Here is a 46,926-nt window from a genome sequence, read left to right as displayed (position 1 = left end):
CGTGTGCCGTATAAAGGTTCGTTGTCCCCGATTATTCATCAGTTAATTGGTGGCGTTCGTTCGAGTATGGGTTATACCGGTTGTAAGGATATTCTGGAGATGAACACCAAACCTTCCTTTGTACGAGTTACCAACGCAGGCATGATTGAGAGTCATGTGCATGATGTAATGATTACAAAAGAAGCCCCAAACTACCGTATATAGTTTAAAATTCGTTATCCCTTTTTTCATTAAGCGGAGCCTTGGCTCTGCTTTTATTTTTATATGGACACCCTATGACACAGCATTCAATTCACGATCATCGTATTCTAATTCTAGACTTTGGTTCACAGTACACCCAGTTAATCGCGCGTCGAATTCGTGAAATTGGCGTGTATTGTGAGATTGAGCCTTGGGATGTCGATTTGGATGTGATTCAGGCGTTTGGGGCGAAAGGTATTATTTTGTCTGGTGGGCCAGAAACGGTCACAGGTGATGATGCCCCTAAAGCACCAGGCCTGGTGTTTGATTTGGGAGTGCCGGTTTTGGGTATTTGCTATGGCATGCAAACTATGGCGGCTCAGTTGGGTGGCAAAGTAATTAACGCAGCTGAGCATGAATATGGTTATGCCCAAGTTCGTGCTCGTGGACATACGGAATTGCTACGCGATATTGAAGATCACGTCACATCCGAAGGCCATGGTTTGTTGGATGTTTGGATGTCACATGGTGATCGAGTGGACGTCATGCCCTCGGACTTCAAGTTAATGGCAAGTACCGAAAGTTGTCCGATTGCCGGTATGGCGAACGAGACCAAACACTTTTATGGTATTCAGTTTCATCCTGAGGTGACTCATACAAAGCAAGGGTTGCGTATATTAGAACGTTTTGTCACGCAAATTTGTGGCTGTGAAAAGCTTTGGACTACCGCTAATATTGTCGAGGATAGCATCACACGTATACGTGAACAGGTCGGCTCAGATGAGGTCTTATTAGGTTTGTCCGGTGGTGTCGACTCATCCGTGGTAGCAGCCTTGTTACACAAAGCGATTGGCGAACAGCTAACCTGCGTGTTTGTTGATCACGGCTTGTTGCGTTACAAAGAAGGCGATCAAGTGATGGCTATGTTTGCCCAGAACATGGGGGTTAAGGTAATACGTGTTAATGCCGAAGATCGCTTTATGGATAAGTTAAAAGGGGAAGCGGATCCTGAGAAAAAACGAAAAATAATCGGCCATACCTTTATTGAGGTGTTTGATGAAGAATCTTCTAAATTAACCAATGTTAAGTGGTTGGCGCAAGGCACGATTTATCCGGATGTCATTGAATCAGCGGGTTCTAAAACCGGTAAAGCAAAAGTGATCAAATCTCACCATAATGTGGGTGGGTTGCCAGAAGATATGGCTTTAGAGTTACTTGAACCGTTGCGTGAATTGTTTAAGGATGAAGTGCGCAAAATGGGTGTGGAGCTGGGATTGCCAGTAGATATGGTTTATCGCCATCCATTCCCAGGCCCTGGTTTAGGTGTACGTATTCTGGGTGAAGTAAAGAAAGAGTATGCGGATATTTTGCGTTTGGCCGATCATATTTTTATCGAAGAACTACGCAAAGCCGACTTATATGATAAAACCTCCCAAGCCTTTACTGTGTTTTTGCCAGTTAAATCAGTTGGGGTAGTTGGTGATGCCCGTCGTTATGATTATGTAGTGAGCCTACGAGCCGTTGAGACCATTGATTTTATGACTGCTCGATGGGCGCATTTACCTTATGACTTTTTAGAAAAAGTGTCGAATCGTATCATCAACGAAATCCCTCGCATTTCACGTGTTACCTATGATATTTCCAGCAAGCCACCTGCGACGATTGAATGGGAATAGTGTGGCGCTTAATCAGGATTTAGTTCCGTCGCATTGCCCACCAGGCCTGGTGGGCGAGGAGCGAGATAGCTTTTGGATGCGTTTCGCCTTAGTTTTGGCTGCGCATGCAGAGTCATTGGGCGAAGTTCCAGTGGGTGCAATTGTCGTAAAGGGTGATGAGTTGGTTGCCACCGGCTTTAATCAGTCAATTGGTTGTCACGATCCGAGTGCACATGCTGAAATGCTTGCGCTTAGAGAAGCTGGCAAAAAACTCAATAATTATCGGTTACCAGAGTGCGAGTTATATGTCACTCTTGAACCTTGTGCGATGTGCGCCACAACGATGGTGCATGCGCGATTAAAGCGCTTAGTTTTTGGGGCTTCCGATCCCAAGACAGGCTCGGCTGGTTCGGTTTTAAATTTAGTCAATTACGCGGCCTTTAATCATCAAATCCCCACCCAATCCGGTGTATTGGCAGCGGAATGCTCAGCGCAGCTAGCCAATTTTTTCAAAAAAAGACGTGAACAACATCGATTAGCACGAAAGGCGTTATCGACAGATAAGCTTTAAAGTCGAAAAATTAGATTAATTGATTCAGAGTATTTAATTTGAATTTTACGTTATTTGTTGTTTATCTGAGCGCTGCTTGCTGGAATTTATCCTATTCAAACGGTATTATGGCTATATTTAGTCTTCTAAGAAGTAATAAATTTTATGCAAAGAAGTATTGATCCAGCAGAGGGTATTCCTACCATCAAAATTTTGCCCGGCGAGTATTATGTGACACGTCAAGAAGAGCGAATTGAAACGGTTTTAGGCTCGTGTATTTCGGCCTGTGTTAGAGACCCTGTTTCTGGCATTGGCGGCATGAATCATTTTATGTTGCCAGTCGATAAAAACAACGCAAGAGGTATTGAGCTTTCCGACGCTAACCGCTATGGTAACTATGCAATGGAAAATATGATCAATGCGTTATTGAGTTCGGGTGCTATGCGTAATCGTTTAGAGTTTAAGATTTTTGGCGGTGGTCGCATAATGAGTTCTATGACCAACATTGGTTGGTATAACATAGGCTTCGTCTTTGATTATATCTATACCGAAGGGTTTAAAGTAGTCTCACAAGATATTGGGGATGTGTATCCTCGCAAGGTGATTTATTATCCGTTATCGGGGCGAGTTCGGGTTCGACGCTTAAATGCGATGCATAACCAATCGTTGGTTGATCAAGAAAGTCAATACTTTCAAAACATTGAACATAAGCCTGTTGAAGGTGATGTTGAGTTGTTTTAATAAGCTACAATGTAATACACAAATTGCAGTTTTAGCCGGTGTAATTGTTAGAGTCAGGTTTAAAGCACAACCTGGTTAAATGGTAATTGTTTTCTGAGGAAAAAATCATGGACATGATGGAAACGTTTCGACAAACATATTTAGAAGAGAGCTTTGAAGGCTTAGCAATCATGGAAACCGGTTTGCTCGAATTGCCACCAGGGCGTCCAGACTCAGAAAAAATCAATGAAATTTTTCGTGCCGCTCACTCTATAAAAGGTGGCAGTGGTACGTTTGGCTTTATTGAAATCGCCGGCTTTACCCATGTTTTGGAAACCTTGCTGGATGAGATGCGTGATTACAAGCGGGATGTTACCCAAGAGTCGATTGATGCTATGCTGGCAGCGGTTGATGTGTTGCGCGATATGTTGACCAGGTTGCAAAATCACGACCAAATTGATGAAGTGCGTGCGTCAGAGGTGCAAGCTCGCCTAGAAGCGATCTTGGGTGGTTCATCAGTGGCCAATAATAATTCAGCCGAGACATCGACAAGTGACGCCGCTGTAAAAAGTGAAGCTCCAAGTAGTTGGGTTATCCAATTGAAACCAGAAAAAGGTTTATTAAAAACGGGTAACGAGCCGATTCGTATTTTTCGTGAACTTCAAACGTTGGGGAATCTCGAAGTAACCGCTCATACAAGTAATCTACCAAATATCGAAAACTTCAATCCAGAAGAACTGCATATCTCTTGGACCCTGCTGTTATCAGGTATGGAGATTGAATTAGAGGATATTAAAGAAGTTTTTGAGTGGATAGATGGTGATGGCGCCGAAGTTATTATTGAGGCACCAATTACTTCTGAGGCTTCACCTTCAGCTCAAGCCTCTGCATCCGCAGCCGAATCAGCTGTGCAAGCTCAAACTCCGATGATGACTGAAAAACCTGCTGAACCTAATCGAGCAGCACCAAAAGAACAAGCTAGTGCGCAAAAGAAAGCACCGGCACCTCAACAAGATGGCTCCATTCGAGTAAATCTGAGCAAAATTGATCAAATGGTTAATTTGGTTGGTGAATTAGTTATTACCCAATCTATGTTAAGCCAGTTTGGTGATCAAGCCGAGCAAAATCCAGATAGTACAGAGTGGATTGATAAGTTGAAAGAAGGCTTAACTCATCTAGAACGCCATACGCGTGAACTACAAGAAAGCGTGATGAATATTCGCATGTTACCTGTGAGTTTTGCCTTTAATCGTATGCCGCGTATTGTGCACGATGTCAGTCAAAAACTAGGAAAAACCATTGAGTTGGTTATGGAAGGAGAGTCGACGGAGCTCGATAAAACCATGCTCGAACAGTTAACAGATCCGCTCGTTCATATTGTACGAAACTCAATTGATCATGGGATTGAAGGTCCGCAAGAGCGTATTGCAGCTGGCAAACCTGAGAAAGGGGTTGTTAAGATGGCGGCGTTCCATCAAGGCGGCAATATCATGATTCAAATTACGGATGATGGTGCTGGTATTAATGTCGATAAGGTTCGCCAGAAAGCGATTGAAAAGGGTGTAATCGATCCGGACATTAACCTGAGTCACGATGAGATTGTTGACCTTATTTTCCACCCTGGTTTTTCAACAGCGGATGTTGTCAGTGACGTATCGGGTCGCGGTGTTGGTATGGATGTGGTGCGTCGAAACATTCGTGGCCTTGGCGGTACGGTTGAGGTTAAAACTAAACGTGGGGAAGGTAGCGTGTTTACCATCCGTTTACCACTCACACTCGCTATTCTGGATGGTCAGCTGGCATCGGTTGGTAGCCAAACTTATGTTTTCCCACTGGTGTCAATTGTCGAGTCTATTCAGGTCGATAAATCATTGGTTAAAGGCATTGCCGGTCAGGCAGAATTGTACAAGTTAAGAGATCAATATATCCCCGTCATACGTTTGCATAATCGCTTTGGTGTGAATGACGCTAAAAGTGATTTGTCTGAGGGGTTACTAGTTGTTGTCGAAGAAGGAGGCCGCCGAGCTGGGATTTTTGTGGATGATCTACTTGGACAGCAACAGGTTGTTATCAAAAGCTTAGAGAGCAACTTCATGAAGATTGAGGGTATCGCAGGTGCAACGATTTTAGGTGACGGTAAAGTAGCCTTAATTCTAGATGTCGCCGGAGCGGTATCAAATCATAAAACGGCCAATGCTGAAAAATTAGCACAAATTGATGCAGCAGCTTAAAGGTAGAATATGACCGAGTTAAATCAAGCTAATTACGTATTAGGTGCAAAGGAAGTTCAAGAAACGATTTTGATATTGAACTTATCAATCGCTCAGATTGAACTGTCAATAACTGAAGGTGATCACTCGGTTAATGCTTTGATTGACTCGTTCCGTTTTATGTCTCAGCATATTGAAGAGATTCAAACGGCTACGGCTGAAATAGGAACGGTTGAAACAGATGATGTGTTGTTCCGCAAACAACATTCCTTATTATTAAGTCAAACCTCTGATCTGTCTCAAAAGATGCAACAGGCGATTATCGCTTTTCAGTTTTACGACAAACTTAGTCAGCGCTTAGAGCACGTTTCGCATGGCTTATCTAATCTGGCCGAAATTGTATCGCATGAAATGCGTGTGCAAGATCAACAAGAATGGGAAAACTTTAAGCTTTCAGTTCGCAAAGGGACCACGATGCGGGAGGAGGAGGAGTTATTTGAACTTATTTTTGATCAAAAAACCCCGTCTGCTCAGGCAATTGAAATTATGAAAGCCCGAATGTCTCAACGCATGCATGCTGAACAAGAAAGTCATGAAGAAGAGATTGAGTTATTTTAAATTGGTCGTTTAATTAAAAGATTTTAAGATCAATCTAAAGCCCCTTTTTGGGGCTTTTTTGGTTTTAGGGCTTGAAAAATTAAGCCCTAGCCCCTATTAGAAGCGAGTTATTAACACAGTGTTTTACCAATAGGGGACATCAAAAAATGAGCACAAACAGAGAAACGCATGTATTTCAGACAGAAGTAAAACAACTTCTTAAATTGATGATTCACGCACTTTATAGCAATAAAGAAATTTTTTTGAGAGAACTGATTTCTAATGCATCCGATGCGTTGGATAAGCTGCGTTTTGAGATGGTTTCAAATGATGCCTTAAGTGAAGGCGAGTCTGATTTAGCGATTCAGATTGAATTTGATGACCAGGCTAAAACCATTACTTTGCGCGATAATGGCATCGGTATGACCCGTGATGAGGTGATTGAAAATATAGGAACGATTGCAAATTCCGGCACGAAAAAGTTTTTAGAAAAGTTGACAGGTGATCAAGCGAAAGATAGTCATTTAATTGGTCAATTTGGGGTTGGATTTTATTCAGCTTTTATCGTCGCTGATAAAGTAACACTACACACCCGAAAAGCGGGAACTACGATCGAAGAAGGTGTTCAGTGGGAGTCGAATGGTGAAGGGGAGTTTACGTTAGAAAACCTAGTTAAGCCAACTAAGGGCACAGAAATCACTTTGCATTTAAAAGAAGGTATGGATGAATTCTTAAATGACTATCGTTTGAAAAATATCATTACAACCTATTCCGATCACATTAACTTCCCGATTCAAATGCGTAAATCTGTCGAAAAGCAGGATCAGGAAGATAACTCCGCCCTTGAGTGGGAACAGGTTAACAAAGCAACCGCCATTTGGACTCAACCAAAGTCAGAATTAACCGATGATGATTATGCCAATTTTTATCAAACACTCTCACATGATTTTGATAAGCCATTAGCCGTTATGCATAACAAAGTAGAGGGCACGTTAGAGTATACATCTTTACTATACTTGCCTAAAATAGCGCCATTTGACTTGTATGATCGAGACCGTCGTTATGGGTTAAAACTTTATGTTAAACGTGTTTTTATTATGGATGATGCAGAGCATCTAATGCCAACTTACTTGCGTTTTGTGCGCGGTGTTATTGATTCAAATGACTTACCTTTGAATGTCTCGCGTGAAATATTACAGAGTAACCAAGTAGTCGATAAAATTCGATCCAGCTCAGTTAAACGAGTGTTAGATCAATTAACCAAATTAGCCAAAGCTGAAGATTCGACAGAATATGACTTATTTTGGGATGCATTTGGACAAGTTTTGAAAGAAGGCATTGTTGAGGATTATGCTAACAAAGAAAAGCTTTCCAAGTTATTAAGGTTCGCTTCTACTCATGATTCGGCCAAGGTCCAAAGAGTGTCACTCGAAGATTATGTTGGAAGAATGTCTGAAGACCAGGAGGCGATCTATTATATTGTGGCTGATAATCACTCTGCCGCATTAGGTAGCCCCCATTTAGAAGTTTTCCGTAAAAAGGGAATAGAGGTTCTGTTATTGTCTGATCGCATTGATGAGTGGTTAGTGGCGCATTTAACGGAGTTTGATGGTAAATCGCTGAAGTCTGTGACTCAGGGTGATATTAAGGAATTGGTTGAAGACGAGCAATCGTTAACTGACGATGAGAAAAAGGCGCGTAGTCTGCTGACTGATAAGGTCAAAAATGCACTTAGTGAGCTGGTTTCTGACGTTAAGATGACGGTTCGCCTAACCGATTCTCCAGCTTGTGTTGTGTCTGAAGAGGGTGGGATGAGTAATCATATGGCACGTTTAATGGAGCAGATGGGTCAAGCTCTTCCTAAAACTAAGCCTATTCTGGAGCTTAATCCTAACCATGTACTGGTTAAGCGTTTAGAGGCTATTGAAGATGATAACCAAGTAAAGGACTGGTCAATGTTTTTGCTTGAGCAGGCGAAAATTGCCGAAGGCGATCAGTTGGATTCACCATCAGAATTTATAAAACGTGTGAATATGTTGTTATCAGCAAGTGTTTAATCAAGTTATGACTTAACTGACTGTTTTATATGGCTAAGTCGTTTATGGCCCTATAAAAAAAATAGAGAGGACTAATATTAGAAGTTGTTGATATTAGTAAATTCTTGTATTAATATAGCAACTGTTGTTTTCAACAACTCCTCTTGAAGAGCTTTTATTGTCCGAATGGCATAAGCCCGAGCTTAATTAATTAAGCTCGGGCTTTTTTTTATTCAGCAGCCGTTGAGATGAAGTGGATTTCAAAGATTAAAGTTTGATTTGGGCCAATTACATTGCCGGCTCCTCGCAAACCGTAACCAAGTTCAGATGGAACAAATATTTCCCATTTTGAACCGGGCTTCATAAGTTTTAATGCCTCTTGCCAACCTAAGATGACATTATCCATTTTAAACTCAATAGGTGCATTGCGCTTATATGAGCTATCGAACTCGGTACCATCAAGCAGTGTCCCTTTATAGTGCGCAATGATCGTATCCTCTTCGTTAGGGTGTGCTCCTTTACCTTCCTCGATGATGCGATACTGTAAGCCTGAATCTAAACTTTTAATGCCAGGTTTAAGCTTGTTTTTAGTTAAAAATGCGTCGCCTTCTTTTTTGTTCTGCTCGGCTAAAGCCTGTTTCTCGGCTTGTTGTTTAGCTTCAAGCGACGCTCTAAAGGCATCCAGTGATTCAGCCATTTGTTCATTTGTCAGTTTAAGTTCGTTCTTTTTTAACGAATCTTCAAGCCCTAATAAAAAAGAGTCGACTTGTATTTCTATGCCTTGGTTTTGTAAATTGTTAGCAAGATCAACCCCGATTGCATAACTGGCTTTTTGTTCGGTGGTTGAGAGTGATGCGGCCTGGACTGAGCCTAAGGTGAAGGCAAGGGCTGATAAGGTAATTAGTTTGTTTGAAATCATGGGTTATCCTGACTTAATTTAAATGATTCTAATTGAAAAAATACATTATCACTTAAGCCAGGTTTAGGCAATCTTGAACAGGGCGCTTTTTATTGTTTGTATTCGTAAGGGTTGCGGTAACTGTACGGCTTAGGCCCTTCATTTTTAGCTTCTTCTTTGGATTTCATAAACTCGTTAGTGAGTTTATTCAAGCTAGACTGGATCTCTTTTTGGCGCGACTCCAATAATTTCAATTGGTTTTTCATCTCGGTCAATTGATTGTTTAGAGAAGTGCTTGTGTTTTTATCTGAGGGCTTTGGGTTCTCAGGCGTAGTTACCTGTGGCATAGAGTTTTTGAGTTGCTTATTTATAGATGCAATTTGAGCCGACTGAGCTTGCAAAAGATTTTCGATTTTAGCCACTTGATTATTTAAAGCTGTGAACTCAACTTTTTGTTCGTTCGCATTTGGTGTGTTAATTTTAGCTAACTGTTGTAGCGAATCTTTATATTCATTCAAGCTATTAGATATGGCTTGCTTAACTTCATCAAGTTTTACGCTGGTTGATTCTGGAGTAGTTTGCGTTACTTCTGTCTTTGTATTTTTTGGTTGGTTACTTTGATCGATTGATCCTTCAGTTAACTCCTGATCAGCTGGCCTGGAGCTTAAGGATGGGTTGTTATTATTTGCCCCATTTCTTTGGTAACTCAATGCATTTTCGACAACCGAAGCTAGCTCGTCGATTTTCATGTTAATTTGGCGTTGATTTAGCGAAGACTCTGTTTGAATCATATCCATGAGTTTAGATTGAGACTCGGCTTGGTTGTTTTGAGACATAAGCACCAACCAACTCATTAAACCAATTGCGATTAGAGTTAGGATAATTGCACTAGTAAGCATGCCAGCAAAAAAGCTGCGTGATGATTTGATTTCCAAATTAGCATCACGGATGGTTTGACGCCAAGATATGCCAGCATCGTGCATGCTGTCAATTTGCTGCTGCTGCTGTCCAGCTAGCTTGAGATTGATGCTGGCAGCCTCCTGACTGCTGATGGAGGATTCTTGTGCCATTTTAGAAGCCTCAAGCATCAATACCGCTGTTTCCATGGCTGTTTCACCCGTGTGTTTATCAAGTGTTGTGTTGTTTTTCACAACTTGGTCAACTTGGTCATTGAGTTCTTGGGTAGCGTTCTCAAGGTCTTCTAAGTCATTAATTAGATCATCAGCAATATCTTTCATCAACCTATGCCTATTGCAATTGTTTTTGGCCTGTTATTTAGTGAACAGGATGAATCTTCTATTTAAGTTTAAGAGCTGCTAAGCGTTCTTTTATCTGACTATTGGCTTGCTTTAACGTTTGGTTTCGCTCGCGTATTGCTTTGAGTTGCTGAGCCAATTCGTCGGAGGTTAAGTCCTTGTCAAAGTTTTGGTTATCAAGTAAGTATCCAGCGTTTTTTACCGTTTCAAATGCTTTTTCGGCCGCATTAAATGTTGCTTCTATAGCAGCTTGTGTTTTTTGTGCCGATTCTTGAGCTTGTTTTGCAGTTGCGAGAGCTAAACTGGTGACTTCTTTTGAAGTCTCTTTTAGTTCTTCGGCAATTGAGTGAATATCTTGATCAATGTGAATGGCATCTTCCATTGTGTTAACTGATTGAGTTGAGATGTCGGCAGAATCCTCGATGTCGGCAGAATCCTCGATAGCTGATTCTTCTATGAGTGAATTACTGACTTCAGGTTCAGATGAAACGGGGGTGTCTAGTTCAAGTGAGTCTTCAGGGGTGCTGACTTCAATTGAAGAATTATCATCTAGATTTGACAGATCATTTAAAGCATCCAGTAAGTCATCTTCATTGTTTGAAGGCTCTGGCTCACCTAGCATTTTTAGCATTTCTTGGCTTGCTAACTCGTCTTTTTCAACATCCGTCATTTTAAACCTCACTTACATTCTGAATTCTGAGTCAGTAATACTTGACCTGTGTGAATTATGAATCCATTTACAAGGACTTACAAATTATTCTAAAACAACGTGAGCATTTTATATGCCAGTTATATCATAGAAACGTTGGTGAACTTTTGATTTTCATTTGTTGATGTGTTTCGGGGTGCGTAAATTCAAGCTCTCCGGCATGGAGCATGAGTCTCGAATAATTATTAATGCTCGTAGAATCTGCATATAAATTATCACCTAGAATTGGGTGGCCAAGCGATTTCATATGTAGTCGTAATTGATGAGAGCGCCCTGTAATTGGACGGAGTTCAACTGAGAAGTACTCTTCAAACTGGTCAATTTTATGCCAGTGAGTTTGAGCAGAGCGTCCATGAACAAAATCAATTATTTGTTTGGGGCGTCTATCCCAGTCGCAGCGCATGGGTAGTTGAATAAAACCCGTGTTGGTTGTTAACCTTCCCGCGCACAATGCATAGTATTTTTTATTAACCTTGCGGTCTTGAAATTGAATACTGAGTGCGCGATGGGCTTGTTTGTTCAGGGCTAGTATTATAATGCCCGAGGTATCCATATCTAATCGGTGAACAATCAGTGCATCTGGATGCGTTTGGTGTAGATGGGTAAGGACACACTCTTTATTTTCTTCACTCTTTCCTGGTACGGATAATAGGCCACTCGGTTTATTGATAACAATAATATGCTCGTCTGCGTAAAGTATCCAATCATTTAAAGGCGGTGTTTTGTTCATGGGTTCAGATGCGTGTAAAATTAAAAGACTATTTTAGCGAAGGAGCGTTAGATGAAGCAGAAAGTTTCGGTTTTATTTGTTTGTATGGGCAATATTTGCCGATCACCAACCGCACATGCTGTGTTCAGAAAGTTGAGCGAAGATGAGGGCTTAGCACAGCATTTGGTGATTGATTCAGCTGGCACTCATGCTTATCATGTTGGTAATCCTCCAGATACACGATCCATGCAAACTGCCGTGAAAAGAGGGATTGAGATGGCAGATCTTCGCGCTCGAAAAGTCGATTTTTCAGATTTAATAGAGTTTGATTATGTGTTGGCAATGGATGCAGATAATCACCAAAACTTAATCCAAATGGCTCCTAGAGATTTACAGTCTAAGATTAGGTTGTTTATGGAGTTTGCGCCAGATTATGGTCATGATTATGTGCCTGATCCATATTATGGCGGACCGGACGGCTTTGAGAGTGTATTTGATATGGTCGAAGCGGCTTCAAGAGGTTTATTGACACATATTAAGCAGAATCACCTGATTTGATCAAATTGGAAACCTAAAAGGCTATAGCCTTTTAGGTAAGCCTGGTTAGTTTAAGTCGAGGGGTTGGAATCGACTTTATCACTTGTATCCAAGTTCGCAACACTCAAGTTTTCAGCATCTCTTGGTGCGCGTCTGCGGTTTAGTGAGCTGCGACTGTTGTAGCGACTGCGACGGCGAGGACCTTTCTTGTTTGCATCATCGTTGGTTTGCTGATCGCCCACTTGAGCTGGCTTTTGATCTGCCGTCGAATCATAGGAGCTGTTGTCTGTTTTTGTGCTTTCAACATGACTTGGTTTTTGTTGGCTTGACTTGGCATGTTGTTCATCACGTGACACTTCTCTTGCTGAGTCATTAGTCTGACTACGTTTTGAGTTGTCGTTTCTATTGCGACTTCTTGAACGCTCCTGTTGTTGCGTTGGTTTGGCGTCTCTAGTTGAGTCTACACTGCCCGTAGTTGTCGTTTCATGGTCGTTGCTGCGCTTGCGGCCATTGCCTCTACGGCGATTGTTATTCTTACGTCCATTTTGGGAGCGGTTTGAGCTTCTTTCAGGGGTTGAATTTTTTTTAGGTGTGGTTGGCTTTGATTGTTTAAATAGCCAGTTCCACAGCTTCGTTAGCAGGCCTGGTTCTGAGGCTTTTTTACTAGCTTGGGCGGGTGGTGGAGCAGAAGGCTGAATGTTTTTAATTGCTGGCTCTTCTTTTTGAGACAGTGGCTTTTCGACACTTGGTATTTCTTGTGTAATGATTGACTTGGCTTCATAGCTACTACTATGAGTTGGTTCTTCACCATTGCGTGTGCGTTCAATCAGGTAATGCGGTGTTTCTAAATGTTCATTCGGTACAATCAATATGTGTAGATTGTAGCGATCTTCGGTTTTAATGATTTGACTACGTTTTTCATTTAACAAGAAGGTTGCAACATCCACGGGTAGTTGAACCGTGACGCGGCGAGTCCCTTCTTTCATGGCTTCTTCTTCAAGTAGTCTTAAGATAGAAAGTGCAAGAGACTCTACACCACGGATCACACCTACACCATTACATCTAGGGCAGACGATTTGGCTTGATTCTTCAATCGATGGACGTAAACGCTGACGAGACATTTCAAGTAAGCCAAAGCGTGAAATCTTACCGATTTGTACGCGGGCACGGTCATTAACAACGGCTTCACGCATTTGGTTTTCCACTTCACGCTGGTGGCGTGATGAGTGCATATCAATAAAGTCAATCACAACCAAGCCACCTAAGTCTCTCAAGCGTAGTTGGCGAGCAATTTCACAAGCGGCTTCCATATTGGTGTGAAAAGCCGTTTCTTCAATATCGCCGCCTTTAGTGGAGCGACTAGAATTAATGTCAATTGAGGTTAAGGCTTCGGTCATATCAATGACAATGACGCCACCAGAAGGCAAGATCACTTCACGTTGGTAAGCTGATTCAATTTGAGATTCAATCTGGAAGCGCGTAAAAAGTGGGATTTTGTCCTGATAGGGCTTAACTTTTTGTACATGTTGAGGCATGACTTGCTGGATAAAGTCACGAGCGCGGTGAAATGTATCCATGTCATCAATTAATATTTCGCCAATATCTTGGCGTAAATAGTCGCGGATAGCTAGCGTAACAATGTCAGACTCTTGGTGTATTAAGAAGGGAGCTGATTTCTCATTGGCCGCTTGTTTAATGGCGTCCCAAAGTTGGATTAAATAATTAATCCCCCATTGTAATTCTTCTGGACTTTTACCAACGCCGGCGGTGCGTACAATTAAGCCCATGCCGTCTGGGATGTCAATGTCCTTTAAAGTATCGCGCAAATCAGAACGTTCATCACCCTCAATCCGACGGGAGATACCGCCAGATTTTGGGTTGTTAGGCATCATGACTACATAAGGTCCGGCCAGCGTGATTTGGGTAGTAAGGGCCGCGCCTTTATTGCCACGTTCTTCTTTTTGAACCTGGATGATCAGCTCTTGGCCTTCTTTTAGGACTTGCTGAATAGATAGATTATTGTCGTTTGTATTATTTGGATAATATTCTTCAGCGACTTCTTTAAAGGGAAGGAAACCGTGACGATCGGCACCGTAATCAACGAATGCGGCTTCTAGGCTGGGTTCAATGCGTGTGATAACGCCTTTATATATGTTGGCTTTTTTCTTTTTTTGGTGTGGCGTTTCAATATCTAAATCGTATAGGGTTTGTCCGTCAACCAGGGCTACACGCAACTCTTCAGCTTGCGTAGCGTTTATAAGCATTCTTTTCATGCTGTTCTCTTTGTCAATGTTAGGGCTTGGGGCTGACACAGAAGCTGAGGACTAATAGCAGAGGGATGCAGGGGTGTTACGTTAGACTTCTTGAGGAATAAAGCTCTGGTGGTTCTCGTCCGGCTAACAACAAAAGTTAACATGAAATAGGTTCATGGTTTGGTTCGAGCGCTGTTAGAGCGTTATTCTTCGTTTTTGTCGAGCTTAGCGTTTTGTGCTGCGTTAAGCTCTTAGTCTAAACAAGTATATTTCACCTTGTTTGCATGTCTTGTTACATATCGTGCTGATAAAGCTGAAGCGTCTTACGTCCATTTGTGTGGGCGGCGCGTTCGTTACTTTATGAGCATCAAATAGGCAAAGTGCGGTGACGCAGCCTGATATGCTTAGTACTCAATAATGTCTTCTAGATCAACCGCTTGCCGGATGGATAAAAAACTGTTTTGTTTAAATCATCGCGTTCGTGCTTCGCGGAATTTCTGCTTGCCTATGTTATTTACATTAGGCTTGCGCAATATAGCACCCCTTGGCATGAGGTGCAATCCTTAAATATGGCGCTCAGCGATAGATGTCACTATTAAAATTGAGTGGTGTGTGAGTTTTTCAGAAAAAAAGGCCGCTTTCGGCTAGAATTGCGAGTCATTTAAATTTTGTGTGGTGAGTGTTATGTCCGGTGTCAAATGGCTTGAAGTAACCGAGGATGAATCTGGTCAGCGGTTGGATAACTTTCTGATGAAACACTTGCGGAAAGTACCTAAGATGCTTATTTATAGAATTATTCGCAAGGGTGAAGTGCGAGTAAATAAGGGCAGGGTGCAGCCTAGTACGCGTATCCAGTCTGGCGATCTTGTGCGGATTCCTCCCGTTGTGACTGCTGAGGCCGGTCAGTCTGTGACACCGCCGCGCACTCAACAGGATAAGATTTCACAGCATATTTTGTATGAAGATGCGGATTTAATTGTGGTCAATAAGCCCTCTGGTATTGCTGTTCATGGTGGAAGTGGTGTGAGTTGGGGATTGATTGAGCTGATTCGTAATTTGCGACCAGATGCGCGACGAATTGAATTGGTGCATCGTTTGGATCGAGATACATCAGGGGCGATCATTCTCGCAAAAAAAACCTCTATCCTAAGAGATTTACACCAACAGATTCGAGAAGATAAGGTGGAGAAATATTATCTTGCTTTAGTGGCAGGAGTCTGGCCTAAGGATAAGCATAAAGTAAATCTGCCTTTATTAAAAAATACCTTACGCTCCGGTGAACGCATGGTTGAGGTGTCGCCTGATGGAAAACCCAGTGTGAGCTTTTTTAAGGTTTTGCGTCAATTTAGTGATGCCGCCTTAGTTGAGGTGAAGTTAATTACCGGGCGAACTCACCAGATTCGTGTACATGCCCAAGCTATGGGGTGTCCGATTATTGGTGATGCCAAATATGGCTCAGAATCAGCTAATACCAGTTTTAAAAAACTGGGTATGGCGCGTTTAGCTTTACATGCGCAGAAGTTGGGGTTTACTCATCCTGCTACGGGTGAAAAAGTGCTCATAGAGGCGCCTTTGTTTCCTGATTTTGAAAATATAATAAAAACACTTGAGGCTCGGTAATGTCAAAAACACATCGTTTTGATTTGGTTATTTTCGACTGGGATGGCACCTTGATGAATTCAGAAGCACGTATTGTTGATGCCATCCAGTCAGCGGCTCAAACTTGTGGATTACCGGTTTTGTCCTATCACGATTCCAAGCAAATTATTGGCTTGAGTCTTGATAATGCTATCCAGCAATTGTATCCAGAGGTTGAACCAGGCCTGGTAGCAGAGGTTGCCAAGGCTTATACGCAGCATTTTTTACATGAGTCCTTGGTGGATATGCAGCCTTATGAGGGGGCGCAAGAACTCTTGTCCGAGTTGCACGGTCGAGGTATGAAATTGGCCGTCGCGACTGGAAAAAGTCGAAAAGGTTTGGATGCAGTGTTAGCTTTGACGGGGTTTGAGCCTTATTTTCATATTACACGCACTCCGGTAGAGTCAGCATCAAAGCCTGACCCTTTAATGCTTAAACAGATTTTAGCCTTTAATAATATGAATGCATCTCAAGCCGTGATGGTTGGGGACACGAGCTTTGATATGCAGATGGCTCAAACTATTCAAATGCCTCGTGTCGCTATGAGTCATGGTGTTCATACTCTAGAGCAGATGGCGAGCTTTGAGCCCATGTCTAGTTTTGAAAATTTAAATGAGCTAGGGCGCTGGTTGTTGAGTTAACGATTTGGGTCTAAAGGTAGGCTGATGCCAACTTGGGATAGCAGATTAACCAGTTTAATTAAAGGTAAGCCAACCAGGGCGTTAGGGTCTTGGTTTTCAATTTTGTTGAAAAGTGTGATGCCCAATCCCTCAGATTTGAAACTTCCCGCACAATCATAGGGTTGTTCGGTTAAAAGGTAGTTACGGATTTGCTGATCACTGAGCTCGCGAAAATAAACCTTGGTGGTATCGAGTGCACTTAGGTAAGCCTGGTTGTGAGGGTTGTAAACCACCAGGCCTGTATAAAAATAAATGATTTTCCCTTGCTGGGCTTTGAGTTGCTCAAATGCTTTTTCAAAGTTTCCAGGTTTGCCCAAGGCTTTATTGTTCAAGCTAGCACTTTGATCTGATGCGATAATGATTTTGCTAGGGTGGTGTTTGACTAGAGCTTGGGCTTTTTGAAGGGAAAGTCGTTCAACCGTTTCTTTGACACTTTCTTGATCATGTGGACGCTCATCAATGTCAGGTGATTCACAGCTAAAAGTGACACCAATTTTTTCCAGTAATTGACGGCGATAAGGTGAGCTAGAAGCAAGTAAGATTTGAGGTGAATCAAGCGTCATTTTGTTCCTTTAGTTTAATAAAAGGTTTTATGCGTAAAATTAGTGCTGTAAGTCTGTGAAAGTTTTGACAGAAACACTTTCTGAGAGTATCATTCCCCGCCATGTTTGAGAAACTTCCCGATTTGATCGATCCCGTTCACTGTGCTGAACATAATATGCGCTTTCAGGCTCGTGTCAACCAGTCTGCGATGAAGCGTTTGCTCGATCAGATTAGGCAGCCTAATGGCGAGGTCGAAGTTGATATTGCTTTCAGCCGTCATCCTCAATTAAAGACGCCTCAGTTCGAATTGTCGGTAAAAACTGACCTCGTTCTTGAATGTCAGCGAACACTCGAAGCTTTTGTTTATCCAGTTGATAGGGAAACACGAGGCGTGTTTGTTTCGGTAATGTCGATGGCCGAAGACCTTGATGAGGATATCGAGGTTTATGAAATGCCAGAAGGTAAAATATCATTGTTGGAGTTGGTGGAGGATGAAGTTTTACTTGCCATTCCAATGGTGCCTCGGCAAGAAGGCGAGATGTTGAGTTGGCAAGATGAGGAGTTCGAAGAAGTGGAAGAAGTCGCCACTGACGATAATCCATTTGCCAAGTTACAAGATTTAAAAAAATAAGGCTCGATTCGCGTTAGCGTTTCATAAAGAGTAGAAGTGTTATATTTTGCGTGTTTATTAGGAGAACTTAAATGGCCGTTCAACAAAACAAAAAAACCCCTTCAAAGCGTGGCATGCGCCGTTCACATGACGCTCTAACCGCTGCGTCTTTAACTGTTGATGCGACAACGGGTGAAGTGCATCGTCGTCACCATGTAACCGCTGACGGTTACTATAAAGGCAAGAAAGTTATTCAAGATAAGGAATAATTAGTCTTGAAAATTACACTGTCTATAGATGCAATGGGCGGTGACCATGGTGTAAAGGTCACTGTTCCTGCGGTGATCGAAGCGCTAAAAAAGTTTAAAGATCTGCATATTATATTAGTGGGCGATGAGACGTTAATTCGTGAACAGCTCACACTTGCAAATTTCACCTCAGAAAACTTATCTATTCAACATGCTGAACAAGTAGTTGATATGGATGATCTACCTTCGTTCGCTTTACGAAATAAGAAACAATCCTCAATGCGTATTGCCTTGAACTTGGTGAAAGATGACCAAGCGCAAGCTTGTGTGAGTGCAGGTAATACTGGCGCTTTAATGGCAACAGCTAAGTTTGTGTTAAAAACTTTGCCAGGTATTTATCGCCCAGCGATTTGTACGTCAATGCCGACAATTAATGGTCACGTTCATATGCTGGACTTAGGTGCGAATGTCGGGGCGGACGGTGAAAGTCTGGCGCAATTTGCCATCATGGGTTCAGTATTGGCTCGCGCAATCGACAATAATCCTAACCCCAGTGTTGGCTTGTTGAATATTGGTGAAGAAGAGATGAAGGGGCATGACCGTATTAAGTTGGCTCAGCAAATTCTCCGACAAACCGCTATTAATTATGCCGGTTATGTAGAAGGCGACGATATCTTTAAAGGTACGGTCGATGTGGTGGCTTGTGATGGCTTTGATGGCAATATTGCGTTAAAAGCCTCGGAAGGTGTGGCTAAAATGATTTCATTTTATCTGAAACAAGCCTTTAATCGTAACTGGCTAACTAAGTTAGTGGGGTTGTTAAGCCTTCCAGTTTTGAAAAGCTTCAAGCAAAAAGTGGATCCTCGTCGCTACAACGGTGCTTCATTTTTAGGTTTGCGCAAGATTGTGATTAAAAGTCACGGTGGTGCAGATAGTTTTTCTTTCTTCCATGCGATTGCTGAAGCTCGTTTAGAAGTGATGAATAATGTCCCTGAGCGTATCCAGGCCGAAGTTTCTAAGCTATTGGAACAGCAAACCCAAGTGGTAAGTGAATGAGTTCAAAAACCTACAGTAAAATTATTGGTACAGGCCGCTATTTACCTGAAAAAGTTCTGACAAATAAAGATCTGGAGTCAATGGTTGATACCAGTGATGAGTGGATCCGAGAAAGAACCGGTATTGAGCAACGTCATATTGCAGCAGATAGTCAAACCACCTGTGACTTAGCCGAGCAAGCTTCGCTCAAGGCCATAGAAATGGCCGGCATTAAGGCTCAGTCAATTGATATGATTATTGTCGCCACCACCACGCCCGACAAGATCTTTCCAAGCACGGCGTGCTTGTTACAACAGCGTCTGGGTATCCATGGTTGTCCTGCTTTCGATATACAGGCAGTTTGCACCGGCTTTGTGTATGCGATCAGTGTGGCTGATCAGTTCATTAGAACGGGTATGGCAAAGCGCGTGTTGGTGGTCGGATCAGAAACCTTGTCGCGTATTACAAACTGGTCAGACCGTACAACCTGTATTCTATTTGGTGACGGCGCTGGTGCCATGATCCTAGAAGCATCGAGTGAACCTGGTATTCTATCAACTCATATCCATGCAGATGGTCAGTATGAAACGTTATTGCACGTTCCATCAGGGCCTTCTAAATTACCGCAAACCGATGATGTTGCAGAACGCACTATGTCGATGAAAGGTAATGAGGTATTTAAAGTGGCGGTCAATACATTAAGCCGTATTGCGAATGAAACTTTAGATGCCAATGGCTTAACGAAGGATCAGATTGATTGGTTAGTGCCACACCAGGCCAACCTAAGAATTATTAGTGCGACGGGCAAAAAGTTAGGTTTGAGCACAGACCAAGTGGTTGTGACGGTTAATAAACATGCGAATACATCCAGTGCTTCTGTGCCTATGGCGTTTGATGAAGCTATTCGAGATGGCCGCATTCAGCGTGGTCAACTTGTACTGATGGAAGCATTTGGTGGCGGATTCACTTGGGGTTCAGCTCTAATCCGTTATTAACTAAATGATTAATTTGGCTGCAATGGTTAAGCCAATTAAAAGATTTGTTTAAAGGTTTATTATGAAATATGCGTTTGTTTTTCCAGGCCAAGGCTCACAGTCGATTGGGATGTTAGCCGATTTAGCCGCTCACCATCCGGTTGTTAAAGATGTGTTTGATGAAGCATCACAAGTGTTGGGTTACGATTTATGGGATGTGGTTCAAAATGGGCCTGAATCTCGTTTAAATCAGACAGATGTAACTCAGCCTGCCATGTTGGCTTCTGGTATTGCTGTTTTCCGTGCCATGCAAGCGCAAAAGCCTGATTTAGAGCCAAGTTTTATGGCTGGTCATTCTTTGGGTGAATATACGGCACTTGTTGCCGCTGGTGTGATGAGCTTGGCGCAAGGTATTGAATTGGTCGCTGCGCGCGGTCAATTAATGCAATCGGCAGTACCGGCTGGTCAAGGCGCGATGGCGGCTGTATTAGGATTAGAAGATCAGCAGGTAATTGATTTGTGTGCAGAGTCCGCACAAGGTGGCGTGGTGGAGGCTGTGAACTTTAACTCACCAGGCCAGGTTGTAATTGCTGGAGAAGTCGCCGCCGTTGAACGTGCAATGAAGCGCGCGGAAGAATTGGGTGCCAAAAAAGTAGTGGCATTGCCGGTGAGTGTGCCATCACATTGTGCGTTAATGAAGCCAGCCGCAGAAGCTTTAAAATTGAAACTAGCTGCGATGACATTTGAAACACCAAAAGTGGCTGTATTGCACAATGTGGATGTCGAAAGTCATGCGGATCAGGCACAAATTAGGTCGGCTTTAGTCGAGCAACTATATTGCCCTGTTCAATGGGTAAAAACAGTTGAGAAAATGAAAGCTGAAGGTGTAGAAAAATTATATGAACTGGGACCTGGTAAGGTGTTAGCCGGTTTAAATCGTCGTATTGATCGTCGTATGGCGGTTGAAACTATTTTCGATTCTGCTACATTAGCGCAAGCAATAGAAGGATTGTAGGAGCCACTATGTTAACTGGAAATATTGCCCTGGTAACAGGCGCGAGTCGCGGGATTGGCAAAGCCATTACGTTGGATTTATTAGCTCAAGGGGCCACCGTAATTGGTACTGCTACCTCTGAATCTGGCGCGCAAGCGATTACCGATTATATAAAACAGGCAGGTGGTAAGGGTCAAGGTTTAGCCTTGAATGTAACCGATGTGGATCAGATTGCCATGATTATGGACCAGATCACTAAAGAGTTCGGTACACCTACTATTTTGGTCAATAATGCAGGTATTACTCGTGATAATTTACTTATGCGCATGAAAGATGACGAGTGGGACGATATTATCCAAACAAACCTAAGTTCAGTGTATCGTATGAGTAAAGCCTGTTTACGTGGCATGATGAAAGCAAAACAAGGTCGTATTATCAATATTGCTTCTGTTGTTGGTGTCATGGGTAATGCTGGCCAAACTAACTATGCGGCCGCTAAAGCAGGGATTATAGGGTTTGGCAAGTCGTTAGCGCGTGAAGTCGGCTCACGAGGTATTACCGTTAATACCGTTGCGCCAGGGTTTATTGATACTGACATGACACGCTCGTTGCCCGAAGAACAGAGAAAAGCCTTAACCGAACAAATTCCTTTGAATCGTTTGGGTTCGCCAGAAGATATTGCGAAAGCGGTGACGTTCCTAGCCTCAGAAGGCGGCGCTTACATTACCGGTCAAACGATTAATGTCAACGGCGGCATGGTCATGGTATGATCCGATAACAAAAAATGCGAATTTTTGGGTTTTTATTTCACTAAAAAGCTTGAAAATTTAGTTCGCTGAGTACAAAATACATTAAATTTTTTTCATCATTAAAGTAAAAGTTGGAGATTATCCATGAGCAGTATTGAAGATCGCGTTAAAAAAATCGTAGTTGAGCAGCTAGGTGTAGAAGAAGCACAAGTTACACCTGACGCTTCTTTTGTTGATGATTTAGGCGCGGACTCACTAGACACCGTTGAGCTAGTTATGGCTTTGGAAGAAGAGTTTGATTGCGAAATTCCAGACGAAGAAGCAGAGAAAATCTCTACGCTAGCGCAAGCCGTTTCTTACATCAACGCTAACATGGAATAATTTTCCACGTTACGTGATCAAAAAAAGCCGTGAAAACGGCTTTTTTTATATCTGGATTAAGAATTTAGCGGTAGATGAAAGCGGTTGCATTAAGTTGGTGACGGGTTTAGGAGGATTTTACTTTGTCAAAGCGTCGAGTGGTTATTACTGGTTTAGGTTTGCTAACCCCTGTAGGGATTAATGTTCAGCAAACTTGGGAAAATATCAAGGCTGGCAAAAGCGGCATTACCCCTATCTCTAGATTCGATACGGAGAAGTTTTCGGTCAAGTTTGCCGGTACGATCGCAGATTTTGATGTGAATGCTTATATTTCACCTAAAGAAGCCAAGAAAATGGACCCGTTCATTCATTATGGTATTGCCGTTGGCATTCAAGCCTTTGAAGATTCAGGTTTAGAAGTCACTGAAGAAAATGCTACGCGAATCGGTGTGTCGATTGGTTCAGGTATTGGTGGCATTGGCATGATTGAAGCTCAACATGCGGTTTGCCAAGCCGGTGGTCCTCGCAAAGTTTCACCTTTCTTTGTACCAAGCGCAATCATTAATATGATTTCTGGTCATGTGTCGATCAAATATGGTCTAAAAGGTCCAAACCTAGCTTTAGTAACAGCTTGTGCAACCGGTACACATAGTATCGGTGATGCGGCGCGTTTAATTGAGTATGGTGATGCGGATGTGATGATCGCCGGTGGTGCAGAATATTCAACTACCGAACTAGGTTTGGCTGGCTTTGCGGCTGCTCGCGCGCTTTCAACTCGTAATGATGATCCGCAAGCGGCCAGTCGCCCTTGGGATAAAGATCGTGACGGTTTTGTTCTAGCTGACGGTGCAGGCGCCGTTGTGTTAGAAGAATACGAACATGCAAAAGCACGTGGAGCCAAGATTTATGGTGAAGTGCTCGGCTTTGGTATGAGTGGCGATGCTTATCACATGACATTACCTGCCAAGGGGGGCGAAGGCGCGGCGCGTTGTATGACAAATGCTTTGCGTAATGCGGGCTTGGATAAATCGAAAATTGGTTATATCAATGCGCACGGTACATCGACACCAGCGGGTGATGTTTGCGAAAACGCAGCGGTCAAATCTACATTTGGCGATCATGCTTATAAACTCGCGATGAGTTCTACTAAGTCAATGATTGGTCACTCGTTAGGTGCGGCTGGTGCGATTGAAGCGATCTTTACAACTTTGGCACTTCATGAGCAAGTATTGCCGCCGACCATTAATTTAGATAACCCAGATGAAGGTTGCGATTTAGATTATGTGCCTCACGAAGCGCGTGATGCCAATATTGATTATGCGTTGTCTAATTCATTTGGCTTTGGTGGTACCAATGCCAGTTTGGTATTAGGCCGAGTAAAATAATCTAGCCTTATGCGTGATTCATCGCACCCCAATCGGGCTGTCATTCGACAGCCCTTAGTTTTTTCTGATCTCACTCGGCTGTCAGAACAATTTCCAGAACGTTACCCACATTTACTCGAAAGTGTTGCAAAAGGTGATCCCAATCAAGCGGATAGTTTAGGACGTTTTGATATCTTGTTTGCTTTCCCGCAGCAGAGCCATGTATTGCAAGATGTAAAGACAGCTGCAACTTTTATAGAAGAGTTTGAAAAGGAATTTTCAAGTTTAGTACAAGCACCAGGCCTGGTGGATGACATACCCTTTAGTGGGGGTTGGTTTGGCTACTTTTCATATGAGTATGCGCAGGTGATTGAACCTTGTTTGGCTTTAACCAATTCGGCCTTGCCCTTGGCGGTATTACAGAGATTTCCCGCAGCTATTGTTATCGACCATCAACTGCAGCAAGTTTGCTTTGTGGCGGAGCCTGAGTATGCAGACTGTCTCGAGCAAATGCAGCATGATTATGCGCATTCTGCAGATCAGGCTAAAATTGAAGAGGTTACTCGGTCGGTCGAAGTTGAAGCGGTAAATGAAGAAGCGGAAGCCTTTTTTTTGCAAGGTGTCGAGCACATAAAAAACTATATTTTGGCAGGGGATGTCTTTCAAGTGAATTTATCACGTGAGTGGCAAATCCACTTGGCAAAAAAAACCAGTCCGGTTGATGTCTATCGCCAACTACGTCAGCATAATCCGGCGCCTTTTGCTTGTTTGGTTCAGTTTTCAAAATCGTCTGATAGTCACTCTGACCCTTGGGCGATTATCAGTTCATCGCCTGAACGTTTAGTACGTTATAATGCGCAAACTCACTGTGTCGATACGCGCCCAATTGCGGGGACACGTAAACGCAGTGAATCTATAGCTCAAGATCAGGCTCTAATAGCGGAATTAATTTCGCATCCTAAAGAACGTGCCGAACATATTATGTTGATTGATCTGGAGCGCAATGATCTAGGCCGTATTTGTGAAGCAGGCAGTGTGGAGGTTAACGAGCTAATGGTCATCGAGACTTATGAGCATGTCCATCATATTGTTTCGAATGTGCGTGGCCAACTTAAGCGCGGAATCAGTCCTTTGCAAGTCATACATGCTTTATTCCCTGGTGGTACCATTACCGGCTGTCCTAAAATTCGTTGTATGCAAATCATCTCTGAGCTGGAAAGCGGACCTAGAGAGGCCTATACTGGCTCGATTGGCTATATAAATCGTGATGGCTCAATGGACTTTAATATTTTAATACGCAGCTTTATACAAGAACAAAATCAGTTACGTTTCCGAGCCGGTGCTGGCATAGTCGCAGATTCGGTTGCGTCCGGTGAGCTGAAGGAAACTCGCCATAAAGCCAAAGGTTTATTGCGTGCATTAGGTTGTGATACAAGTGGAACTTCTAAATCATGAAGCACCAGGCCTGGTTAAACGGCGAGCCAACTAATCAGGCACTCGCGTATGATCGAGGCTTGGCTTATGGTGATGGTTTTTTTACGACAATTTTGTGTTACCAGCAACAACCGCTAAACTGGTCAGCTCATTGGCAACGTATTCAAGCCAGTTTGCAAAGGTTGCGGCTAGGTGTAGTCAACAAAACACAGTTGGTTAACGAACTACGAACCGCTTTAACTCAGTCAGCCGCAGACGATTTTTGCGTTCTCAAATTGATTGTGACACGTGGTTTGGGTGGGCGCGGTTATACGCCTCCAGAGTCGGCAGAGTTACATCGTTTGATTTATATTGGGCCAGCCCCTTTATCAGCCCCTTTATCGTTAGAGAAGGGGGTAAGCCTGAATAAAATCAGTGCAATGGTTTGTCAAACGGCGGCGTCGATTAATTCAAGTCTAGCCGGTCTCAAGCATTTAAATCGGTTGGAAAATGTGTTGGCGCGCGATGAAGTGGTGGCGAATGGCTATGATGAAGGTTTGATGTTTAATGAACTCGGTCATCTTATCGGGGGCACACAGTCAAACGTTGTTTTAATTCGTCAGACCGCGAAAGGTGACCAAGCCTTAACTCCTAAGTTAACGCTTGGTGGTGTGCAAGGCACTTGTTTGTCGGCTTTAAGGAATTTAAAGCTGGATTTAAAGTGGCAAGAAAAAACCATGACGTTAAAGGATCTAACTGAGACAGACGCGCTTTTTGTTTGCAATGCGGTTCGCGGTGTTCAAGCCGTCAAAAAGTTGCGAATCAGTGATCAGCAAACGATAGCATTTGCAGTCGAACCTATTGAGCCGATTCACCAGGCCTGGTGGTTATGGAATTTAAACCAGCAGGGATTTAACTAAATTTAACGCAATTAGAAAGTCGAGGGTTATGTCAAAGTCACATCCGTCTCAATCCAAAAGCTCGGCCACAAAAGCCCAACAACCATCTAGCCAAGTAGCACGTCTAAGTCGTTTGTTGTTTTTGACTCGCTTGGGGTTGATAAGCTTATTGAGCTTGTTAATTTTGTTGATAGCTGGATTTGTCTGGGCTTATCACTTATCTCATAGCCCGATTGCAAATTCGGCTGAGCCTCAAATTGTTGAATTACCTAAAGGCGCGTCGGCAAAAGCCATGGCCAGACAACTCCATCAAGCCGGCATGCTTAAACACCCAGAAGCGTTTGTTTGGTATTTACGCCTAAATCAACAAGCGAATAGTTTGAAACCTGGTGAATTTATGATTCAACCAGAATGGGATTTTCGTAGTTTGATGCAAGCCTTGGTTTCTGGGCGTAACGTGAGTTACCCTTTTGTAATTATTCCGGGGGAAAGTTTGGCGCAGGTAAAACAAAAACTCGCACAACTGCCAAAACTTAATCTTGTCATGCAGACCGAAGATTGGCAAAGTCTGGGCCAAAAAATGGGGGTGACAGAGCATCTTGAAGGCTGGTTATTGCCAGAGACTTATCATTATCACAAAGATGAAACTGACCGCGAATTAGTAAAGCGTGCAATTACCGCTATGAAACAAGCTTTAGAGGCTGAATGGTCGACGCGTGATGGTGGTTTGCCGTTAAAAACCCCTTACGAGGCTCTAACTTTGGCTTCGATTATCGAAAAAGAAACCGGCGTTGCGCATGAACGCCACCAAGTGGCCGGTGTGTTTATAAGACGGTTACAAAAAGGCATGCGGCTACAGACCGATCCGACGGTAATTTATGGTATGGGTGAGCGTTATCAAGGTCATATTGGCCGCGAAGGCTTAGATACGGTAACACCTTATAACACCTATCGGATTCGTGGTTTGACGCCGACGCCTATCGCGATGCCGAGTCGTGAATCCATACGTGCCGCTTTGCGTCCAGATGCGTCTGATGCACTTTATTTTGTCTCAAAAGGCAATGGCGAACACTATTTTTCAAGCACATTAGAAGAACACAATCGAGCCGTTAGGCGTTATATTTTGAATAAACCTTAAGGCATAAGCCATCACCATAAAAGGAACGACATGGCAGGACAATTTATTACCTTGGAAGGCGGGGAAGGGGCCGGCAAGTCGACCAACTTAGCTTTTATTCGAGATTGGTTGACGGCGCGTCACATTCCGTTTGTGGTTACACGAGAGCCTGGCGGTACAGAATTAAGCGAAAAAATTCGCAGCTTGTTGCTTGATAAAACCAACACGAATATGACCCCAGAGTGTGAATTATTATTGGTATTTGCCGCGCGTGCTCAACATATAGACGAAGTGATCAAACCAGCTTTAGCTGAAGGCAAATGGGTGGTGTCGGATCGTTTTACGGATGCCACCTATGCTTATCAAGGAGCCGCGCGAGGTTTGGGGTTTGATCGTATCAAGCTGATTGAGGAATGGGTTCAGCAAGGTTTTGCGCCTAACAAAACCTTTGTATTTGACTTGCCTGTTGAGATGGGGATGCAGCGAGTTCGGAGTCGTGGTGCAGAAATAGATCGGTTTGAACAAGAAAAAATTGAATTTTTTGAGCAGGTTCGCCAAGCTTATTTAACCCGCGCGGCTCAAACACCTGGGCGCTACTGTGTGTTGGATGCTTCTCAAGCCTTAGATCAAGTTCAGGCTCAGATTCAACAGCAACTCGACCTTCTGGTGAAGGCATGATTTTTCCTTGGCAGCAAACCCAATGGGATTTTTGGCAGTCTCAACTCAATCGAGTAGGGCATGCCTATTTGCTATCTGGTGCAAGCGGTTTGGGTTTGACCGAGTTTGCGCGTCAGATGGCAAAAAGTGTGTTTTGCCAATCAGATCAAACTCAGCCCTGCGGACAATGTGCAGGTTGCATGCAATTTGACGAATCCACTCATGCCGATTTTGTTCAGCTTGAAGTGTTGGAAGGAAAAAAAGAAGTTGGCGTCGAACAAATTCGTCAGCTCACTCAACGTTTGATGCAAACGGCTCATCAAGGTGGTTATAAAGTTGCGATTTTACAAGAAGTTGAGTGGCTGAATGCTTCGGCGTTTAATGCTTTACTAAAAACCCTCGAAGAGCCTCCAGCACGAACCCTATTAATTTTAACTAGCTATCAAGTAAGTCGTCTACCGGCCACCATTATTAGTCGTTGCCAAAAAATGAGCTTTACGGCCCCCCCGATACAGCAGAGCCAGGCCTGGTTAATGCAGCAAGGGGGTAATGAAGCGCTAGTAAAGCGGGCTTTGCGTTTAAATTGGGGAGCCCCGTTAGATGCACTAAAATGGTTAGATCAAAAAGGCTGGGAACAGGACGAGGCTTGGCAAAATAACATGCGAGCTTTGCAATCGGGCACAGAGTCGATATCGCAAGTTGTCACATATTGGCTTAAATGGCCAGAGCCTGAGCGAGTGTTTGATCAGTTTTATTTAGCCAGTGTGACCGAAATACGGCGAGCGTTTTATCAGCAAGCCGAGTTAAATCGCAACTGGTTTCAATTTCAACAAGCTTTGTTGCAAGCCAAGCAGGACTGGCGACAAAATGCCAACAAAGAATTGTTGCTAGAAAGTTTATGCTTGTTATTTTTGCAGGCCAATCAAGTGAATGTTCCGTTAGCGGAGGTTTTTCAAGGCGAATGGATACGAGGGAGATGGGCATGATTATTGATTCACACTGCCATTTAAATATATTACCTGAAGACAAAGTTGGTACGACTGAGCAAGTGGTTCAACAAGCCAAAGAACACGGTGTCGAGCGTATGATGTGCGTGGCAATTGATCCATCAAAATGGTCTGAAGTATTAGATTTAGCTGATCGTTATGCCGGTGTGTATGCCAGCATCGGTATCCATCCCTGCAGTGATGAAAACGTAACGGCTACCGATGACGAAATTATCAAGGCCGCCAGTCATCCCAAAGTGTTAGCGATTGGGGAAGTCGGTTTGGATTATTTCCATCAAAGTCCTCAGGATGTGGATTTAAGCTTTCAACATGATCGGTTTCGCCAACATATTCGGATTGCAAAACAATTAAATAAGCCTATTGTGATTCATACGCGTGCGTCAACGCCTGATGTCTTACGGATATTACGGGAAGAAGGCGCGGAGCAAGTTGGTGGCATCATGCACTGTTTTGTCGAAGACTTAGACACGGCGCAGCAGGCGATGGATCTGGGTTTTTACATTTCGTTTTCCGGAATCGTGACTTTTAAAAATGCCACAGAACTAAAAGCAGTCGCAAAGGCCATACCTTTGGATCGGATTTTGGTTGAAACCGACTCGCCTTATTTGGCTCCCGTTCCATATCGTGGTAAAACCAATCAGCCGGCTTATACACGTTATGTGGTAGAAGAAATTGCTCAATTACGCGGTCTGGAGTTTTCAGAGGTTGCGGCTGCGACCTCGGTAAACTTTGAACGTTTGTTTGGATTAAACGCATAAATGTCAGATTATCAACCACCAGGCCTGGTGAAAGGCGAGGTTTATAGTTGGCGGCGTATTTATGAGTTGGTTATTCAGCATAAGTCTCTGTTGATCAAAGCCCATATTATTGCCTTATTTGCGACTTTGGCGACTGTACCTTTACCGCTGTTATTGCCCTTGTTGGTCGATGAGGTATTGCTTAATCAGCCCGCCTGGATTGTGGCGAGCTTGCAAGCTCTCGCACCTGAAAGCTGGTATAGCCCGCTTTATTATATTGTTGCGATTACATTGTTGACTATTGTGTTGCGTGCAACCGGGGTTGGGTTTGGCGTTTGGCAAATGCAACAATTTACCGTGATCTCGAAAGATGTCACCTACCGAATTCGACGTGATTTATTAGCAAGGGTGCAGGGCGTATCGATGGCGCAATACGAAACCTTGGGTACCGGCTCGGTTAATGCGACTTTGGTAAATGATGTGAATACCATAGATACTTTTTTAGGCACCACGGTTGGCAAGCTAATCATCGCGCTTTTCAGCTTAATTGGTATGACCTTGATTTTGCTTTGGTTGCATTGGCAATTGGCGCTTTTTATTTTGTTGATGAATCCGTTGGTGGTCTATTTTACGATGCGCATGGGGCGTAAAGTGAAGGCCCTTAAAAAGTCTGAAAATACTGCGCTGGATGCATTTCAACAGGCACTGAGCGAAACGCTTGATGCGTTGTTACAAGTGCGGGCGGCGAATCAGGATAAATCCTTTTTCCAGCGTATTAACCAGACAGCCTTTGATGTAAAGCGTCATTCAGAAAGCTTTACCTGGAAAAGTGATGCGGCGAGCCGTCTGTCTTTCCTGATTTTTTTAGTCGGTTTTGATGTGTTTCGCGGTGTCAGTATGTTGATGGTGGTGTTTTCAGGCCTTAGCATTGGTGAAATGATGGCGGTGTTTGGTTACCTGTGGTTTATGATGGGACCTGTGCAAGAATTGCTGGCGATTCAATATAGCTATAATGCCGCTACAGCTGGGTTGCAGCGCATCAATAGTGTACTGGATTTAAAGCAAGAGCCACATTACCCTTCAAAAGTGAATCCGTTTAAATCTAATCAAGCGGTTTCCGTTAGTGTTCAAAACCTCAAGTTTCATTATCCCGGTAAAACCCAGGATGTGTTGGATGATTTGAGTTTTGAAATTCAAGCTGGTGAAAAGTTGGCTTTAGTGGGGGCAAGTGGTGGAGGTAAAACCACGCTGGTGCAGATGTTACTAGGGTTTTACCGTCCTGACTCTGGTGGTGTTTTTTACAATCAGCAACCGATTGAACGAATTGGGTATGACCAGGTGCGTGAGCATGTTGCCACTGTATTGCAAACACCCATGTTGTTTAATCAAACCGTCAGGTTTAATTTAACTTTAGGTCGAGATCTTAGCGATGCACAGCTCTGGCAGGCGTTAGAAATGGCCCAATTAGATAACACCATAAAAGCCTTAGAATACCAGCTCGATACTCAAGTTGGGCGCAATGGGATTAAGTTGTCGGGTGGTCAGCGCCAACGTTTAGCCATTGCTCGAATGATTTTGCAAGATCCTAAGGTGGTGATTATGGACGAAGCTACTTCGGCACTGGATATGGAAACTGAACGCAAGCTTTATGAAGATTTAGCGCCTTTTTTTGAAGGGCGCACCACCTTAATCGTGGCCCACCGTTTAAGTTCGATTCGTCAGGCGGATCGTATTTTAGTGTTTGAGGATGGCCGAATTATTGAAAGCGGACATCACGAAGAATTGTTGCAAATGCAAGGCACTTACCATCGTTTGTATCGTTAACCTTCTATAGGGGAGTCAATAAAATGTTAAAGAAATTAAATTGGATTATGTTCATTATGCTAGGTTTGTTGAGTTTATCGGTTCAAGCCGAGCGTTCGTTTAACTTAGCCACGCCTGTTGTGATACTCATGCCTTACGTTTTGCCTAATGCCGAATTGCTCGAAATTACACCGGAGCAAGCCCACAAAATACGACTCATTTCTTCAAAAGTTAATCCTGAGCGCGAAGATAATGAACTGTTTAGTAAAGAATTGCGCAAAGAGCTGTGGGAATTATTATCAAGCTCAAAACAACCTGAGCAAGCCGAGTTGGATGAGCTGATTCAATTGATTTCTAAAACTGAACAACGCCGTGTAGCGATGAGTGTGGAGTGTGCGACCCAGTTAAGAGCCATTTTGACAGCGTCGCAATGGCAGTTATTAGTCGGTTTGGCCGCAGATGTTCAATAAACTAAGCTGCGATGCAGCTCAGGGCCTAATGAGCAAATAAAAAAACGATTAAGATTGAGCGACCTGCAAGGTGTTTTGTAGCAGAGTAGCAATCGTCATTGGGCCAACCCCACCTGGAACTGGCGTTATCCAACTAGCGCGTTCTTGAGCTTCTTTAAATTCGACATCGCCACATAATCGCCCATCTTCCATGCGGTTAATTCCCACATCAATCACAATCGCGCCGGGTTTGATCCAGGCGCCTTTTACCATTTCTGGAATGCCTACACCCACCACGACCAAATCGGCTTCTGAGACGGCCTTGGCTAAATCTTTGGTTGCACTATGGCAAATTGTGACAGTCGCGCGCGCATTTAAAAGCTCCAACGCCATCGGCACGCCAACAATGTTGGATGCGCCCACTACCACTGCATTTAAACCTCGCAGCTCAATACCCGTCTTAGAAAGCATGGTCATAACGCCGTGAGGTGTGCAGGGCGCTAATTTCGTCATGCGTGTGGCCAACCGTCCAACATTGTAAGGATGGAAGCCATCAACGTCTTTTGCTGGCGTAATGCGCTCAATTACTGTTTCTGGGTTAATGTGATCGGGCAGGGGTAGTTGAACTAAAATACCATGCACATCGTTACGTTGGTTTAGTTCGTCAATCAAGGATAATAATTTTTCTTGGCTGGTGTCAGCCGGTAAATCATAAGCAAAGTCATTGAAACCGGCTTCTTTACAGGCGTTTTTCTTATTGCGCACATATACTTGAGAAGCCGGATTTTCGCCCACTAAGATAACCGCCAGGCCTGGTCGTTGTTTGCCTTGGTTAATTAGTTGATCTACTTCAGTTTTAATACTCGCGCGCAGTTCCGCCGCGATGGCTTTTCCGTCTAAAATTTTGGCAGACATAATGTTCCCTTAATATTAAGCAGGTTTAATTGTCGACAATAATAACCGATTTGGCGATGAAATATTATTGTAAAAATGTTTGATAACGCAGTTGACAGGCAGCGGGGCGCTCTATACAATACGCGCATCTTTTAACGCACTGACAGATCTGATCTAATGTGTTTTAACAGATGTCTCGGAGTGTAGCGCAGCCTGGCTAGCGCACCTGTTTTGGGTACAGGTGGTCGGGGGTTCGAATCCCTCCACTCCGACCAGATTTCACTTTCTGATGTCTTGTCAGAAAGTACCCGTGGTTCGAATGAGCGCCCATAGCTCAACTGGATAGAGCATCGCCCTTCTAAGGCGAGGGTTGCAGGTTCGAGTCCTGCTGGGCGTACCAATTCATATACGCCGTTTTACATATTATGGTGACCGTAGCTCAGTTGGTAGAGCCCAGGATTGTGATTCCTGTTGTCGCGGGTTCGATCCCCGTCGGTCACCCCATTTTATTCCCTTTCATCTATTTGTCTTTTTATCATTTCTATATTTTTCATTCGTTTTAGCTTTTAGTCATAAGTTTACCTAAGTCTGATTTTATCCTATTCATTGCCCTGTGTTATCCACGATGTATATGTAAAAGCCCCGTGTTTTCTAACTGTAAAAATTGTGTAGAGTTTGCCAGTTGAGCTTGTAATTAAGGTTAACTAGAGATGAGTGAATTGAGTGGATTTATTCTATGCTTGTTTTATAACAAAGTAAGGGTTCTAAAGGTAGGATGAATGATGAGTTTGTTTAGCTGGAGAATTATACATCGAATTTTTTAAAATTGGTCGGGACAGAAGGATTTGAACCTTCGACCCCCGCCACCCCATGACGGTGCTCTACCAGGCTGAGCCATGCCCCGAACAAGCTGTAGATTATAGCGGTTTTTAAAGTTGAAGCAAGCAAGTTGAGCCGCTTAATTGCGTTTATTTTTTACAGATCAGTAGAAGGCGTGGCTGAGGTGTTTGGCTTAGGGAGAGATTTGCCGCTTAGTTGGTAAGCAAAGACTAAAACTTGTGCTACTGCTTCATACAAAACAGGGGGCACTTGTTCATTCAGTTTAACCTGGCTGAGTAACTCAGTGAGTTCAGTATTTTGGGTAATGGGAATGTTGTGTTGTTTGGCGAGTTCAATGATTTGTTCGGCTAGATGGCCTGCACCTTTAGCGGTTACGCGAGGCGCGCTGTCCCCCGCGTATTCGAGGCTGACAGCCATGGTGTCTTTTAAACTGGGTTTATCCGACACTTTCCACCCTAAATATTATTGAAGCTGGAGCTGAGAAACTAAGCCAATATTAAGCGCATTGTCTTTGAGTGTGCTATTAACGTTTTGCCAGTTAAACGACACTTCACGAGATTTTAGATTTTCTACTAAAGCCAATAGCATCTGAAGTCCAGAGGTGTCAATGGAATCAATTTGGCCTGCATCAAATACTAAATTCTCATTTTCAGAAAGTATGCTTTGCTTAAGTTCGGCAAAGTGATCATTGATATGGTGAATCGTAAGATTTTCCGGAAGCGTAACTTGGCTGCTCATAATACAGACTCCTTAATGCTTAATTGCAATATCGTTATAGTACGCGACCAATTACAGATAGCAATTTTTCAGGGCTAAACGGCTTCACAATCCAACCTGTTGCGCCCGCATCTTTGCCTTTGGTTTTCATATCGCCTGAAGACTCAGTGGTTAGGCACAGTATAGGGGTGAATTTGTAATTTGGCATCGCTCTAAGCTCACCAATCAGTTCAATTCCGTTCATGTTGGGCATATTGATGTCAGTAACAACTAAATCGAACTGTTCGCGTTTAGCGATATCAAGTGCCATTGCACCGTCTTCGGCTTCGGTAACATCATGGCCAGCCGATTTAAGAGACATACTAACCATTTGACGCATTGATTTAGAATCGTCAACTGCTAAGATTTTTGACATTGTCTTTCTCTCTATTCTTTAAAGTTTGAAATTAGTTGTGAGTGATTTTACGCGTAATTATAGCGGCTGTAAAATGGATATGTTTAAAAGCCAGCTATCCCCATTCTTAACTTAGCCTATTTTATGGTTGTATTAACCAGCGTTCAGCGTTTAAAGACGCTGAATCAAGCTAACCCGCTAGCGATTATTAAACTTTTATATCGATCAAACCAACTTGTTGGCTATTAGGGCTAAAACTGGGTTTTGTAATGCTCAGCTCAAGCAGGTTTAATGCCAAGCTGGCTTGGTTGAACATTTCTCGTAAAGTGGGAAGCGCATTTTGTATTTGCAGGGCGAGAGATTCATGCTCGGTATGAAAAAAACAGTCGAGTTGATCCTCATTTTTCAGACTGAGTTTGCATGTTAGGTCGTTATCCTCCTGTAAGGATATTTGCATAATGATCTCCCATTGAGTCTTGTTTTTATGTTTTTTGTTTCTAATTTCTAGCGTAATAGCACCAACTTGGTGAGCAAGTTGCAGGGGGAGGTTGCTTAATATGGAGGCATTGTCGAGAAAGTGCAGTTGATTAAGGGTGATTTTATTAATACTTTGGTTAACGAGTGTGAGCGCTTGTGTAATATTGGGGTTGTTAGCCTGCTGTGTGAGCGGTTGCAAACTTTGCTGGAGTTTAACCAGTTGACCTTTAAGGTCAAGTTGAATGGCTTGGAATGAGGTGTTTTTTGAGCTGAGTTTGTTTTCAAGCAAGATTCCACTATTTGTTAGCGCTTGTTGAATGCTTTTAGCACTTAAATGCGTGTTAGGTTTTAATAACTGATCTAAGATGGCACTTATTTGGCCTTGAATGACCGGGGGGAGCTGTTGAAGAAGTTGAGGTTGCGACAAAAAGTTTAAAGTCTGCTGAATTGGGCTTTGTTGAGGCAAAAGCTGTCGTAAGTAGGCCTTATTAATTTCGGTGGCCGTCGTGTTTGGTTGAATTTGCAGGCGTATTTGACCCTGGTGGTCTTGTATATTGACACGTAACTGTTCATTCGGTTTTAAATTCAGTTGGGTTTGCGCTTGTAGGGTTTGTCCACCAAGATTTAAGCTAACCTGGTCAGGCGTAACTTTAACCACTTGCACATTTACCGTTTGACCGATTAAAGGCTTTAAAAAGTTTAAGGCGTTGGGCGTAGATGCGTTGAGCTTTAAACTAGCGCTGGGGGGTAAATTGCCTTGAATTTTGGACATAGTCTAAGCCGGGTTTGGTTTAAAATATAAAGATGAATTCAGCGTGGTTGGTTTTTCGCTGAACCTTATAGACTCTTTACGAAGGAATTACTCGGCTATGAGCGTAAATGAATTTGACTTTAGTGACAAGGATTTTAAACGCGTTAAGTCTATGGTTTACGACTTTGCGGGGATTGACCTGAATGAGTCTAAAAAGAATTTGGTATACAACCGTTTAGCAAAACGAATCCGTTTTTTACAAATGAATCGTTTTGGCGAATACCTGGATTACGTTGAGGAAGTGGGTGAAGAAGAGTTTGTTAACTTGATTAATGCGATCACCACCAACTTAACCTTCTTTTTCCGAGAAAATCATCATTTTGAATATTTGGCGAATCAAGTCATTCCGCATTTATTGGCAAAAAACAAAACCACAAAAAAAATACGTATTTGGTCGGCAGGGTGTTCCACGGGGGAAGAACCTTATTCATTAGCTATCGTATTGAAAGAAGCCGTGCCCGCAGGGTGGGATGCGCGTGTTTTGGCGACAGACTTAGATACGACGGTTGTTGAAACGGCTCAACGCGGGGTTTATAACATTGAGCGCTTAAAAGGTGTTTCGGAAGCGAGAAAAAAGCGCTGGTTTTTAAAAGGGTCAGGCGAGCGTGAAGGATTTGTAAAGGTCAAGCCAGAGTTGCAGCAAATTATCGATTTTGGTCAAATAAATTTAATGAATGAATGGCCTATTCGTGACAAAATTGATGTGATTTTTTGCCGAAATGTGGTGATTTATTTTGATAAGCCGACTCAGAGTAAACTCTTTAACCGTTATGCGGACTTGTTGCAAGAAGACGGTCATTTGTTCATTGGGCATTCCGAATCCTTATATAAGGTGTGTGACCGCTTTGAATTGCTTGGCCAAACGGTTTACCGAAAGTTACGTTGAATTTGATGAAATCAAATGTAGCTAAAGGAACATTATGGAAAAAGTAAAAGTACTCGTTGTCGATGACTCGGCCTTGGTTCGCCAGATGCTACAAGCTATGCTTGAGAGTGATTCGGCTATAGAGGTGGTGGGGGCCGCATCCGATCCCTATGTCGCTAGAGATATGATAAAAGAGCTTCATCCGGATGTCCTAACACTCGATGTTGAAATGCCGCGTATGGATGGCGTTAGCTTTCTACGAAATTTAATGCGTTTGCACCCAATGCCAGTCGTCATGGTGTCCTCATTGACAGAAAAAGGTGCGGATGTAACGCTACAGGCGATGGAGTTGGGCGCGATTGATTTTGTCACCAAGCCGAAAATCGATTTGGCACATACCTTTGAACAATATGGTCGGGAAATTTGTCAAAAAGTGAAGGCGGCTGCACGCGTATCTCGTTCCAGTTTGGAGCGTCAATATGCTCGATATGTCGCGAACCAACAATCGCACCCTAAAGTTGAGGTGATTCCAACGTCGCGTCCGAGTGAAAAATACAGTGCTGATGCCATTATTAAACCGCTGGCTTCGCCACCGCGTCATTTTAAAACTACAGAAAAAATTATTGCGATAGGGGCCTCAACTGGCGGTACGGAAGCGATTAAAGAAGTTTTAATGCGTATGCCAGCTTCGTGTCCTGGCATTGTCATCTCGCAGCATATTCCGGCCGCCTTTAGTGGCCCATTTGCAACTCGTATGAACTCGGTTTCACAAATGACGGTTATGGAAGCCAAAGATCGCCAGCAAATATTGCCGGGCCATGTGTATGTCGCGCCAGGGGGTAAGCATTTGTTGGTCGAGCGTGATGGGGCGCGTTATATCTGTCGTTTGAATGATGGATCGCCAGTTAACCGACATAAACCATCGGTCGATGTTATGTTCCGCTCTGTCGCACAAAATGTTGGCATCAACGCGGTTGGTGTTTTATTAACCGGTATGGGCGCTGATGGCGCGCTCGGACTGCAGGAAATTCAACAGGCCGGTTCACCCACTATCGCCCAAGACCAAAAAACCAGCGTTGTCTGGGGAATGCCAGGTGAAGCGGTTAAACTGGGAGCCGCGGATCAAATCTTACCTTTGGATCAAATAGCTAAGGGTATTTTGGCCTTCGTGACAAAATAAATGGCACAAAGTGTGCTTATTACCTATACAATTCAATACCAAATGCAATAAGCGAAAGGAATTCATCGCATGTTTCAAATTATCAAACTTTATTGGCCAGCTTGGTTAGTCACGTTAGTAGGCATTAGTTTAATGTGGCTGGATATTCCTTATATGCCGATGATTGTTGCGCTGATTATTTCGCTCGTTTGGACGCGGTTAATTTTGAGCAATACACGCCGTGCTTCAAGTTCAGGCGTGGCACAGATTCAATCACGCCATCAGGCAGCTGAGCCCATGGTGAGTGTGCGTGAGTCAGGAGGCTCTTTGCAGTTAATCATGAGCGATGTGGATGCGGTAATTGATGAAGAAGTTGACGTGGTGCGGACAGAATTGCTACAGGTCAAAGATTTGGTGGCCGAAGCGATTGATACGTTGAATACAAGCTTTACCGGATTACATTCTCAGACCAATGAACAGTATCAGCTGGTCTTATCATTATTAGCCAATTTAGGTGGCACCGGCGAAGGGATGAGTATTGAAAAATTCTCCGATGAAACCAAGCAAGTGTTACAACAGCTGATTGATATGATTACCAATGGTAGTAAGCGCAGTAATCAGACCATGACTAAGATTGATGACATGGTGGCACAGATTGAAGCCATTTTTACTTTGCTTGAAGATGTCAAAGGCATTGCCGACCAAACAAACTTGTTAGCACTTAATGCGGCTATTGAGGCCGCCCGAGCAGGCGAGGCGGGACGTGGTTTTGCGGTAGTCGCCGATGAAGTGCGTAAGTTGTCACTTAACTCTAACCAGCTAAACGAACAAATTCGTCTGAAGGCTCAGAAAGCCCGACACACGGTTGATCAAGTGCGTGGGATTGTCAGTGAAATGGCGAGTAAAGACATGGAGCAAGCCTCGACTTCTCAAGCGCGTGTGAATGAGATGTTGGGTGATCTTGAGTCGATGAACAAAACTATTTCGACCAAGTTAAGCGATGTGTCAGGCATTATCAGCGGCATTGAACACAGTGTTTCAAACGCGGTGCGTTCGTTGCAGTTTGAAGACATAGTTCGCCAGTTAGTTGAGCAGGTTATGAACCACCTAGAGAACCTAAGCAGTTTCTCGCGCCAAATTAACCAGTATTTAGAAGAAAGCAAAGAAAACCCAGCTTCATCCGCACATGAATACAAAGAGCGTTTAGAAGAGTTTAGACAGACCATGCATGCCGAGCGTCAAGAGATTGAAGGTAAACGTATGCGTCGTGTAAGCACGGGTACCATGGACGAAGGTGAGATTGAAATGTTCTAATCACCAGGCCTGGTGGTTGAATAAACATAGTTTTCACTATATAGTCCGCAAGGGGGCTTTTTTATGGGCGAATATAAAGCCGAATAATTTAAACTAAGTTAAACCATACCACCCATTTGGTGGTTCCATAAACTGCCAAAAATTAAGCTAAATAAAATACCCGTGCCGAAGGTGATATACCATAAACGGCGCATTTTTTTCTCCGCCAGAGCTTCGGCCGAATCGGCTTCAAACTCGGGCCGGTCTTTGAAAAAGACCAGCATTAAGCCGACCGCACCAATAAAACCAGCAATGTTTGCGTAATAAACCACGTCCGTAACATATGAAGCGATTCCGAGTAATAAAATGACAAAATAGGTCAAGAGTAGTTTTTTCATAGCCGTTAATTTCATAGAGCACCTTTAAATTAATATCGAGCTTATTTTAGTGAAGTTTCAACACCAAAAGGCAGGTTTTTATGTTTAAGTTAGTCTTTTTTGTACCCGAGTCGGCCCTAGAGCAAGTTAAGTCGGCGATTTTTGAAGCTGGGGCAGGGCGTCAAGGTGATTACGATCAATGTGCTTGGCAAACCAAAGGTGAGGGCCAGTTTCGGCCTTTAAAAGGCAGTCAGCCTTATATTGGCGACTTAAATCGATTAGAAAAGGTGATGGAGTATCGCGTCGAAACACTGGTGGATGCTGAGGTTATTGATGGCGTGATTCAAGCACTTAAGCAGGCTCATCCTTACGAAGAGCCCGCTTATGAAGTGATCCGATTAGAGACCTTTTAATTATGGGTTTTGCATGTTTTTCATACCGTGACCCATGCCACGATGTTGTCCCATTCCCATAATTTTACGTACGGGCGCAATAATCTCTTTGTTCGATCCATCTTGTAAAGTCAGCACAATGCGAACTTCGTCGCCTTCTTTCAAAGCGCGTGTTGGGTTAATTAACATAATATGCAACCCGCCCGGTTTCAATTCGGCTTGTCCCATTGCGGGCACTAAAATTTCAGCAATCTCACGCATCCGCATCACGCCATTGTCATGGGTATGCGTGTGTAATTCGACTTTTTTAGCCGCGTCCGATTGGGCACTCACAATCGCAATATCTTGGTCTGAGCTATTCAGCAAAGTCATAAATGCGCCTGTTGCGGGTGCTGTTGGTGGCATTTCACGCACAAACGGGTTTTCGATATCCAACTCTGCGGCTTGCTCAGCCATAGCATTCAATCCGATTAAGCTGCTGAGTAGGCCAACGGCCAATAAATGAGCAGGGCGTTTAAACATAAATAACATTCTCCATTAAAGTGAATAGCGGTTAAGTGCATCAATAAACTGTTGTGGTTCACTGGCGTGAGGTAATTGTTCTTTAAGTTCGCCATTAGGTGCAATGACATAAGTAAAAGCGGAATGATCAACCGCGTAATTTTCGACATCGCCTTCAACCTTCTGGTAGACCACACCATAACGCTGCGCAATCTCCGCAATTTGTTGTGCGGAGCCAGTTAAACCAATCATGTCCGCGTCAAAATAGTCGACATACTCTTGCAAACGTTGCGGAGTATCGCGCTCAGGATCGACCGACACAAACAAAATTTGCAGGTTTTGTTTTTGTTCAGGTGAAAGTTGACGATAGGCCATGGAAAGTTGCGCCAAATTAGTTGGGCAAATGTCAGGGCAAAAGGTATATCCAAAGTAGACAAAGACGACTCGACCTTTAAAGTCAGATAAAGCCACCTCACCGTTCGGAGCGGTTAATTTAAAATCTCCTCCGCTGGGCGGCGCCATCGGCACTTGATTCACACTTGAGTGTGAATTATCAGGTTTAAGCGTATAAATTAACGCATAACTGCCGGCCAAAAATACGCCAAAGGCTAACAGCAAAATTAAAAAAGCCCGATTCAGTTTCGATTGGTTCATGTTGTTCTCCAGTAATGCATGGTCTAAAGCGCGCAAATCAAATAACCTAGGTTTATTTTACTAGAACCGAGCTTGAACGCGTGCCCAAATATTGCGACCGGGTTCCATGACTTTGTAAAGGTTGCCAGAAAAGCTGTCCGTGCGATTTACATGGGTAACATAGGCATGATCAAACAGATTGTCGGCACCAGCTTGAAGTTGAATGGTTTTACTCATTTGATAACCCGCAAAAATATCGACTGTACTCCAAGCGGCGGTCTCTAAATTATCATATTGATCATCAATTTGGGTTTGTTCGGTGGCGAAATTAAAGCGAGAGCCAGCATACCAAGTTTCACGTTCATAGCGGGTATGGATTTGACCATTTAAAGGCGCCATATTGCTGAGGTTACGGTCATCGGTTGTGTTTCTGCCTTGGGTTAATGCGAGGTTTCCGCCTAACAACCAGGCCTGGTTAAGTTGATAGTTCCAGTCAAACTCGGCGCCATAAATGACGGCATCGACATTGACGTAACCTTGGCCTACATCCATGCTGCCAACGCTATTGGTGATCTCGTCTTGGTTAACGGCCTTGTCACGCAGAATATAGTCAGAGATTTGATCGTAAAATACATTCGCCTGCCAGTTAAAGGCCGTGGTTTGCTGAGTTAACCCTAAATCAAATTGCAAATGCTTTTCAGGACTGAGGTCTGGATTGCCAACCCAATCCAAGGTTTTATTCATAAAGCGTTCGGTTTCATCGGCCGTACGCGTGGTTAAGCTCAAACCACCAAACCAGGCTAGTAACGAGCTTAAGGTCTGCTCGTATCGAATTAAGCCGTTCCAGTTGGACTCGCTCATTTTTTCACCTGCATAATTCGAACCATAGACTTGATTGTATCTTACGGCTGGCGAAGGGCCGAGGTCTGTTGCTTGATTCGCATCTTTGGCCTGCGCCGTTACTTGATCAATACGTACACCATAGATTAGATTTTGCGTATTGGATAGGGCGCTATCCGCTTCAACAAACGCACTGTTTTGTTGAATGATGGTATTAGGCCACATATACGACACCGATTTGTCAGGCGTGGGGGCACGGTTATACAGGGTAGCTTGCTTTTGCATGGTTTGTAACATCAAACCATAATCCAAACGAGTTTGCTTCAGATTAGATGTGAGGTTAATTTTGGCACCAAACGTGGTCACTTCGGTTGGCGTTTCCATTTTTTTAGTCGGATCTGTTGGTTCGCGTAAACTAAAGTTGTCCATAACATGATCAACTTGAGATTGATAGGCTGACAGCTTGATCTCATTCACCAGGCCTGGTCGATTTTTACCTTCATAACTTAAGCGTGTCATGCTACCGTCAGACTTGAGCGCATCCATTCCAGCACCTTGATAAAGTGCATCTTGTGTATTTGATGTTTCGTGCGACAGCTTGACATGGTGATCTTGCGATGGGGTCCAGCCTAAATCTATATGGCCTTGCTGGGTTTGGTAGCTTGAACGAACTTCATCGCCATTGCCATCTTTGTAATTGTCGGCTGATTTGTTTGAACCCTGTAACACCAGATACATTTGCTCATTTCCGAGCGCGACTTCGGCGCCTATATCTCTACTTAAACCATTGGAATTGGTGGCGGCATGAATTTGTCCGTTATAAAACTGACCGTCGTCAAATGCGGGTTTTTCACGCTCTAGAAGCACGGTGCCTGCGGTTCCGCCCACGCCGTATTGAAGTGATTGAACACCTTTTAAAACTGTTATTTTGTCAAAGCTAGATAATTCGGTGTAGTGCGTAGGTGGATCCATGCGATTAGGGCAACCGCCTTCAATTTTGCCACCATCAATTAGAATGTTAACTGCGGATTGACCTTGCCCGCGCACCAGAATATCCAGCCCGATTCCGCCTAAACGCTGGGCTTCCACACCCGAAAATTGACGAAGCACCGCACCGCCCTCGGTATTGCCAGAGTTTTCTATCACCTTATTTAAATCTTGGCTGTTGGCAAGGTTAGGCTCACTGATCACTTGAATCGGCAACAATTGATTTTCAGCCAAAGCCGAGTGAGATAAAGCACCTAAAATCGCGAGAGTGAGGATACGTGGCGTCATATTTTTTCCTAATAAAGAATACAAATTAACAAATGTGACTATTCTAGAGAGCGGACTCTTACAGAGTATTGAGAAACTATTGAGATGTTGACAGGGTTTATAACTGCTTGAATTAAGCACCAGGCCTGGTTGCGAATTTTCTCGTATAGGTTTGCGCCTTGGTATAATGCCTGCAATATCAAAAAGGGGAACCCCATGCCCGAACAAGTTTTAAAACGTGTCTTAACTGTTCCGGTTTACGATGTAGCCGATGAAACACCACTCGAATTGGCTCCGCTGTTATCACAGCGCATGCAAAATAAGGTTTGGCTAAAACGCGAAGATTTGCAGCCGGTTTTTTCATTTAAGTTGCGTGGCGCTTATGCCTGTATGGTTAAACTCACGGATGAGCAGAAAAAAGCCGGTGTGATTGCGGCTTCAGCTGGTAATCACGCACAGGGCGTGGCTTTGGCGGCCAGTAAAATGGGGATTAAAGCCACGATTGTCATGCCCAGAACCACGCCGCCCATCAAGGTAAATGCGGTTAAACGTTTAGGCGCCGAAGTTGTATTACACGGCGATGCGTTTGATGAAGCTTCGGTGCATGCCAATCAGCTCATGCGTGAACATCAATACACGTTTATTCATCCTTATGACGATTACGATGTGATTGCTGGTCAAGGGACGGTCGCATTAGAAATGTTGCGCCAACATCCTAAGCCTCTGGATGTTGTGTTTGTGTGTGTTGGTGGAGGCGGCTTAATTGCGGGTATTGCAGCAGTATTAAAACAGGTCTGGCCTCATACCCGAGTGGTCGGGGTCGAACCCGAAGATTCGGCTTGTATGACCGAAGCCCTAAAAGCGAACGAACGTGTGGTGTTAAAACAAGTTGGCTTATTCGCCGATGGCGTGGCAGTGGCGCAAGTGGGTGAGATTCCATTTCGTATTGCACAAACTTGTGTGGATGAAATGATTACGGTCAGTACCGATGAAATCTGTGCGGCGATTAAAGACGTGTTTGAAGACACGCGCGCAATTGCGGAACCCGCCGGTGCTTTAGCGGTGGCGGGCTTGAAAAAGTTTGTCGCCCAACGCGAAGTCGCCGGTTTGGAAATGGCCGCGATTGTGAGTGGGGCGAATATGAACTTTGATCGTTTGCATCATATTGCCGAGCGTACCGAGTTTGGTGAAAAACGCGAGGCTATTTTTGCGGTAAAAATCAAAGAACAGCCCGGTAGTTTCAAACAGTTCTGTGAGGATTTAGGCGCACGCCGAGCTATTACGGAGTTTAACTATCGTTTTGCCGACCCTAAACAAGCGATTGTGTTTGTTGGGGTGCGGACCGAAGGCGGGCGCGCTGAGCAGCAACAACTGATTGATAGTTTGCGTGAAAAAGGCTATCAAGTTGATGATATGTCGGAAAATGAAATGGCCAAGCTTCACCTGCGTCACATGATTGGTGGTCGCGCTGAAGGCTTGCAAAACGAAATTTTGTATCGATTTGAGTTTCCAGAACGCCCAGGTGCTTTGTTAAACTTTTTAAGTCGCATGAGTGAAGAGTGGAATATCAGTTTATTCCATTATCGCAACCACAGTGATGCCTATGGGCGTGTGTTGGTTGGTGTACAAGTGCCGCCTGCTCAGAAAGATGCGTTTGAAACCTATTTAAATGAGTTGAAATATCCTTACGTGTGCGAGCAGGATAACCCTGGTTATCACTTGTTTTTAAGCACGCATTAAAGCTAAAGCGACTTTAAAAAGCCATCATTCTACTAAACAGCGAGTACCAGGCCTGGTACTCGCTGTTTTTTTATGTGGGTCAAATAATCGCTCAATTAGCTGTCGGCCTGCAGTTGCTGCAACAATTGTTTTGGGGTTTGTTTCAGTGAGCGTCGCTGGGTTAACCAACCAATCATCAAAAGTAACAAACTACTCATGCTAATCGACAAAGCCCATAAAACTGGGTTGAGTTGCGGGGTCATATCCAACCAGAAAAACGCAATTAAGCCGCTGGTTATTTGCCCAAGAAAAGCAGCAAACACACCCGCCAATAAGCCGATCAACACAAACTCGGTTAAACCAATTTTAACAATGTCGGTTTGGCGAGCACCTAATGTGCGCAACAATAACCAGCTACGTAAGCGTCCTAATTGTGAAGCTTGAGTGGCGGTAAAAATCACAATCAAACTCGATATTAAGGTAAAGACATACAGCAAGCTGACCGCCATTGAGGCTTGTTGCATAATTTGCTGAACTTGACCAATCATGTCACGTGCATCAATCCACAATACCCCTGGAACCTGATCATTGATGGCTTTGCGCAAACCCGCGGTATCGGTTTTTGATAGCTCAGACTTAAAATTGGTAATGTAGCTGATCGGCAGGTTTTGATTGGCTACCGGCTCCAAAATGAAAAAGAAATTTAGCCGAAAGCTTTGCCATTCAACTTCACGTAAACTCACCAGTTGATAAGTAAGGCGTTGCCCAATTAAATCAAACGTTAAACGATCGCCGAGTTTTAAATTCAGTAACTCGGCGATTTCAGCTTCCACCGACACGCCCGGCAAATCAAGCCTTTGATCAGCACTTAACTCTTGTGTAATAAGGTTGTAGCTGGGCGGGTTTTCTAATAACGCAATATTGGCTTCGCGCTCTAATAGACGTTGCGCACGACCTTCGTTTTGGTCTTGTATACGTAAAGCTTGCTCATTTAACTCAACCAAGCGACCACGTACCATCGGCACTAAATCAGCTTTAAGTTGATGGGTTTGTAACAGTTGCTTTACCGGTTCAGACTGATCCGGTTGAATATTCATCATAAAGGTATTGGGCGTATTTTCCGGTAAAGAAGCCTGCCAGTTTTGCACCAAATCCTGGCGTACAAAGGTCATTAACACCAAAATAAAGACCACCAAGCCTAACGAAATTAATTGCAGCGTCACCAGGCCTGGTTCTCGTGCTAAAGCCGCTAAAGACAAACGCAACCAGCCTGAACTAAGCGGTTGTAGTTTAGCGATTAAACGAAGCAAAGCTTGTGCGACGCCATATAATACAGCCGCGCTGATTAACAACACCGGAATCGCCCATAAAACCACTTGTGTACTGAGTAACAGCCACATTAAGCCGACTAACAACAATAAGCTGACTAATAACATGGCGCTGGTGCTGTAACGCGTTTCACCCATTCGCAGAACTTGTAAGGGCGAAACGCGTGTGGCTTGTCGAAAAGCGGGCCAAGCAAAAGTCCAGAGTGCGAGCGTACCGCTTAATAAACCTAGACCAATTGCGCGGCTATAGCCAGTGATGACTAATGGATCAAAGTAGTTGGCTAATATGGGGCGCAGAAGTTGAAATAAACCCTGGCCAATTAGCACACCGATCACGCTACCGATCAGCGCAAGCCACATGAGCTGAATGGCAAATAAGTTGGTTAATTGACGATTAGATGCACCGCTGGCGCGCATCAGTGCCATCGAAGCTGTCCAACGTTGCAGATAAAATCGACTGGCGATTAAAATAGCGAGTCCGGCAATTAAAACGGTAGCCAACGCGGATAAGTCTAAAAATAGCCAGGCGGTATCCAAGGATTTTTCTAAATCTGGTGTCGGTGCCCGAGCATTAATAATTTGCCAGTGAGCGGGTGCTTCACTTTCTAAAAGCATTTGCCAGCGTGCAAGGGTGGCACTGTCGCCACTGAAGCCCAATTCGTAGTTGACTCGGCTACCCGGACCAATTAAACCAAGGTCATCCAGTTGGCTGAGCGGCAAAATCATTTGAGGGGCAAACTGCGAAAAAGTAGCCTGAAACACATCCTGTCCAGCTAGCCAATCGCGCACTTCAAACTCTTTGCGGCCTAAAGTAATGGAGTCGCCGAGATTTAAATCAATTAAACC

Annotated in this window: 47 protein-coding genes and 4 tRNA genes; 34 read left to right on the top strand and 17 right to left on the bottom strand. The window is 43.7% G+C overall.

All coding sequences use genetic code 11. The features are described 5' to 3' along the window. From VIM91_RS08495 to htpG, 7 genes are all read left to right on the top strand, one after another. Nucleotides 1-204, top strand: a 204-nt coding sequence (locus VIM91_RS08495) for an IMP dehydrogenase (protein ID WP_331864390.1), incomplete at its 5' end; no start/stop codon positions are given. Between the two features lie 71 nt (nucleotides 205-275). After that, entirely contained in the window at nucleotides 276-1,856 is a 1,581-nt protein-coding gene (guaA, locus tag VIM91_RS08490) for a glutamine-hydrolyzing GMP synthase (protein ID WP_331864389.1), read from the top strand. A 1-nt stretch (nucleotide 1,857) separates the two neighbouring features. Beyond that, nucleotides 1,858-2,406 (top strand): tRNA adenosine(34) deaminase TadA, encoded by a 549-nt coding sequence (tadA, locus tag VIM91_RS08485; protein ID WP_331864388.1) that lies wholly within the window; start codon nucleotides 1,858-1,860, stop codon nucleotides 2,404-2,406. A gap of 144 nt (nucleotides 2,407-2,550) precedes the next feature. After that, entirely contained in the window at nucleotides 2,551-3,126 is a 576-nt protein-coding gene (gene cheD, locus VIM91_RS08480; protein ID WP_331864387.1) for a chemoreceptor glutamine deamidase CheD, read from the top strand. Nucleotides 3,127-3,233: 107 nt separating this feature from the next. Further along, on the top strand, nucleotides 3,234-5,336 hold the full coding sequence (locus VIM91_RS08475) for a chemotaxis protein CheA (RefSeq protein ID WP_331864386.1): 2,103 nt from the start codon (nucleotides 3,234-3,236) through the stop codon (nucleotides 5,334-5,336). A gap of 9 nt (nucleotides 5,337-5,345) precedes the next feature. Further along, nucleotides 5,346-5,933, top strand: coding sequence for a hypothetical protein (locus VIM91_RS08470; protein WP_331864385.1), 588 nt, complete (start codon nucleotides 5,346-5,348; stop codon nucleotides 5,931-5,933). Nucleotides 5,934-6,079: 146 nt separating this feature from the next. Beyond that, the gene (gene htpG / locus VIM91_RS08465) at nucleotides 6,080-7,969 is read left to right on the top strand and encodes a molecular chaperone HtpG (RefSeq protein ID WP_331864384.1); all 1,890 of its coding nucleotides are present in this window, start codon (nucleotides 6,080-6,082) and stop codon (nucleotides 7,967-7,969) included. A gap of 208 nt (nucleotides 7,970-8,177) precedes the next feature. On the opposite strand, the gene VIM91_RS08460 is transcribed toward htpG, so the two are convergent. The 4 genes from VIM91_RS08460 to VIM91_RS08445 form a co-directional block, all read right to left on the bottom strand. Next, the gene (locus VIM91_RS08460; protein ID WP_331864383.1) at nucleotides 8,178-8,867 is read right to left on the bottom strand and encodes an FKBP-type peptidyl-prolyl cis-trans isomerase; all 690 of its coding nucleotides are present in this window, start codon (nucleotides 8,865-8,867) and stop codon (nucleotides 8,178-8,180) included. Between the two features lie 89 nt (nucleotides 8,868-8,956). After that, nucleotides 8,957-10,084, bottom strand: a complete 1,128-nt coding sequence (locus VIM91_RS08455) for a hypothetical protein (RefSeq protein WP_331864382.1) — start codon at nucleotides 10,082-10,084, stop codon at nucleotides 8,957-8,959. 58 nt (nucleotides 10,085-10,142) lie between these two features. After that, a complete protein-coding gene (locus VIM91_RS08450) occupies nucleotides 10,143-10,772 on the bottom strand; it encodes a hypothetical protein (protein ID WP_331864381.1) in 630 nt (209 codons plus the stop codon). A 124-nt stretch (nucleotides 10,773-10,896) separates the two neighbouring features. Continuing rightward, nucleotides 10,897-11,541, bottom strand: a complete 645-nt coding sequence (locus VIM91_RS08445) for an RluA family pseudouridine synthase (protein ID WP_331864380.1) — start codon at nucleotides 11,539-11,541, stop codon at nucleotides 10,897-10,899. 51 nt (nucleotides 11,542-11,592) lie between these two features. On the opposite strand from VIM91_RS08445, the gene VIM91_RS08440 reads away from it, so the two are divergent. Then, a complete protein-coding gene (locus VIM91_RS08440) occupies nucleotides 11,593-12,078 on the top strand; it encodes a low molecular weight protein-tyrosine-phosphatase (RefSeq protein WP_331864379.1) in 486 nt (161 codons plus the stop codon). 50 nt (nucleotides 12,079-12,128) lie between these two features. Here VIM91_RS08440 and VIM91_RS08435 read toward each other — a convergent pair whose 3' ends face one another. Continuing rightward, entirely contained in the window at nucleotides 12,129-14,330 is a 2,202-nt protein-coding gene (locus VIM91_RS08435; RefSeq protein ID WP_331864378.1) for an Rne/Rng family ribonuclease, read from the bottom strand. 663 nt (nucleotides 14,331-14,993) lie between these two features. Between VIM91_RS08435 and rluC the strand changes: the two genes are divergently transcribed. Both rluC and VIM91_RS08425 read left to right on the top strand, forming a co-directional pair. Continuing rightward, nucleotides 14,994-15,929 (top strand): 23S rRNA pseudouridine(955/2504/2580) synthase RluC, encoded by a 936-nt coding sequence (gene rluC, locus VIM91_RS08430; protein ID WP_331864377.1) that lies wholly within the window; start codon nucleotides 14,994-14,996, stop codon nucleotides 15,927-15,929. Next, entirely contained in the window at nucleotides 15,929-16,588 is a 660-nt protein-coding gene (locus VIM91_RS08425; RefSeq protein ID WP_331864376.1) for an HAD-IA family hydrolase, read from the top strand. The genes rluC and VIM91_RS08425 overlap by 1 nt, the downstream gene beginning before the upstream one ends. Here VIM91_RS08425 and VIM91_RS08420 read toward each other — a convergent pair. Then, on the bottom strand, nucleotides 16,585-17,190 hold the full coding sequence (locus VIM91_RS08420; RefSeq protein ID WP_331864375.1) for a Maf family protein: 606 nt from the start codon (nucleotides 17,188-17,190) through the stop codon (nucleotides 16,585-16,587). The two genes, VIM91_RS08425 and VIM91_RS08420, sit on opposite strands and share 4 nt — an antisense overlap. 101 nt (nucleotides 17,191-17,291) lie before the next feature. Between VIM91_RS08420 and VIM91_RS08415 the strand changes: the two genes are divergently transcribed. The 16 genes from VIM91_RS08415 to VIM91_RS08340 all read left to right on the top strand — a co-directional run bounded on the left by VIM91_RS08415 (nucleotide 17,292) and on the right by VIM91_RS08340 (nucleotide 31,607). Continuing rightward, on the top strand, nucleotides 17,292-17,801 hold the full coding sequence (locus VIM91_RS08415; protein WP_331864374.1) for a YceD family protein: 510 nt from the start codon (nucleotides 17,292-17,294) through the stop codon (nucleotides 17,799-17,801). Between the two features lie 71 nt (nucleotides 17,802-17,872). Continuing rightward, the gene (gene rpmF, locus VIM91_RS08410; RefSeq protein WP_296832128.1) at nucleotides 17,873-18,049 is read left to right on the top strand and encodes a 50S ribosomal protein L32; all 177 of its coding nucleotides are present in this window, start codon (nucleotides 17,873-17,875) and stop codon (nucleotides 18,047-18,049) included. A 6-nt stretch (nucleotides 18,050-18,055) separates the two neighbouring features. Further along, a complete protein-coding gene (plsX, locus tag VIM91_RS08405) occupies nucleotides 18,056-19,084 on the top strand; it encodes a phosphate acyltransferase PlsX (RefSeq protein WP_331864373.1) in 1,029 nt (342 codons plus the stop codon). Further along, entirely contained in the window at nucleotides 19,081-20,058 is a 978-nt protein-coding gene (locus tag VIM91_RS08400) for a beta-ketoacyl-ACP synthase III (protein ID WP_331864372.1), read from the top strand. The genes plsX and VIM91_RS08400 overlap by 4 nt, the downstream gene beginning before the upstream one ends. A 61-nt stretch (nucleotides 20,059-20,119) precedes the next feature. Next, nucleotides 20,120-21,052 carry an ACP S-malonyltransferase gene (gene fabD / locus VIM91_RS08395; RefSeq protein WP_331864371.1) on the top strand — a complete coding sequence of 311 codons (933 nt, stop codon included), beginning with the start codon at nucleotides 20,120-20,122 and terminating at the stop codon, nucleotides 21,050-21,052. A gap of 8 nt (nucleotides 21,053-21,060) precedes the next feature. After that, nucleotides 21,061-21,801 carry a 3-oxoacyl-ACP reductase FabG gene (gene fabG, locus VIM91_RS08390; protein ID WP_331864370.1) on the top strand — a complete coding sequence of 247 codons (741 nt, stop codon included), beginning with the start codon at nucleotides 21,061-21,063 and terminating at the stop codon, nucleotides 21,799-21,801. 123 nt (nucleotides 21,802-21,924) lie between these two features. Beyond that, nucleotides 21,925-22,161 carry an acyl carrier protein gene (acpP, locus tag VIM91_RS08385; protein WP_029935325.1) on the top strand — a complete coding sequence of 79 codons (237 nt, stop codon included), beginning with the start codon at nucleotides 21,925-21,927 and terminating at the stop codon, nucleotides 22,159-22,161. Between the two features lie 122 nt (nucleotides 22,162-22,283). Next, entirely contained in the window at nucleotides 22,284-23,525 is a 1,242-nt protein-coding gene (gene fabF / locus VIM91_RS08380; RefSeq protein ID WP_331864369.1) for a beta-ketoacyl-ACP synthase II, read from the top strand. 9 nt (nucleotides 23,526-23,534) lie between these two features. Further along, nucleotides 23,535-24,959, top strand: a complete 1,425-nt coding sequence (locus VIM91_RS08375) for an aminodeoxychorismate synthase component I (RefSeq protein ID WP_331864368.1) — start codon at nucleotides 23,535-23,537, stop codon at nucleotides 24,957-24,959. After that, nucleotides 24,956-25,837, top strand: a complete 882-nt coding sequence (gene pabC / locus VIM91_RS08370; RefSeq protein WP_331864367.1) for an aminodeoxychorismate lyase — start codon at nucleotides 24,956-24,958, stop codon at nucleotides 25,835-25,837. The genes VIM91_RS08375 and pabC overlap by 4 nt, the downstream gene beginning before the upstream one ends. A 28-nt stretch (nucleotides 25,838-25,865) precedes the next feature. Further along, the gene (gene mltG / locus VIM91_RS08365) at nucleotides 25,866-26,954 is read left to right on the top strand and encodes an endolytic transglycosylase MltG (protein ID WP_331864366.1); all 1,089 of its coding nucleotides are present in this window, start codon (nucleotides 25,866-25,868) and stop codon (nucleotides 26,952-26,954) included. Nucleotides 26,955-26,984: 30 nt separating this feature from the next. Beyond that, entirely contained in the window at nucleotides 26,985-27,611 is a 627-nt protein-coding gene (tmk, locus tag VIM91_RS08360) for a dTMP kinase (protein ID WP_331864365.1), read from the top strand. Beyond that, complete coding sequence (holB, locus tag VIM91_RS08355) at nucleotides 27,608-28,576, top strand: DNA polymerase III subunit delta' (protein ID WP_331864364.1); 969 nt, start codon at nucleotides 27,608-27,610, stop codon at nucleotides 28,574-28,576. The genes tmk and holB overlap by 4 nt, the downstream gene beginning before the upstream one ends. Then, nucleotides 28,573-29,355, top strand: a complete 783-nt coding sequence (locus VIM91_RS08350) for a TatD family hydrolase (RefSeq protein WP_331864363.1) — start codon at nucleotides 28,573-28,575, stop codon at nucleotides 29,353-29,355. The genes holB and VIM91_RS08350 overlap by 4 nt, the downstream gene beginning before the upstream one ends. Beyond that, nucleotides 29,356-31,158, top strand: a complete 1,803-nt coding sequence (locus VIM91_RS08345; protein ID WP_331864362.1) for an ABC transporter ATP-binding protein — start codon at nucleotides 29,356-29,358, stop codon at nucleotides 31,156-31,158. Nucleotides 31,159-31,181: 23 nt separating this feature from the next. Then, nucleotides 31,182-31,607, top strand: coding sequence for a hypothetical protein (locus tag VIM91_RS08340; RefSeq protein ID WP_331864361.1), 426 nt, complete (start codon nucleotides 31,182-31,184; stop codon nucleotides 31,605-31,607). 48 nt (nucleotides 31,608-31,655) lie between these two features. Here the strand turns inward: VIM91_RS08340 and folD are convergent, their stop codons facing one another. Continuing rightward, entirely contained in the window at nucleotides 31,656-32,501 is an 846-nt protein-coding gene (gene folD, locus VIM91_RS08335; RefSeq protein WP_331864360.1) for a bifunctional methylenetetrahydrofolate dehydrogenase/methenyltetrahydrofolate cyclohydrolase FolD, read from the bottom strand. Nucleotides 32,502-32,677: 176 nt separating this feature from the next. Here folD and VIM91_RS08330 point away from each other — a divergent pair. The 3 genes from VIM91_RS08330 (at nucleotide 32,678) to VIM91_RS08320 (ending at nucleotide 32,984) form a co-directional block, all read left to right on the top strand. Further along, nucleotides 32,678-32,755, top strand: a tRNA-Pro gene (locus tag VIM91_RS08330). Nucleotides 32,756-32,803: 48 nt separating this feature from the next. Further along, nucleotides 32,804-32,880 (top strand) — tRNA-Arg (locus VIM91_RS08325). A gap of 28 nt (nucleotides 32,881-32,908) precedes the next feature. After that, nucleotides 32,909-32,984 (top strand) — tRNA-His (locus VIM91_RS08320). Between the two features lie 323 nt (nucleotides 32,985-33,307). On the opposite strand, the gene VIM91_RS08315 is transcribed toward VIM91_RS08320, so the two are convergent. From VIM91_RS08315 to VIM91_RS08295, 5 genes are all read right to left on the bottom strand, one after another. Beyond that, nucleotides 33,308-33,384 (bottom strand) — tRNA-Pro (locus tag VIM91_RS08315). Between the two features lie 71 nt (nucleotides 33,385-33,455). Next, entirely contained in the window at nucleotides 33,456-33,767 is a 312-nt protein-coding gene (locus tag VIM91_RS08310) for an EscU/YscU/HrcU family type III secretion system export apparatus switch protein (RefSeq protein ID WP_331864359.1), read from the bottom strand. A 15-nt stretch (nucleotides 33,768-33,782) separates the two neighbouring features. Then, complete coding sequence (locus VIM91_RS08305) at nucleotides 33,783-34,058, bottom strand: STAS domain-containing protein (RefSeq protein ID WP_331864358.1); 276 nt, start codon at nucleotides 34,056-34,058, stop codon at nucleotides 33,783-33,785. A gap of 34 nt (nucleotides 34,059-34,092) precedes the next feature. Beyond that, a complete protein-coding gene (locus VIM91_RS08300; protein WP_331864357.1) occupies nucleotides 34,093-34,452 on the bottom strand; it encodes a response regulator in 360 nt (119 codons plus the stop codon). Nucleotides 34,453-34,639: 187 nt separating this feature from the next. Next, nucleotides 34,640-35,680, bottom strand: coding sequence for a hypothetical protein (locus VIM91_RS08295; RefSeq protein ID WP_331864356.1), 1,041 nt, complete (start codon nucleotides 35,678-35,680; stop codon nucleotides 34,640-34,642). A gap of 97 nt (nucleotides 35,681-35,777) precedes the next feature. On the opposite strand from VIM91_RS08295, the gene VIM91_RS08290 reads away from it, so the two are divergent. The 3 genes from VIM91_RS08290 (at nucleotide 35,778) to VIM91_RS08280 (ending at nucleotide 39,057) form a co-directional block, all read left to right on the top strand. Beyond that, nucleotides 35,778-36,605 carry a protein-glutamate O-methyltransferase CheR gene (locus tag VIM91_RS08290; RefSeq protein ID WP_331864355.1) on the top strand — a complete coding sequence of 276 codons (828 nt, stop codon included), beginning with the start codon at nucleotides 35,778-35,780 and terminating at the stop codon, nucleotides 36,603-36,605. Nucleotides 36,606-36,639: 34 nt separating this feature from the next. Beyond that, nucleotides 36,640-37,764, top strand: a complete 1,125-nt coding sequence (locus VIM91_RS08285) for a chemotaxis response regulator protein-glutamate methylesterase (protein WP_331864354.1) — start codon at nucleotides 36,640-36,642, stop codon at nucleotides 37,762-37,764. A 69-nt stretch (nucleotides 37,765-37,833) separates the two neighbouring features. Continuing rightward, on the top strand, nucleotides 37,834-39,057 hold the full coding sequence (locus VIM91_RS08280) for a methyl-accepting chemotaxis protein (protein WP_331864353.1): 1,224 nt from the start codon (nucleotides 37,834-37,836) through the stop codon (nucleotides 39,055-39,057). A 98-nt stretch (nucleotides 39,058-39,155) separates the two neighbouring features. Here the strand turns inward: VIM91_RS08280 and VIM91_RS08275 are convergent, their stop codons facing one another. Further along, entirely contained in the window at nucleotides 39,156-39,449 is a 294-nt protein-coding gene (locus tag VIM91_RS08275; RefSeq protein WP_331864352.1) for a hypothetical protein, read from the bottom strand. A gap of 65 nt (nucleotides 39,450-39,514) precedes the next feature. Between VIM91_RS08275 and VIM91_RS08270 the strand changes: the two genes are divergently transcribed. Continuing rightward, nucleotides 39,515-39,826 (top strand): NGG1p interacting factor NIF3, encoded by a 312-nt coding sequence (locus VIM91_RS08270; protein WP_331864351.1) that lies wholly within the window; start codon nucleotides 39,515-39,517, stop codon nucleotides 39,824-39,826. Here VIM91_RS08270 and VIM91_RS08265 read toward each other — a convergent pair whose 3' ends face one another. The 3 genes from VIM91_RS08265 to VIM91_RS08255 are packed head-to-tail and all read right to left on the bottom strand — an operon-like array spanning nucleotide 39,827 to nucleotide 43,054. Beyond that, on the bottom strand, nucleotides 39,827-40,327 hold the full coding sequence (locus VIM91_RS08265; protein WP_331864350.1) for a copper chaperone PCu(A)C: 501 nt from the start codon (nucleotides 40,325-40,327) through the stop codon (nucleotides 39,827-39,829). Between the two features lie 15 nt (nucleotides 40,328-40,342). Continuing rightward, nucleotides 40,343-40,960 (bottom strand): SCO family protein, encoded by a 618-nt coding sequence (locus VIM91_RS08260; protein WP_331864349.1) that lies wholly within the window; start codon nucleotides 40,958-40,960, stop codon nucleotides 40,343-40,345. A 60-nt stretch (nucleotides 40,961-41,020) separates the two neighbouring features. Next, on the bottom strand, nucleotides 41,021-43,054 hold the full coding sequence (locus VIM91_RS08255) for a TonB-dependent receptor domain-containing protein (protein WP_331864348.1): 2,034 nt from the start codon (nucleotides 43,052-43,054) through the stop codon (nucleotides 41,021-41,023). Nucleotides 43,055-43,249: 195 nt separating this feature from the next. Between VIM91_RS08255 and ilvA the strand changes: the two genes are divergently transcribed. After that, nucleotides 43,250-44,773 carry a threonine ammonia-lyase, biosynthetic gene (ilvA, locus tag VIM91_RS08250; protein WP_331864347.1) on the top strand — a complete coding sequence of 508 codons (1,524 nt, stop codon included), beginning with the start codon at nucleotides 43,250-43,252 and terminating at the stop codon, nucleotides 44,771-44,773. Nucleotides 44,774-44,868: 95 nt separating this feature from the next. On the opposite strand, the gene VIM91_RS08245 is transcribed toward ilvA, so the two are convergent. Further along, nucleotides 44,869-46,926 (bottom strand): ABC transporter permease (locus VIM91_RS08245; RefSeq protein WP_331864346.1); only part of this gene is annotated, 2,058 nt, incomplete at its 5' end.

The sequence above is a fragment of the Thiomicrospira sp. genome (assembly GCF_036568485.1).
Lineage (GTDB): Bacteria > Pseudomonadota > Gammaproteobacteria > Thiomicrospirales > Thiomicrospiraceae > Thiomicrospira.
The sequence above is the reverse complement of the archived record's forward strand: the minus strand, read 5'-3'. Positions and strand labels throughout refer to the sequence as shown.

Excerpts from the sequence above, each read along its gene's own strand:
- guaA (WP_331864389.1), top strand. The coding sequence starts at position 276 with ATGACACAGCATTCAATTCACGATCATCGTATTCTAATTCTAGACTTT.
- cheD (WP_331864387.1), top strand. The coding sequence starts at position 2,551 with ATGCAAAGAAGTATTGATCCAGCAGAGGGTATTCCTACCATCAAAATT.
- VIM91_RS08475 (WP_331864386.1), top strand. The coding sequence starts at position 3,234 with ATGGACATGATGGAAACGTTTCGACAAACATATTTAGAAGAGAGCTTT.
- VIM91_RS08470 (WP_331864385.1), top strand. The coding sequence starts at position 5,346 with ATGACCGAGTTAAATCAAGCTAATTACGTATTAGGTGCAAAGGAAGTT.
- htpG (WP_331864384.1), top strand. The coding sequence starts at position 6,080 with ATGAGCACAAACAGAGAAACGCATGTATTTCAGACAGAAGTAAAACAA.
- VIM91_RS08460 (WP_331864383.1), bottom strand. The coding sequence starts at position 8,867 with ATGATTTCAAACAAACTAATTACCTTATCAGCCCTTGCCTTCACCTTA.
- VIM91_RS08455 (WP_331864382.1), bottom strand. The coding sequence starts at position 10,084 with ATGAAAGATATTGCTGATGATCTAATTAATGACTTAGAAGACCTTGAG.
- VIM91_RS08450 (WP_331864381.1), bottom strand. The coding sequence starts at position 10,772 with ATGACGGATGTTGAAAAAGACGAGTTAGCAAGCCAAGAAATGCTAAAA.
- VIM91_RS08445 (WP_331864380.1), bottom strand. The coding sequence starts at position 11,541 with ATGAACAAAACACCGCCTTTAAATGATTGGATACTTTACGCAGACGAG.
- VIM91_RS08440 (WP_331864379.1), top strand. The coding sequence starts at position 11,593 with ATGAAGCAGAAAGTTTCGGTTTTATTTGTTTGTATGGGCAATATTTGC.
- VIM91_RS08435 (WP_331864378.1), bottom strand. The coding sequence starts at position 14,330 with ATGAAAAGAATGCTTATAAACGCTACGCAAGCTGAAGAGTTGCGTGTA.
- rluC (WP_331864377.1), top strand. The coding sequence starts at position 14,994 with ATGTCCGGTGTCAAATGGCTTGAAGTAACCGAGGATGAATCTGGTCAG.
- VIM91_RS08425 (WP_331864376.1), top strand. The coding sequence starts at position 15,929 with ATGTCAAAAACACATCGTTTTGATTTGGTTATTTTCGACTGGGATGGC.
- VIM91_RS08420 (WP_331864375.1), bottom strand. The coding sequence starts at position 17,190 with ATGACGCTTGATTCACCTCAAATCTTACTTGCTTCTAGCTCACCTTAT.
- VIM91_RS08415 (WP_331864374.1), top strand. The coding sequence starts at position 17,292 with ATGTTTGAGAAACTTCCCGATTTGATCGATCCCGTTCACTGTGCTGAA.
- rpmF (WP_296832128.1), top strand. The coding sequence starts at position 17,873 with ATGGCCGTTCAACAAAACAAAAAAACCCCTTCAAAGCGTGGCATGCGC.
- VIM91_RS08400 (WP_331864372.1), top strand. The coding sequence starts at position 19,081 with ATGAGTTCAAAAACCTACAGTAAAATTATTGGTACAGGCCGCTATTTA.
- fabD (WP_331864371.1), top strand. The coding sequence starts at position 20,120 with ATGAAATATGCGTTTGTTTTTCCAGGCCAAGGCTCACAGTCGATTGGG.
- fabG (WP_331864370.1), top strand. The coding sequence starts at position 21,061 with ATGTTAACTGGAAATATTGCCCTGGTAACAGGCGCGAGTCGCGGGATT.
- acpP (WP_029935325.1), top strand. The coding sequence starts at position 21,925 with ATGAGCAGTATTGAAGATCGCGTTAAAAAAATCGTAGTTGAGCAGCTA.
- VIM91_RS08375 (WP_331864368.1), top strand. The coding sequence starts at position 23,535 with ATGCGTGATTCATCGCACCCCAATCGGGCTGTCATTCGACAGCCCTTA.
- pabC (WP_331864367.1), top strand. The coding sequence starts at position 24,956 with ATGAAGCACCAGGCCTGGTTAAACGGCGAGCCAACTAATCAGGCACTC.
- mltG (WP_331864366.1), top strand. The coding sequence starts at position 25,866 with ATGTCAAAGTCACATCCGTCTCAATCCAAAAGCTCGGCCACAAAAGCC.
- tmk (WP_331864365.1), top strand. The coding sequence starts at position 26,985 with ATGGCAGGACAATTTATTACCTTGGAAGGCGGGGAAGGGGCCGGCAAG.
- holB (WP_331864364.1), top strand. The coding sequence starts at position 27,608 with ATGATTTTTCCTTGGCAGCAAACCCAATGGGATTTTTGGCAGTCTCAA.
- VIM91_RS08350 (WP_331864363.1), top strand. The coding sequence starts at position 28,573 with ATGATTATTGATTCACACTGCCATTTAAATATATTACCTGAAGACAAA.
- VIM91_RS08345 (WP_331864362.1), top strand. The coding sequence starts at position 29,356 with ATGTCAGATTATCAACCACCAGGCCTGGTGAAAGGCGAGGTTTATAGT.
- VIM91_RS08340 (WP_331864361.1), top strand. The coding sequence starts at position 31,182 with ATGTTAAAGAAATTAAATTGGATTATGTTCATTATGCTAGGTTTGTTG.
- folD (WP_331864360.1), bottom strand. The coding sequence starts at position 32,501 with ATGTCTGCCAAAATTTTAGACGGAAAAGCCATCGCGGCGGAACTGCGC.
- VIM91_RS08305 (WP_331864358.1), bottom strand. The coding sequence starts at position 34,058 with ATGAGCAGCCAAGTTACGCTTCCGGAAAATCTTACGATTCACCATATC.
- VIM91_RS08300 (WP_331864357.1), bottom strand. The coding sequence starts at position 34,452 with ATGTCAAAAATCTTAGCAGTTGACGATTCTAAATCAATGCGTCAAATG.
- VIM91_RS08295 (WP_331864356.1), bottom strand. The coding sequence starts at position 35,680 with ATGTCCAAAATTCAAGGCAATTTACCCCCCAGCGCTAGTTTAAAGCTC.
- VIM91_RS08290 (WP_331864355.1), top strand. The coding sequence starts at position 35,778 with ATGAGCGTAAATGAATTTGACTTTAGTGACAAGGATTTTAAACGCGTT.
- VIM91_RS08285 (WP_331864354.1), top strand. The coding sequence starts at position 36,640 with ATGGAAAAAGTAAAAGTACTCGTTGTCGATGACTCGGCCTTGGTTCGC.
- VIM91_RS08280 (WP_331864353.1), top strand. The coding sequence starts at position 37,834 with ATGTTTCAAATTATCAAACTTTATTGGCCAGCTTGGTTAGTCACGTTA.
- VIM91_RS08275 (WP_331864352.1), bottom strand. The coding sequence starts at position 39,449 with ATGAAATTAACGGCTATGAAAAAACTACTCTTGACCTATTTTGTCATT.
- VIM91_RS08270 (WP_331864351.1), top strand. The coding sequence starts at position 39,515 with ATGTTTAAGTTAGTCTTTTTTGTACCCGAGTCGGCCCTAGAGCAAGTT.
- VIM91_RS08265 (WP_331864350.1), bottom strand. The coding sequence starts at position 40,327 with ATGTTTAAACGCCCTGCTCATTTATTGGCCGTTGGCCTACTCAGCAGC.
- VIM91_RS08260 (WP_331864349.1), bottom strand. The coding sequence starts at position 40,960 with ATGAACCAATCGAAACTGAATCGGGCTTTTTTAATTTTGCTGTTAGCC.
- VIM91_RS08255 (WP_331864348.1), bottom strand. The coding sequence starts at position 43,054 with ATGACGCCACGTATCCTCACTCTCGCGATTTTAGGTGCTTTATCTCAC.
- ilvA (WP_331864347.1), top strand. The coding sequence starts at position 43,250 with ATGCCCGAACAAGTTTTAAAACGTGTCTTAACTGTTCCGGTTTACGAT.